This is a genomic window from Streptomyces sp. NPDC092370 (genome assembly GCF_044755265.1).
Lineage (GTDB): Bacteria > Actinomycetota > Actinomycetes > Streptomycetales > Streptomycetaceae > Streptomyces.
On the sequence record NZ_JBIVQO010000001.1, the window covers coordinates 1394856 to 1450083 of the forward strand.

Annotated in this window: 58 protein-coding genes (1 of these 58 running past the window's edge); 30 read left to right on the forward strand and 28 right to left on the reverse strand. The window is 71.5% G+C overall.

Annotation, left to right across the window (positions count from 1 at the left end):
• Positions 1-118 precede the first annotated feature (118 nt).
• The 3 genes from ACIQHQ_RS06275 to ACIQHQ_RS06285 all read right to left on the reverse strand — a co-directional run bounded on the left by ACIQHQ_RS06275 (position 119) and on the right by ACIQHQ_RS06285 (position 2353).
• Entirely contained in the window at positions 119-340 is a 222-nt protein-coding gene (locus tag ACIQHQ_RS06275; RefSeq protein WP_309093583.1) for a hypothetical protein, read from the reverse strand.
• Between the two features lie 34 nt (positions 341-374).
• Entirely contained in the window at positions 375-1622 is a 1248-nt protein-coding gene (locus ACIQHQ_RS06280; protein ID WP_402610533.1) for an anion permease, read from the reverse strand.
• A 143-nt stretch (positions 1623-1765) separates the two neighbouring features.
• The gene (locus ACIQHQ_RS06285) at positions 1766-2353 is read right to left on the reverse strand and encodes a GH25 family lysozyme (RefSeq protein WP_402610534.1); all 588 of its coding nucleotides are present in this window, start codon (positions 2351-2353) and stop codon (positions 1766-1768) included.
• Between the two features lie 475 nt (positions 2354-2828).
• Here ACIQHQ_RS06285 and ACIQHQ_RS06290 point away from each other — a divergent pair, with 475 nt between their 5' ends.
• The 3 genes from ACIQHQ_RS06290 (at position 2829) to ACIQHQ_RS06300 (ending at position 6420) form a co-directional block, all read left to right on the forward strand.
• Positions 2829-3557: a class II aldolase/adducin family protein gene (locus tag ACIQHQ_RS06290; protein WP_402610535.1), complete on the forward strand. Its 729-nt coding sequence runs from the start codon at positions 2829-2831 to the stop codon at positions 3555-3557.
• Between the two features lie 81 nt (positions 3558-3638).
• Positions 3639-4763: an alpha/beta hydrolase gene (locus ACIQHQ_RS06295; RefSeq protein WP_402610536.1), complete on the forward strand. Its 1125-nt coding sequence runs from the start codon at positions 3639-3641 to the stop codon at positions 4761-4763.
• A gap of 256 nt (positions 4764-5019) precedes the next feature.
• Positions 5020-6420 carry a hypothetical protein gene (locus ACIQHQ_RS06300; RefSeq protein WP_402610537.1) on the forward strand — a complete coding sequence of 467 codons (1401 nt, stop codon included), beginning with the start codon at positions 5020-5022 and terminating at the stop codon, positions 6418-6420.
• 38 nt (positions 6421-6458) lie between these two features.
• On the opposite strand, the gene ACIQHQ_RS06305 is transcribed toward ACIQHQ_RS06300, so the two are convergent.
• On the reverse strand, positions 6459-6872 hold the full coding sequence (locus tag ACIQHQ_RS06305) for a VOC family protein (RefSeq protein WP_402610538.1): 414 nt from the start codon (positions 6870-6872) through the stop codon (positions 6459-6461).
• Positions 6873-7120: 248 nt separating this feature from the next.
• Between ACIQHQ_RS06305 and ACIQHQ_RS06310 the strand changes: the two genes are divergently transcribed.
• The 3 genes from ACIQHQ_RS06310 (at position 7121) to ACIQHQ_RS06320 (ending at position 10226) form a co-directional block, all read left to right on the forward strand.
• Positions 7121-8719: an ABC-F family ATP-binding cassette domain-containing protein gene (locus tag ACIQHQ_RS06310; RefSeq protein WP_402610539.1), complete on the forward strand. Its 1599-nt coding sequence runs from the start codon at positions 7121-7123 to the stop codon at positions 8717-8719.
• A gap of 335 nt (positions 8720-9054) precedes the next feature.
• A complete protein-coding gene (locus tag ACIQHQ_RS06315; RefSeq protein ID WP_010037790.1) occupies positions 9055-9273 on the forward strand; it encodes a helix-turn-helix domain-containing protein in 219 nt (72 codons plus the stop codon).
• A gap of 149 nt (positions 9274-9422) precedes the next feature.
• The gene (locus ACIQHQ_RS06320; RefSeq protein ID WP_402610540.1) at positions 9423-10226 is read left to right on the forward strand and encodes an enoyl-CoA hydratase/isomerase family protein; all 804 of its coding nucleotides are present in this window, start codon (positions 9423-9425) and stop codon (positions 10224-10226) included.
• Between the two features lie 27 nt (positions 10227-10253).
• On the opposite strand, the gene ACIQHQ_RS06325 is transcribed toward ACIQHQ_RS06320, so the two are convergent.
• Positions 10254-10976, reverse strand: coding sequence for a nucleopolyhedrovirus P10 family protein (locus ACIQHQ_RS06325; protein WP_402610541.1), 723 nt, complete (start codon positions 10974-10976; stop codon positions 10254-10256).
• A gap of 87 nt (positions 10977-11063) precedes the next feature.
• Between ACIQHQ_RS06325 and ACIQHQ_RS06330 the strand changes: the two genes are divergently transcribed.
• Genes ACIQHQ_RS06330 through amaP form a run of 5 tightly spaced genes read left to right on the forward strand, consistent with a single transcriptional unit; the run spans position 11064 to position 13421 of the window.
• The gene (locus ACIQHQ_RS06330) at positions 11064-11537 is read left to right on the forward strand and encodes an Asp23/Gls24 family envelope stress response protein (RefSeq protein WP_402610542.1); all 474 of its coding nucleotides are present in this window, start codon (positions 11064-11066) and stop codon (positions 11535-11537) included.
• A gap of 45 nt (positions 11538-11582) precedes the next feature.
• Positions 11583-11765, forward strand: coding sequence for a hypothetical protein (locus ACIQHQ_RS06335; RefSeq protein WP_390990369.1), 183 nt, complete (start codon positions 11583-11585; stop codon positions 11763-11765).
• A complete protein-coding gene (locus tag ACIQHQ_RS06340; RefSeq protein ID WP_402610543.1) occupies positions 11762-12145 on the forward strand; it encodes a hypothetical protein in 384 nt (127 codons plus the stop codon). Before ACIQHQ_RS06335 ends, ACIQHQ_RS06340 begins: the two co-directional genes overlap by 4 nt.
• Positions 12142-12837, forward strand: coding sequence for a DUF6286 domain-containing protein (locus ACIQHQ_RS06345; RefSeq protein WP_402610544.1), 696 nt, complete (start codon positions 12142-12144; stop codon positions 12835-12837). Before ACIQHQ_RS06340 ends, ACIQHQ_RS06345 begins: the two co-directional genes overlap by 4 nt.
• Positions 12834-13421, forward strand: coding sequence for an alkaline shock response membrane anchor protein AmaP (amaP, locus tag ACIQHQ_RS06350; protein WP_402610545.1), 588 nt, complete (start codon positions 12834-12836; stop codon positions 13419-13421). The genes ACIQHQ_RS06345 and amaP overlap by 4 nt, the downstream gene beginning before the upstream one ends.
• A 6-nt stretch (positions 13422-13427) precedes the next feature.
• Here the strand turns inward: amaP and ACIQHQ_RS06355 are convergent, their stop codons facing one another.
• The 8 genes from ACIQHQ_RS06355 to ACIQHQ_RS06390 all read right to left on the reverse strand — a co-directional run bounded on the left by ACIQHQ_RS06355 (position 13428) and on the right by ACIQHQ_RS06390 (position 22900).
• Complete coding sequence (locus ACIQHQ_RS06355; RefSeq protein ID WP_402610546.1) at positions 13428-14183, reverse strand: SDR family oxidoreductase; 756 nt, start codon at positions 14181-14183, stop codon at positions 13428-13430.
• A 5-nt stretch (positions 14184-14188) separates the two neighbouring features.
• The gene (locus ACIQHQ_RS06360) at positions 14189-15973 is read right to left on the reverse strand and encodes a glycoside hydrolase family 15 protein (RefSeq protein ID WP_402610547.1); all 1785 of its coding nucleotides are present in this window, start codon (positions 15971-15973) and stop codon (positions 14189-14191) included.
• 123 nt (positions 15974-16096) lie between these two features.
• On the reverse strand, positions 16097-16894 hold the full coding sequence (locus ACIQHQ_RS06365; RefSeq protein ID WP_402610548.1) for an SURF1 family protein: 798 nt from the start codon (positions 16892-16894) through the stop codon (positions 16097-16099).
• Positions 16895-16943: 49 nt separating this feature from the next.
• Positions 16944-17177: a hypothetical protein gene (locus tag ACIQHQ_RS06370; protein WP_078615365.1), complete on the reverse strand. Its 234-nt coding sequence runs from the start codon at positions 17175-17177 to the stop codon at positions 16944-16946.
• Positions 17178-17256: 79 nt separating this feature from the next.
• Positions 17257-18258, reverse strand: coding sequence for a DEDDh family exonuclease (locus ACIQHQ_RS06375; RefSeq protein ID WP_402610549.1), 1002 nt, complete (start codon positions 18256-18258; stop codon positions 17257-17259).
• A 321-nt stretch (positions 18259-18579) separates the two neighbouring features.
• Positions 18580-19611, reverse strand: a complete 1032-nt coding sequence (locus tag ACIQHQ_RS06380) for a CopD family protein (RefSeq protein WP_402610550.1) — start codon at positions 19609-19611, stop codon at positions 18580-18582.
• A gap of 170 nt (positions 19612-19781) precedes the next feature.
• Positions 19782-21308 (reverse strand): S8 family peptidase, encoded by a 1527-nt coding sequence (locus tag ACIQHQ_RS06385; protein WP_402610551.1) that lies wholly within the window; start codon positions 21306-21308, stop codon positions 19782-19784.
• 62 nt (positions 21309-21370) lie between these two features.
• Positions 21371-22900 (reverse strand): S8 family peptidase, encoded by a 1530-nt coding sequence (locus tag ACIQHQ_RS06390; protein WP_402610552.1) that lies wholly within the window; start codon positions 22898-22900, stop codon positions 21371-21373.
• A gap of 254 nt (positions 22901-23154) precedes the next feature.
• Here ACIQHQ_RS06390 and ACIQHQ_RS06395 point away from each other — a divergent pair, with 254 nt between their 5' ends.
• The 3 genes from ACIQHQ_RS06395 to moaA all read left to right on the forward strand — a co-directional run bounded on the left by ACIQHQ_RS06395 (position 23155) and on the right by moaA (position 26294).
• Positions 23155-23511, forward strand: coding sequence for a DUF485 domain-containing protein (locus tag ACIQHQ_RS06395; protein ID WP_402610553.1), 357 nt, complete (start codon positions 23155-23157; stop codon positions 23509-23511).
• The gene (locus ACIQHQ_RS06400) at positions 23508-25133 is read left to right on the forward strand and encodes a cation acetate symporter (protein ID WP_402610554.1); all 1626 of its coding nucleotides are present in this window, start codon (positions 23508-23510) and stop codon (positions 25131-25133) included. The genes ACIQHQ_RS06395 and ACIQHQ_RS06400 overlap by 4 nt, the downstream gene beginning before the upstream one ends.
• 171 nt (positions 25134-25304) lie before the next feature.
• Complete coding sequence (moaA, locus tag ACIQHQ_RS06405) at positions 25305-26294, forward strand: GTP 3',8-cyclase MoaA (RefSeq protein WP_402610555.1); 990 nt, start codon at positions 25305-25307, stop codon at positions 26292-26294.
• A 27-nt stretch (positions 26295-26321) separates the two neighbouring features.
• On the opposite strand, the gene ACIQHQ_RS06410 is transcribed toward moaA, so the two are convergent.
• Both ACIQHQ_RS06410 and ACIQHQ_RS06415 read right to left on the reverse strand, forming a co-directional pair.
• Positions 26322-26534 (reverse strand): hypothetical protein, encoded by a 213-nt coding sequence (locus ACIQHQ_RS06410; protein WP_402610556.1) that lies wholly within the window; start codon positions 26532-26534, stop codon positions 26322-26324.
• A gap of 218 nt (positions 26535-26752) precedes the next feature.
• A complete protein-coding gene (locus ACIQHQ_RS06415) occupies positions 26753-27148 on the reverse strand; it encodes a DUF3099 domain-containing protein (protein WP_402610557.1) in 396 nt (131 codons plus the stop codon).
• Positions 27149-27392: 244 nt separating this feature from the next.
• On the opposite strand from ACIQHQ_RS06415, the gene ACIQHQ_RS06420 reads away from it, so the two are divergent.
• Positions 27393-27668, forward strand: a complete 276-nt coding sequence (locus tag ACIQHQ_RS06420) for a GlsB/YeaQ/YmgE family stress response membrane protein (protein WP_402610558.1) — start codon at positions 27393-27395, stop codon at positions 27666-27668.
• 67 nt (positions 27669-27735) lie between these two features.
• On the opposite strand, the gene tyrS is transcribed toward ACIQHQ_RS06420, so the two are convergent.
• From tyrS to ACIQHQ_RS06435, 3 genes are all read right to left on the reverse strand, one after another.
• On the reverse strand, positions 27736-29004 hold the full coding sequence (gene tyrS, locus ACIQHQ_RS06425) for a tyrosine--tRNA ligase (protein WP_402610559.1): 1269 nt from the start codon (positions 29002-29004) through the stop codon (positions 27736-27738).
• Between the two features lie 56 nt (positions 29005-29060).
• Positions 29061-30455: a metallopeptidase TldD-related protein gene (locus ACIQHQ_RS06430; protein WP_402610560.1), complete on the reverse strand. Its 1395-nt coding sequence runs from the start codon at positions 30453-30455 to the stop codon at positions 29061-29063.
• A gap of 82 nt (positions 30456-30537) precedes the next feature.
• Positions 30538-32061 carry a TldD/PmbA family protein gene (locus tag ACIQHQ_RS06435; protein WP_402610561.1) on the reverse strand — a complete coding sequence of 508 codons (1524 nt, stop codon included), beginning with the start codon at positions 32059-32061 and terminating at the stop codon, positions 30538-30540.
• Between the two features lie 269 nt (positions 32062-32330).
• Between ACIQHQ_RS06435 and fabG the strand changes: the two genes are divergently transcribed.
• The 3 genes from fabG to ACIQHQ_RS06450 all read left to right on the forward strand — a co-directional run bounded on the left by fabG (position 32331) and on the right by ACIQHQ_RS06450 (position 34321).
• On the forward strand, positions 32331-33035 hold the full coding sequence (gene fabG / locus ACIQHQ_RS06440) for a 3-oxoacyl-[acyl-carrier-protein] reductase (RefSeq protein WP_402610562.1): 705 nt from the start codon (positions 32331-32333) through the stop codon (positions 33033-33035).
• Positions 33036-33040: 5 nt separating this feature from the next.
• The gene (gene fabI / locus ACIQHQ_RS06445; RefSeq protein ID WP_402610563.1) at positions 33041-33808 is read left to right on the forward strand and encodes an enoyl-ACP reductase FabI; all 768 of its coding nucleotides are present in this window, start codon (positions 33041-33043) and stop codon (positions 33806-33808) included.
• Positions 33809-33970: 162 nt separating this feature from the next.
• Entirely contained in the window at positions 33971-34321 is a 351-nt protein-coding gene (locus ACIQHQ_RS06450; protein WP_402610564.1) for a hypothetical protein, read from the forward strand.
• On the opposite strand, the gene ACIQHQ_RS06455 is transcribed toward ACIQHQ_RS06450, so the two are convergent.
• Positions 34299-34991: a FadR/GntR family transcriptional regulator gene (locus ACIQHQ_RS06455; RefSeq protein WP_402610565.1), complete on the reverse strand. Its 693-nt coding sequence runs from the start codon at positions 34989-34991 to the stop codon at positions 34299-34301. The genes ACIQHQ_RS06450 and ACIQHQ_RS06455 overlap by 23 nt on opposite strands.
• A gap of 69 nt (positions 34992-35060) precedes the next feature.
• Between ACIQHQ_RS06455 and ACIQHQ_RS06460 the strand changes: the two genes are divergently transcribed.
• From ACIQHQ_RS06460 to ACIQHQ_RS06475, 4 genes are all read left to right on the forward strand, one after another.
• The gene (locus ACIQHQ_RS06460; protein ID WP_402610566.1) at positions 35061-36431 is read left to right on the forward strand and encodes a CynX/NimT family MFS transporter; all 1371 of its coding nucleotides are present in this window, start codon (positions 35061-35063) and stop codon (positions 36429-36431) included.
• Positions 36432-36496: 65 nt separating this feature from the next.
• Positions 36497-36613: an SGM_5486 family transporter-associated protein gene (locus ACIQHQ_RS06465; protein ID WP_282572612.1), complete on the forward strand. Its 117-nt coding sequence runs from the start codon at positions 36497-36499 to the stop codon at positions 36611-36613.
• A 165-nt stretch (positions 36614-36778) separates the two neighbouring features.
• The gene (locus ACIQHQ_RS06470) at positions 36779-36985 is read left to right on the forward strand and encodes a hypothetical protein (RefSeq protein ID WP_402610567.1); all 207 of its coding nucleotides are present in this window, start codon (positions 36779-36781) and stop codon (positions 36983-36985) included.
• Between the two features lie 65 nt (positions 36986-37050).
• Positions 37051-37569 (forward strand): SixA phosphatase family protein, encoded by a 519-nt coding sequence (locus tag ACIQHQ_RS06475; protein ID WP_402610568.1) that lies wholly within the window; start codon positions 37051-37053, stop codon positions 37567-37569.
• 62 nt (positions 37570-37631) lie between these two features.
• Here the strand turns inward: ACIQHQ_RS06475 and serB are convergent, their stop codons facing one another.
• Both serB and ACIQHQ_RS06485 read right to left on the reverse strand, forming a co-directional pair.
• Positions 37632-38858, reverse strand: coding sequence for a phosphoserine phosphatase SerB (gene serB, locus ACIQHQ_RS06480; protein ID WP_402610569.1), 1227 nt, complete (start codon positions 38856-38858; stop codon positions 37632-37634).
• Positions 38859-38988: 130 nt separating this feature from the next.
• Positions 38989-41043, reverse strand: a complete 2055-nt coding sequence (locus tag ACIQHQ_RS06485) for a streptophobe family protein (protein ID WP_402610570.1) — start codon at positions 41041-41043, stop codon at positions 38989-38991.
• Positions 41044-41283: 240 nt separating this feature from the next.
• Between ACIQHQ_RS06485 and ACIQHQ_RS06490 the strand changes: the two genes are divergently transcribed.
• Complete coding sequence (locus ACIQHQ_RS06490) at positions 41284-43812, forward strand: FHA domain-containing protein (protein ID WP_402610571.1); 2529 nt, start codon at positions 41284-41286, stop codon at positions 43810-43812.
• Between the two features lie 88 nt (positions 43813-43900).
• Here ACIQHQ_RS06490 and ACIQHQ_RS06495 read toward each other — a convergent pair whose 3' ends face one another.
• The 3 genes from ACIQHQ_RS06495 to ACIQHQ_RS06505 all read right to left on the reverse strand — a co-directional run bounded on the left by ACIQHQ_RS06495 (position 43901) and on the right by ACIQHQ_RS06505 (position 46712).
• Positions 43901-44629 carry a transglycosylase SLT domain-containing protein gene (locus ACIQHQ_RS06495; protein ID WP_402610572.1) on the reverse strand — a complete coding sequence of 243 codons (729 nt, stop codon included), beginning with the start codon at positions 44627-44629 and terminating at the stop codon, positions 43901-43903.
• Positions 44630-44973: 344 nt separating this feature from the next.
• A complete protein-coding gene (locus tag ACIQHQ_RS06500; RefSeq protein ID WP_402610573.1) occupies positions 44974-46017 on the reverse strand; it encodes an S-adenosylmethionine:tRNA ribosyltransferase-isomerase in 1044 nt (347 codons plus the stop codon).
• Entirely contained in the window at positions 46014-46712 is a 699-nt protein-coding gene (locus tag ACIQHQ_RS06505; protein WP_402610574.1) for an SDR family NAD(P)-dependent oxidoreductase, read from the reverse strand. The genes ACIQHQ_RS06500 and ACIQHQ_RS06505 overlap by 4 nt, the downstream gene beginning before the upstream one ends.
• 242 nt (positions 46713-46954) lie before the next feature.
• Here ACIQHQ_RS06505 and ACIQHQ_RS06510 point away from each other — a divergent pair, with 242 nt between their 5' ends.
• From ACIQHQ_RS06510 to ACIQHQ_RS06520, 3 genes are all read left to right on the forward strand, one after another.
• Positions 46955-48100 (forward strand): GAF domain-containing sensor histidine kinase, encoded by a 1146-nt coding sequence (locus ACIQHQ_RS06510; RefSeq protein ID WP_402610575.1) that lies wholly within the window; start codon positions 46955-46957, stop codon positions 48098-48100.
• A complete protein-coding gene (locus ACIQHQ_RS06515) occupies positions 48093-48734 on the forward strand; it encodes a response regulator (RefSeq protein WP_402610576.1) in 642 nt (213 codons plus the stop codon). Before ACIQHQ_RS06510 ends, ACIQHQ_RS06515 begins: the two co-directional genes overlap by 8 nt.
• Positions 48735-48890: 156 nt before the next feature.
• Positions 48891-49133, forward strand: a complete 243-nt coding sequence (locus ACIQHQ_RS06520; protein ID WP_030852293.1) for a chaplin — start codon at positions 48891-48893, stop codon at positions 49131-49133.
• 121 nt (positions 49134-49254) lie between these two features.
• On the opposite strand, the gene ACIQHQ_RS06525 is transcribed toward ACIQHQ_RS06520, so the two are convergent.
• Positions 49255-50043: a hypothetical protein gene (locus ACIQHQ_RS06525; protein WP_402610577.1), complete on the reverse strand. Its 789-nt coding sequence runs from the start codon at positions 50041-50043 to the stop codon at positions 49255-49257.
• Between the two features lie 161 nt (positions 50044-50204).
• On the opposite strand from ACIQHQ_RS06525, the gene ACIQHQ_RS06530 reads away from it, so the two are divergent.
• The 3 genes from ACIQHQ_RS06530 (at position 50205) to ACIQHQ_RS06540 (ending at position 52621) form a co-directional block, all read left to right on the forward strand.
• Positions 50205-51002 carry an ABC transporter ATP-binding protein gene (locus ACIQHQ_RS06530; RefSeq protein WP_402610578.1) on the forward strand — a complete coding sequence of 266 codons (798 nt, stop codon included), beginning with the start codon at positions 50205-50207 and terminating at the stop codon, positions 51000-51002.
• A gap of 95 nt (positions 51003-51097) precedes the next feature.
• The gene (locus ACIQHQ_RS06535; RefSeq protein ID WP_402610579.1) at positions 51098-51529 is read left to right on the forward strand and encodes an NfeD family protein; all 432 of its coding nucleotides are present in this window, start codon (positions 51098-51100) and stop codon (positions 51527-51529) included.
• 132 nt (positions 51530-51661) lie between these two features.
• On the forward strand, positions 51662-52621 hold the full coding sequence (locus tag ACIQHQ_RS06540; RefSeq protein WP_390990276.1) for an SPFH domain-containing protein: 960 nt from the start codon (positions 51662-51664) through the stop codon (positions 52619-52621).
• A 65-nt stretch (positions 52622-52686) separates the two neighbouring features.
• Here the strand turns inward: ACIQHQ_RS06540 and ACIQHQ_RS06545 are convergent, their stop codons facing one another.
• The 3 genes from ACIQHQ_RS06545 to ACIQHQ_RS06555 form a co-directional block, all read right to left on the reverse strand.
• The gene (locus ACIQHQ_RS06545) at positions 52687-53193 is read right to left on the reverse strand and encodes an HNH endonuclease (protein ID WP_402610580.1); all 507 of its coding nucleotides are present in this window, start codon (positions 53191-53193) and stop codon (positions 52687-52689) included.
• A 209-nt stretch (positions 53194-53402) separates the two neighbouring features.
• Entirely contained in the window at positions 53403-53942 is a 540-nt protein-coding gene (locus ACIQHQ_RS06550; protein WP_402610581.1) for a YbhB/YbcL family Raf kinase inhibitor-like protein, read from the reverse strand.
• A 53-nt stretch (positions 53943-53995) separates the two neighbouring features.
• Positions 53996-54778 carry a sporulation protein gene (locus ACIQHQ_RS06555; protein WP_402610582.1) on the reverse strand — a complete coding sequence of 261 codons (783 nt, stop codon included), beginning with the start codon at positions 54776-54778 and terminating at the stop codon, positions 53996-53998.
• 145 nt (positions 54779-54923) lie between these two features.
• On the opposite strand from ACIQHQ_RS06555, the gene ACIQHQ_RS06560 reads away from it, so the two are divergent.
• A protein-coding gene (locus tag ACIQHQ_RS06560; protein WP_402610583.1) for a DNA-3-methyladenine glycosylase crosses the window boundary here: on the forward strand, positions 54924-55228 show its beginning. 337 nt of this gene lie beyond the right edge of the window; only the first 305 of its 642 coding nucleotides appear in the window; its start codon is at positions 54924-54926; its stop codon lies off the right edge, out of view.

Below are 55228 nucleotides of genomic sequence, written 5' to 3' on the forward strand. Positions count from 1 at the left end.
GCCCGGGGGGGGTTTGTGTGGGCACACCCCCCCCCCGGCCCCCCCCCCCCCCCCCCCCCGGGGGGGGGGGGCCCCCCCGCCCCGCCCCGCCCGGCGGACACGATGCGCGGTCGGGCCGTCAGGCCACGATCAGGTAGATCCCGTAGGCCACGGCCGCCGCGCACGCCGCGAAGCACGCGTACGCCCCCGTGACCGCGAGCCCGGCGGACCCGCCCTGCGCCACCGCGCGCTCGCGGCGCGACAGGCCGGTGATGCCGAGGGTGAACAGGCCGACGAGGGCCACGGTGACCACGAGGCTGACACCGAAGACGGAGCCGAGGGCCGCCCAGTCGATCTTCATCTCAGAGACTCTTCCTTGTAACCGGTGGGCGGGGTCAGACCGTGGTGGTCGTGGTCGGCGTCCGTTCGGCGGTGGCCTGCGCCGGGAACGGGGGGACCGGCTCCTCGGCGACCGTGCCGCCCGTGGGCGGCGGCGTCACCGCGGCCATCGCCGTGGTCACCACGCCGGCCGGCTCCGCCTCGCCGGTGTCGTTGACGTTGGTGTGGTCGACGACCTCACGCCGCGAGAGCTTCCAGATCGCCGCGCTGGAGGCGACGAGGAACACGGCCACCACCGCGGTGCCCCAGGTGCCGAAGCCGGTGACGTACTCGGCGAGCGCGCCGACCAGAGCGGCCGCCGGCAGCGTGAGGCCCCAGGCGACGAACATCCGCGTGGCGGTGGACCAGCGGACCACTCCGCCCTTGCGGCCGAGCCCCGCGCCCATCACCGAACCGGACACGGAGTGCGTCGTGGAGAGGGAGAAGCCGAGGTGCGAGGAGGCCAGGATCACCGTGGCCGCGGAGGTCTGGGCGGCGAAGCCCTGCTGCGGCTGGAGGTCGGTCAGTCCCTTGCCCATGGTGCGGATGATGCGCCAGCCACCCAGGTACGTGCCGAGCGCGATGGCGAGACCCGCCGTGAGGATGACCCACATGGGCGGGTCGGAGTCGGGGGCGACGGCGCCGCCGGCGACCAGGGCGAGGGTGATGACACCCATCGTCTTCTGGGCGTCGTTGGTGCCGTGGGCCAGGGAGACCAGGCCCGCGGAGGCGATCTGGCCGGCGCGGTAGCCCTTCTTGGACGCCTGGCTCTCGGTCTTGCTGCCGAGGGAGTACGTCAGCCGCGTGGCGAGCATCGCCGCGATGCCCGCGACCAGCGGGGCGGCGATCGCCGGGATGAGCACCTTGGTGACCAGCACGTCGCCGTGCACCGCGCCGACGCCCGCCGAGGCGATCGTGGCGCCGATCAGACCGCCCATGAGGGCGTGGGAGGAGCTGGACGGCAGGCCGACCAGCCAGGTCAGCAGGTTCCAGAGGATCGCGCCGACCAACGCGGCGAAGATGACCTCGGGACGGATGCCGGCCTCGTCGACGAGGCCCTTGGAGATCGTGTTGGCGACTTCGACGGACAGGAAGGCGCCGACCAGGTTGAGGACCGCTGACATGGCCACCGCGACCTTGGGCTTCATGGCGCCCGTGGAAATGGTCGTGGCCATGGCGTTCGCGGTGTCGTGGAAACCGTTCGTGAAATCGAACGCGAGTGCGGTTACTACCACAATCGCGAGGATCAGCGAGAAGCTTTCCATTTACCCAGGCAATCGTTCGAGGTCGTTGACGGTACGAACGTAGGCAACCTGAGTGAACGGAAGATGAACTGGGAGGGGCGCAGGGGTGACCGCACAGGGGGTCGCGGCTCCGTCCCGGAACGGCGGTCCCGGCGCCCGTCCGGTCAGGCGCCTTCCGTGAACCGCTTCAGCCCATCGGGCGACCCGTCGAAGAGATTTCCGTCACTCGCGGGGAGTCGCCGCCGTCCCGTGCCGTCACAAGGGCCGGGAGGGGCGGCCCGGCCGGCAGCGTGCCCGTGGCCGCGGCGTCGTATCGGGCGATCCGCCTGGTGTGACGGCGGCGAGGCGCCGCTGTCGCCGATGACACCGATCCACCAGTGGGTGGTCGTGTGGATCACCGGGCGACGGCCGGTCAGCCGCTCGGTCCCGTTGCCGAACGACTCGATCCAGTCCGCCACTCCGGCCCTGCTCGGGCCGTAGCGGCCGTGCTTCTCGTCGTACGGGTCGTATGCGATGTCGAGCGCGGGCGGCGGCGTCCAAGCCGTCTGCGGTCCGGTTACCGCCCTTCGTGCGAAGGGTGCCGCCCGCGCCCGGCCCGAGGGCCGGTCCGGCAGGGCGAAGTGGTGGGCGCCGCGCACCAGGCCCGCCTCGCGCGTTGTACTGCCGGGTACCGCCGGCCGAGGCGGGGACTGCGGCAGGCGGTGGACTCCGGTCGCCTTGACGTAGGCGAAGCGGGCGCCCTTCGTCCTCACGCTCCGCCGGTCGACGTCCTTCTGGCGGGACGGGACGTCGTGCCCCTCCGGGCGGCTCGCCGCCGGGGCCGGAACGTCGGTGAGCGCGATCCCGCCCGGAACCGAGCGCCGTCGTGGATGCCACCCATGAGCGGCTGCGGCGGGGGGTCGGTGTGCGGACGCGGGTCATGGGGTTCCGCCGGAATCGAGCGCCGTCGTGGATGTCACCCGTGAGCGGCTGCGGCGGGGGGCCGGTGTGCGGACGCGGGTCATGGGGTTCCGCCGGAATCGAGCGCCGTCGTGGATGTCACCCGTGAGCGGCTGCGGCGGGGGGTCGGTGTGCGGACGCGGGTCATGGGGTTCCGCCCGGAACGGCGACGTGCACGGCGAAACCTCCCAGAGCGTACGGGAAGATCAGCGAATGCCCGAAGATCTCCGGCCGTGTAACACGCTCCGCCCCGCGGCGCGTTGAGCCTCCGCCTGGCAGGATCGCGGCATGGCTGAGCAGCGAGGCGACGAGCGGGGCACGGGAGACGCACGGCAGGCCGGACCGGGCGCGGAGGAGCGGCGCGGGAGTGCGCACCCCGAGGAGGCGCGCGCCTGGGAGGACCTCGTCGCGACGGCCCGCCGGACGGTCGCGGACGGACTCGTCGTCGGCACGTCCGGCAACGTGTCGGTGCGCGTCGGCGACACGGTCCTGGTCACCCCGTCGGGCGTGCCCTACGACCGGCTGGCGCCGGACGACGTGACGGGCGTCGACCTCGACGGCCGGCAGGTCCTCGGCACGCTCGTCCCGACCAGCGAGCTGCCCATGCACCTCGCCGTCTACCGTACGACCGGCGCGATGGCCGTCGTGCACACCCACGCCGTGCACGCGACGGCCGTCTCGACGCTCGTGAGCGAGCTCCCGCTGATCCACTACATGGCCGCGGCGCTCGGCGGGCCCGTCCGGGTGGCCCCCTACGCCACGTACGGCACCGACGAGTTGGCCGAGAACATGCTTCGCGCCCTCGCCGGCCGCTCCGGCTGCCTCCTCCAGAACCACGGCACCGTCACCTACGGCGGCACCCTCGCCCAGGCCTACGACCGCACCGCCCAGCTGGAGTGGATGTGCCGCCTGTGGCTGACCGCCTCCTCGGTGCCGGGCCTGACCCCCGGCCTGCTGTCCCGGGAACAGCTCACCGAGGTGGAGGAGCGGCTGCGCGGCTACGGCCAGCGAGGCTGAGCCCTCCGCGCGGCCGCCGGGGGCGTCACCCCGCCGCTGCCCCCACTGGTCGCCCACGGCATCCGCCAGGACACTGGAGCCGTGCGCACTGTCAAAGCGACGGCCGCTGCCGTCACCGCCGTGATCGGAGCCGGTGCCGCCGCGGTGGCCGCCGGCCGGCTCGCCAGCGACGCCGCTCTCAAGGCGCCCCCCGGCAGGCCCCTGCCCACCGAACCCCGGCTCACCGTGCACGGCACCGCCGCCGGGCGCATCAGCCTCACCCGGGACCTCGCCGCCCTGCGCCCCGGCCGCTACGGCCTCTCCGGGCACGGCTCCCACGCGGTCGTCGGCCCCGTCCTGACCGACGCCTCGCACCCCGCCGACACCGTCGTGCGCCGGCTGGAGAGCGTCACGCACGGCACGCTGGCGTCCGGCGACAAGGTGTGGCTCACACCGAACGTGTACGTCGGCAACCCGGGCGCCCTCGGGCTCGAACACGCCGACGTCGACATCCCCGGCGAACTCGGGGCCCTGCCCGCGTGGTTCGTGCCGGGCAAGCGGGACACCTGGGTGATCGCCGTGCACGGCCTGGGCACCACCCGGGAACTCGCCCTGAACGTCATGGGATTCCTGCACCGCAGCCAGTTCCCGGTGCTCGCCCTCGCCTACCGCGGCGACCTGGGCGCGCCCCGCCCGCCCGACGGCCTGCACCACCTCGGCGAGACCGAGTGGCGCGACCTCGACGCGGCCATCCGCTACGCCGTGCGCCACGGAGCCCGCCAGGTCGTCCTGCACGGCTGGTCCACCGGCGCCACCATGGCCCTGCGCGCCGCCGCGCGGTCGGGCCTGCGCGACCGGATCTCCGGGCTCGTCCTGGACTCCCCGGTGCTCAGCTGGCAGACCACCCTGCGCGCCCTCGCCTCGGCCCGCCGCACCCCGGGCGCGCTGCTGCCCCTCGCGGTCCGCGCCGCCCAGGGCCGCACCGGTCTGTCCGCCGACCGCGTCGCGGGCACCCTCCCGGCCGACGAGCTCCGGGTCCCGGCACTCGTCCTCCACGGACCGGACGACACCGTCGCCCCCTGGCAGTTCTCACGCCGCCTGGCCGGCGCCCGCCCCGACATGGTCGCCCTCCACACCGTCCGCAACGCCCCCCACGGAGCCATGTGGAACGCCGACCCGAAGGCCTACGAGGAAGCCCTCAGGCGCTTCCTGACCCCTCTCATGTGACCTCGTTCACAACCGCCGCTGGGTGCGGCCCCCCGTCACGTCCTCTCGCGCGCCCTCCGTTCATGCCCCCTTCACCCCGTCGTCACCACGCCCCGCCCCCTCTCCGCCGACCGGTCGCGAGGATTCCGTTTAGCGTCGTACCACTGGCCGGTTCCCGGCTCTCGACCACTTCCGGCAACCGGTGCGTTGGCCATCCCCGTCGCCCGCCGTGACATTCCGTTTGGGTTTTCGGACCGTCAACCGGAAGACTGCACCCGTGACGTCCCGTATCCCGCGCGACTCCAGGCTTCGACTCGTCCGCCCGCGACCCCTGGCCGCCGCCCCTCCAGCGATGAACCAGCGGCGCTCGCGCCGACCCGCACCGCGCCCCCCGGAGGGCACTCCGGCACCGGCGGAACTGGCCAGAATGGCACGCTCAGGTCTGGCCGACGCGGCCCGCGTCGCCCGCTGGGCCGACGCCGCGCTCGGCCCCGGCCGGGACAGCGCCACCGACGACGGCAAGGCCACCCTCTCCGACGCGACCGCGGAACGGGCCGCCCGCGAGCTGGGTCTGACCCCGGCTCAGGTCAGAGCCGACTGGGACACCGCCCGCCTCGCCGGTCTCGTCGAGGTGCACGGCGACAGCGCCCGCCCCGGCTGGCGGCTGCGCGCCTGGGACCGCGACGACAGTGCCGTGCTGCGCGGCTGGGTCGCGCTCTTCGACGCCTGGTCGCTCGCCCATCCGGAGCCCGCGGAGCACGAGCCCGCCGCCGTCGCCGAGGTCGTCTCGGCCATGCCGCAGGTGCTCTCCTTCCTCCAGCTGTCCGCCGGGCCCGTCCCCGTCGAGCAGCTCCTCGACCTCCTGGAGCAGCGCGTCACCGAGCTGCGCACCGCCCGCTGCGAGATCCCCTACGGCCCCCAGCCCGAGCCGCCGGCCGAACCGGATCCCACCGACGCCCCGCTCGCCCCCCTGCTCGACTGGGCCCTGCGCGCCCTCGCCTCCGTCGGCGCCCTCACCTACGGCGACGGCCAGGCCACGCTCACCCCGCTCGGCAGCTGGGCCGTCTGGGTCAAGCTGGAGCAGATCTGCGTCGCCGCGCAGAGCCCCGCCGGGAACATCGAGCAGGCCGCCGAGGACATGCTCCGCGGCTGCGCCCAGCTGCGCCCCAACGCGGCCCGCGCCGAGTACCGCGCCTGGCTCGCCGCCCGCCCCGTCGGCAGCGCCGTCACCGAGCTCCTCGGCGCCGCCCGCGGCGAGGACGCCCTGCTGCGCGGCCTCGCCTTCGAGGCCCTGCGCGTGGTCGGCGCCCCCGCCGAGCCGGACGTCCGCGCCGTGCTGAGCGAGCCGACGCTCAGGCCGTACGCGCTGCTGTGGCTGGCCGAGCACGACGGGACCGACCCGGAGGACGCCCACGAGGTCCTCACCCGCCAGGAGGCGACCTGGCTGTGGGTGGACACCGCCGCCGCCGTCGCCGACCACGGTGAGGCGCCGCTGCTCGTGCGCCACCTGGAGTCCGCGGTGCAGCCGACCGTCCCGATGCTCCTGGACGAGGTACGCGCCGTCGGTCACCCGCGCACCGTGCAGGTCCTGGTGGCCCTCGCCGCCGCACACCCCGACCCGGCCCTGGCCAAGGCGGTGCGCCGGGCCGCCTTCCAGGTGCACACCGGCGGCAGCTGATCCCCGCGGGGCGCCCCCGCGGCCCGCCCCGCGAGCCGTCAGCCCGCTGTCTCGGGCGCGTACGTCCCGAAGCTCCACACGTTGCCCTCGAGGTCCCGGGCCATGTAGTCCCGCGACCCGTAGTCCTGGTCCGTCGGGGGCATCAGGATCTCCACGCCGTGGTCCACGGCGTGCCGGTGGTGGCCGTCGACGTCGTCCACCACCACGTACACCCCCGTGGTGCCCGCGTTCTTCATGGCAGCGTCGAACACGCCACCGCGGCCCTTGGTGCCGATCATCACCGCGCCGTTGCCCTGCGCCAGCTCGGCGTGCATCACCGAGCCGTCCTCGCCCTCGTACACCGACAGCTCCGTGAAGCCGAGGGCCTCCGTGAGCTGCCGGATCGCCGCCTTCGCATCGGCGTACAGCAGCGTCGGGTAGATGCTCGGACGCCCACCGGACGTGCCTGCCATGGCGATCACTTCCTCGTGTCTCGCTGCGTGTCCCCCGGGAGGAGCCGGAGTGCGGCTCGCTGATCAGTCTTCCACCGGGCACTGACAACGGCCCTCCGTCCGGCCACCGGTGATCGAACACCCGCACACAGAAAAAGTGGTTGCACGTCCCCGTTAGACTGTCCTCATGGCCATTCTCCTCGCGCATTAGACGGCGGGAACGTCCTCAGCCGTCCATCCCGCCCCCGTATCCGCCCTGGAGTCTGTCCGTGATCTCCGCCTCCGGTATCGAGCTGCGCGCCGGTGCCCGCGTCCTCATCGAAAACGCCTCGTTCCGCATCGCCAAGGGCGACCGCATCGGCCTGGTCGGCCGCAACGGCGCGGGGAAGACCACCCTCACCAAGTGCCTGGCAGGTGAGGGCATCCCGGCCGGTGGCACCATCACCCGCTCCGGCGAGGTCGGTTACCTCCCGCAGGACCCCCGCACCGGCGACCTCGACATCCTGGCCCGCGACCGCATCCTGTCCGCCCGCGGCCTGGACGTGCTGATCCGCAAGATGCGCGACAACGAGCAGCGCATCGCCAACGGCACGGGCGCCACCCGCGAGAAGGCGCTCAAGCAGTACGAGCGCCAGGAGACGGAGTTCCTCACCAAGGGCGGGTACGCGGCCGAGGCCGAGGCCGCCACCATCGCCGCCGCGCTCAACCTGCCCGACCGGGTGCTCGGCCAGCCGCTGCACACCCTCTCCGGCGGTCAGCGCCGCCGTATCGAGCTGGCGCGGATCCTCTTCTCCGACGCGGACACCCTGCTGCTCGACGAGCCCACCAACCACCTCGACGCCGACTCGATCGTCTGGCTGCGCGACTACCTGAAGACCTACCGCGGCGGCTTCATCGTGATCTCCCACGACGTCGACCTGGTCGAGACGGTCGTCAACAAGGTGTTCTACCTGGACGCCAACCGCGCCCAGATCGACATCTACAACATGGGCTGGAAGCTCTACCAGCAGCAGCGCGAGGCCGACGAGAAGCGCCGCAAGCGCGAGCGGCAGAACGCCGAGAAGAAGGCGTCCGCGCTGCATTCGCAGGCCGACAAGATGCGGGCCAAGGCCACCAAGACCGTCGCCGCGCAGAACATGGCCCGCCGGGCGGACAAGCTGCTGGCCGGCCTGGAGGCCGAGCGCAAGTCCGACAAGGTCGCCAAGCTCCGCTTCCCCGAGCCCTCGCCGTGCGGCAAGACCCCGCTCATGGCCGAGGGCCTGTCGAAGTCCTACGGATCGCTGGAGATCTTCACCGACGTCGACCTGGCCATCGACAAGGGCTCACGCGTCGTCATCCTCGGCCTCAACGGCGCGGGCAAGACGACCCTGCTGCGCCTGCTCGGCGGGGCGGAGAAGCCCGACACCGGCAGGGTCATCGAGGGCCACGGCCTCAAACTCGGCTACTACGCGCAGGAGCACGAGACCCTCGACCCGGAGCGCACGGTCCTGGAGAACATGCGCTCGGCCGCCCCCGACCTGGACCTGGTCGAGGTCCGCAAGACGCTCGGCTCGTTCCTGTTCTCCGGCGACGATGTCGACAAGCCGGCCGGCGTCCTGTCCGGCGGTGAGAAGACGCGCCTCGCCCTCGCCACGCTGGTGGTGTCCTCGGCGAACGTGCTGCTGCTCGACGAGCCGACCAACAACCTCGACCCGGCCAGCCGCGAGGAGATCCTCGGCGCGCTGCGCACCTACAAGGGCGCGGTCGTCCTCGTCACCCACGACGAGGGCGCGGTCGAGGCGCTCCAGCCGGAGCGGATCATCCTGCTGCCGGACGGCGTCGAGGACCTGTGGGGCGCCGACTACGCGGATCTCGTCGCTCTCGCTTGATCGAATGCGTGATCAACGGCGTATGGATCATTCGGCCCAGCGGTGATCCATCATCTGTGTGAGATCTCCTCGTACCGAGGTGTGTCCTACATCGATTTCGCGGCCGAGCCCCCGATTCTTCGGGGCTCGGCCGCGCCGCCTTTCTGACCTGGCGTTTTCCGGAACAATCCGTTCGGCCGTACGGACAGCGCCCTCCGGAATCCCGCATTCCACATGTGGGGGTGTGCTCCCGTCGTCACAACCTTGTCTCACGGACCTTGCCGAATGGGTGGCCATGACGGCCCGGAGGGGTGATCATGAGGAGACCAGAGCGCACTTCCCATGAGGAGGCACGGGTGGCCGAGACTCTGAAGAAGGGCAGCCGGGTGACCGGCGCCGCGCGCGACAAGCTCGCGGCAGACCTGAAGAAGAAGTACGACGCCGGTGCGAGCATCCGGGCGTTGGCCGAGGAGACCGGCCGCTCGTATGGCTTTGTGCACCGCATGCTCAGTGAGTCGGGCGTCACGCTCCGAGGGCGTGGCGGGGCAACCCGGGGTAAAAAGGCCACGGCCTGACCCCGGGTGGCCCCTCGGCTTCGATGGTGGCCACCCGGTCGGTCGTCTGATCGGCCGGGTGGTTACTGTGCAGTCACTTAAGCGTGGCCTGCTACGGCGGTGAAGCCGTCGTACGGCACGAAGGCGACCGCACACATCGGAGGCGTCCCATGGCTTCGCCCGACAACGACCTCGTTCCCGTACTCGACAAGGACGGCGTACGGCTCACCGTCGACGACGCGATCGCCACGGTGACGCTGACCAACCCGGCCAAGCGCAACGCGCAGAGCCCCGCTCTGTGGCGCGCGCTGACCGAGGCCGGGCGGCAGCTGCCGGGCACCGTCCGCGTCGTGGTGCTGCGGGCCGAGGGCAAGTCCTTCTCGGCCGGGCTCGACCGGCAGGCGTTCACGCCCGAGGGCTTCGACGGGGAACCGTCGTTCATCGACCTCGCGCGCGGCGCGGACGCCGAGTTGGACGCGACCATCGCCGAGTACCAGGAGGCGTTCACCTGGTGGCGGCGCAGCGACATCGTGTCGGTCGCCGCTGTCCAGGGGCATGCCATCGGGGCGGGCTTTCAGCTCGCCCTCGCCTGCGACCTGCGCGTCGTCGCCGACGACGTGCAGTTCGCCATGCGCGAGACCAGCCTCGGGCTCGTGCCCGACCTGACGGGCACGCACCCGCTGGTGGGACTCGTCGGGTACGCCCGCGCGCTGGAGATCTGCGTGACCGGGCGCTTCGTCACGGCCGAGGAGGCCGTGAACACCGGTCTCGCGAACCTCGCCGTGCCCGCCGACCAGCTCGACGGCACCGTCCGCGACCTCGTCTCGGCCGTGCTCGCCGCGCCCCGTGACGCGGTCGTCGAGACCAAGGCCCTGCTGCGCGGCGCCCAGGACCGCACCTACGAGGAGCAGCGCGCGGCGGAGCGCCAGTCCCAGGCCCGCCGGCTGCGGGACCTCGCGGGCGTCGGGGACTGAGAGCCGCCGGACCGGCCGGGAGCGCGGTCAGCCGATCGCGCTCACCACGACCGCCACCGTCGGGTGATCCGGCAGCACCCTCCTGACCGCCGTCCGGACCTCGCGGGCCACATCCCTGGCCCGCTGGTCCGCACCCACCGCCAGCTCCAGCCGGACATGGCGGTGCGGCAGCGCGGCGTCGCCGCCGGGGAGTTCCCCGATGTGCACGGGGTGGCCCAGCGTGCCGGTCAGATGGAGTACGCCCCGGACTCCGAGCGCGGCGGTGGCCACCCGGGCCTCGTCACCGTCCTCGGCCCGCGCGGCACCCGGCAGTTCGGGAAGGGGCGCGGCGGGCCCCGCTTCAGCCGGCTCCTGATCGTCCAGCAGCCCCGTCACCCGCAGATCCACCTCCGTCACCGCCAGTCCGAGCCGCTGGGTCGCTGCGGTCGCCAGCGTCGCCCGCAGCAGGGAGGCCGTCGCCGGCAACGGCTGCGCGGCCGTCGCCGCGAACTCCGCCGTCACCCGCAGCGGCCCGGGTGGCAGGGCACTCGGCGGAGCCGGTACGGCCGGCTCCGCGGTGTCCCCCGTGTCGCAGAGGGCGACACGGAGTGCGGCGAGGCGTACGCCCGGCGCGTCCCACGCCGCGCTCCGCAGCACCGCCTCGACTGCCCGCTCCGCGATCCACGCACCGTCCCGCGCGTCACCCAGCGGCAGCAGCCTGCCGACTCCCAGCTGATGTCTCACTGCCTGCGTCCATCGATCGGCCGTCATTCCTCCAGCCTGCCGCATCAGAGGCGCGCTCCCGCGTAACCGTGCTTACGGTGGTCCCAGGACGACGACCGAAAAGGACGTACGGCGATGACTGACATGACCGAGAACCGGGGCGGGGAGTCCGAGACGCCGGCGGTGCGCAGGAGTCCGCTGGTCAAGCGCGGTGGTGGAGACCCGGGTTCCCGGGGCCGGACGACCATCGCGGACGGCGTGGTGGAGAAGATCGCCGGGCTGGCCGCCCGTGACGTCGACGGCGTACACGCCATGGGCGGCGGCCTGTCCCGCACCTTCGGTGCCATGCGCGACCGCGTGCCCGGCGGCCAGAAGTCGGTGTCGCGGGGTGTGAAGGCCGAGGTCGGCGAAGTGCAGGCGGCCCTCGACCTGGAGATCGTCGTCGAGTACGGCGTGTCGATCGCCGATGTGGCCCGCGACGTACGGGAGAACGTCATCACCGCCGTGGAGCGGATGACCGGCCTGGAGGTCGTCGAGGTCAACATCGCGGTGAGCGACGTGAAGCTGCCGGACGAGGAGGAAGAGGAACCGGAGCGCCGGATCCAGTGAGGTGCGGGCATCGGACGGCACAGCGGCTGAGGAGCTGAGGAGCGCATGAGCATGGCCGTGGTCGGCATGATCGCCGGCATGGCGCTGGCCTTCGCCGGATATTTCGGTGGATTCGGTGCCTTTCTGTTGGTGGCGGCACTGGGTGCCGTCGGCTTCGTCGTCGGTCGGTTCCTGGACGGGGACCTGGAACTCGGCGACTTCTTCCGTCCCCGTGAACGGCGGCGGTGACGCGGGTGAGCACGGGGACCGGTGAGCTCGACAGACCTCAGACCGTCGTCCCGCCGGGCGAACGCGGCGCGACCCGGATCGCCGACCGGGTGGTCGCGAAGATCGCCTCGCAGGCGGCCCGAGAGGCGGTGGGCACGCTGCCGCCCGACGCCGACCGGCCGTCCGCGTCGGTCGTCGTGCACCACGAGGTCGCCCATGTCCGGGTCCACATCGAACTGGACTACCCGTGTGACATCGGCGCCCGCTGTCGCAAGGTGCGCCACCAAGTGGTCGAGCGGGTGGGTTCCTTGGTGGGCATGCAGGTGCCGGAGGTCGTCGTCCAGGTGGAGCGGCTCCATCTGGTCGCGGTACCCGGCGCGCTGGAGGGGAGGACGCGATGAGCGAACCCCGGGGCACAGAGCCCTCCGAGGGCACCACACAGCGTCTGCCCGCCCTCGGGCGGCAGGAGACGGACAACGGCGACGTATCCGGCCCGTCCGGGACGCCGGACGCCGGCGGACCACCGCCGGCGTCCCGGGGCGAGGGCGGCCGCGCGGGCCGCTTCTGGTCGGCGCGCCGTGTTCCCGCGGGCATCGTCGCCCTGCTGCTCCTGGGCCTTGCCGGGCTGTTCCTCTACGACGTCGTCTCCGTGCGCGCCGGCCGGCCCGGCATGTACTGGCGCCGGGAACTGGCCCGGCAGCTCGCCGAACGCCCCCTCGACGACACGTGGGTGCTCGTCGGCGCCGGGGTCGCCGCCGTCCTCGGTCTCTGGCTGCTGATCCTGGCGCTCACACCGGGCCTGCGGGCCGTGCTCCCGATGCGGCGCACACACGCCGACGTACGCGCCGGGCTGCACCGGGACGCCGCCGCGAACGCGCTGCGGGACCGGGCCGTCGAGGTGCCCGGTGTGCAGTCGGCAGGGGTTCGGGTGCGCCGCCGGCGGGCGGTCGTCCGCGCCGTGTCGCACTTCCGGGAACTGGACGACGTACGAACCGATCTGGACGCCGTGCTCGGCGACGCCGTGAACGGGCTGGGGCTGTCCAAGCCGCCCTCGCTGTCGGTGCGCGTCCGCCGGCCCGGCCGGAAGGGGTGAGAGCGGTGCTCAGGAGCGTCAACCGTGTGTTCCTCGGGCTGGTGGGCCTGGTCCTGCTGGTGCTGGGCGGCTCCGTGCTGGCCGTCGGTCTCGGCGCTCCGGTGCCCTCGTGGTGGATCCACGACAGCAAGCACGACGTGCTGCTGAGCAACGCCGAGCGCACCCGCTGGCGCGACCACGGCTGGTGGTGGCCGGCCGTCATCGCCGCCCTGGCGGTCCTGCTGCTGCTCGCCCTGTGGTGGCTCGTCGCCGTCCTGCGCCGGCGCCGCCTCGCGGAGGTCCTCGTCGACACCGGCGACGGCGAGGGCGCGCTGTTGCGGGGCCGGGCCCTGGAGGACATCCTCACCCAGGAGGCGGATCACATCGACGGCGTGGGCGGGGCCCGAGCCCGTCTCAAGGGCCGCCGACGCACCCCCGAGGCCCGCGTGCGCCTCGCATTGGAACCGCATGTGGGCCCGGGGGCGGCCCTGAACGACTTCACGACCGGCGCCCTGACCCATGCCAGGGCGTCGGCGGGCCTTGCGTCACTTCCGGCAGAAGTGCGGCTGAAGGGCGTCAAGCACGGTGCGGAGCGGGTGAGTTGAGCGGCCTCAGAATCCGTGCCGCGCGCCGCCGTCGACCGGCACCATGACCCCGGTCAGATACGAGGCCGCCGGCGACATCAGGAACGCCGCCACTCGCCCGAACTCCTCCGGCGCCCCGTACCGCCGCAGCGGAATGCGGGACTCCGAAGCCGCCCGGGTCGCCTCGGGGTCCGCCGACAGCGCATCCAGCTGCCGTACCCGGTCGGTGTCGATCCGGCCGGGCAGGACACCGACCACCCGGATACCGCGCGGCCCCAGCTCGTCGGAGAGCGACTTGGCGAAGCCCGCCAGCCCCGGTCGCAGCCCGTTCGAGATGGTCAGCCCCGGAATCGGCTCGTACACCGACCCGGACAGCACGAACCCGATGACACCCCCGGCCTCCATCTCGGCCGCCGCGGCGCGAGCCAGCCGTACCGCACCGAGGAACACCGACTCGAACGCCGTCTGCCATTGCTCGTCCGTGTTGTCCGCGACGAACCCGGCCGGCGGTCCGCCCACGCTGACCAGGACGCCGTTGAAACGGCCGAAGTGCTCCCGCGCGGCCCCGATCAGCCGGGCCGCCGCCTCCGGGTCGGCGTTGTCGACGGCGACCCCGACCGCGTTGGGTCCCAGCTCGGCCACCGCCTTGGCCACGCTCTTCTCGTCCCGCCCCGAGACGACCACCTTCGCCCCGTCCGCGACGAGCTCGCGCGCGGTGGCGTTGCCGAGGCCGCGGGTGGCCCCGGTGACGACGTACACCCGGTCCTTCAGTCCAAGATCCATGGCCCCTATCCTGCCCCGTCCTCGCCGTACAGGGCGAGGGCGGTGTTCACCAGGCCGATGTGGCTGAACGCCTGCGGGAAGTTGCCGAGCTGCCGGCCGGTCACCGGGTCGAACTCCTCGGACAGCAGCCCGACGTCGTTGGCGTGCCCCACCAGCCGCTCGAACAGCTCGCGGGCCTCCTTCGTACGGCCCGTCATGTGCAGGGCGTCCGCGAGCCAGAACGAGCACACCAGGAAGGCGCCCTCGCCGCCGGGCAGCCCGTCGACCTCGCCGTCGTCCGTGCTGTAGCGGCGCAGGAAGCCGCCGTGGGACAGCTCCTCGCGGACCGCGTCGATCGTGCCGATCACCCGCGGATCGTCCGGCGGCAGGAAGCCGACGCGCGGGATGAGCAGCAGCGCGGCGTCCAGTTCGCGCGAGCCGTAGGACTGCGTGAAGGTGTTGCGTTCCGGGTCGTAGCCCTTTTGGCACACCTCCTGGTGCACCTCGTCGCGCAGGGCGCGCCAGCCGTCCAGGTCGCCGTGCAGTTCCGGATGGCGCTCCAGGGTGCGTACGGCACGGTCCGCGGCCACCCACACCATCACCTTCGAGTGCACGAACTGGCGGCGGCCGCCGCGTACCTCCCACAGTCCCTCGTCCGGCTGCTGCCAGTGGGCCCGCAGGAAGTCCAGCAGGGCCGTCTGCAGCGCCCACACGTCCGGCTGGGCAGACAGGCCCGACTCGCGGGCCAGGGACAGGGAGTCCATGACCTCGCCGTAGACGTCCAGCTGGAGCTGCTTCACGGCGTCGTTGCCGATGCGCACGGGGGCCGACCCGTCGAAGCCGGAGAGCCACGGCAGCTCGAACTCGGGCAGCCGTCGCTCACCCGCCAGGCCGTACATGATCTGCAGATCGGCGGGGTCGCCGGCGACCGCGCGCAGCAGCCAGTTCCGCCAGGCCTCGGCCTCCTCCTGGTAACCCGCCGCGAGCAGCGCGTTCAGGGTGAGGGTGGAGTCGCGCAGCCAGCAGTAGCGGTAGTCCCAGTTGCGCACCCCGCCCGGCTCCTCCGGCAGCGAGGTCGTGGGGGCGGCGACGATACCGCCGGTGGGGGCGTAGGTGAGCGCCTTGAGCGTGATCAGGGAGCGGACGACGGTGTCCCGGTACGGGCCGTCGTAGCGGCAGCGCGACACCCAGGCCCGCCAGTCCTCCACGCTGTGGCGCAGCGCCTCGTACGGGTCGACGAGCGGTGGGCGCTCCTCGTGGGAGGGGTGCCAGGTAAGGACGAAAGCTACTTTTTCGCCCTTCTTGACGGTGAACTCCGCGTGAGTCCCGAAGTCCTCGCCCCAGCTGTGCACCTGCGGCTCGCTGCGCAGCCAGGTCGAGTCCGGACCGGCCACGGCGACGCGGTGGCCGTCGGACCGGCGCATCCAGGGGACGATCGAGCCGTAGTCGAAGCGCAGTTTGAGGACGCTGTGGAGCGTCACCTCGCCGTCGAGGCCCTCGACGACGCGGACGAGGTCGGGGGCGCGGTCGCGTTGGGGCATCAGGTCGGTGACCCGGACCGCCCCGTGCTCGGTCTCCCACTCGGTGTCCAGGACGAGGGTGTCGCGGCGATAGGCGCGCCGGGTGCAGCGGTCCGCCCCCACCGGGGCGATGCGCCAGTGGCCGTTGTCCTCGTCGCCGAGCATTCTCGCGAAGCAGGCGGCCGAGTCGAAGCGGGGCAGACACAGCCAGTCGACGGATCCGTCCGTGCCGACCAGGGCCGCCGTCTGCTCGTCGCCGATGAGCGCGTAGTCCTCGATGCGGGGGTGCACGGAGTGCGGGTTCCCGGCAAGTCGCCATGGCAATCAGGGCGAGGGCCGGGGGAGTGAAGTGTCCTTGCCGGCAGGGGCGGGGCCTCGGGTCCCCATGATTCCGGGCCGAACCGTCGCCGGTGGCTACACTGCTGCCGGCTCGCTCTCCCTCGCGCCGGACCGGGCCGCCGCTTCCTGAGCCCGCTCCCGGGCCTCGCGCCGGGCCAGGACGACCCAGCCGACCGGGACGGCCGCGGAGAACAGCCACCACTGGACGGCGTAGGCGTAGTTCAGTGCGGCGTCCTCCTTGCCGGGGTCGCCCAGCAGCTCGGGGACGTCGCCCTGGGGCTCGGGAGCCGTCTGGGTGATGTAACCGCCGAGCACCCGGGCGTCCAGGTGGTGGGCCTGCTGCTTGCTGTTGATCAGCATGATCTGCCGGTCCGGCAGGCCTTGGAGGTCCTTGATGCCGCTCGCCGCGGTCGTCTCGTCGGGCATCAGCCGCCCCTCGACGGTCACCTCGCCGCTCGGCGGTGCGGGGACCTTCGGGAACGTGGTCTGGCTCGGGCCCTCGGAGGGGATCCAGCCCCGGTTGACCAGCAGCACCTTGCCGTCGTCGAGGACGAAGGGGGTCAGGACGTGGTAGCCGACCTCGTCGTCGGAGTTGGTACGGCGCCGGACCACGACCTCGCCCTCCGTGTCGAAGCGGCCCTTCGCCGTCACGGTGCGGTAGCGCTCGGCGCTGGTCACGGTGTGCCCGGGCGTGGTCAGCTTCTCCACGGGCACCGGCTCGGCCGCCAGTGCGTCGGTGACCAGCTGATTCCGGGCGGTGCGCTCCTCGTAGCGGTGCATCTGCCAGATGCCCAGCCTGATCATCGTGGGGATGAGAAGCAGGGCGATCAGCGTGAGGATCACCCACTGCCGGGACATCAGGAAGCGGTACACCCCACGACCGTACAACTCGGTCGTGGGGTGCATTCGGGCGGGTACGGGTTCACACCTTGTCGACGATTCCCGCCTTTCCCTCCGCGCGGGCGCAGTGGGCGCCGCAGTACCAGTGGCCCTCGACCTCGACACCCTGGCCGATGATCTGCACCCGGCAGTGCTCGCAGATGGGGGCCATGCGGTGGATCGCGCAGGAGAAGCAGTCGAAGACGTGCACCGCGCCCTGCGCGTGCACCTCGAAGGTCATTCCGTACTGATTGCCACATACCTCACAGGTCGCCATGCGCCACAGGGTGAGCCGTCACCCCCGCGCGGGCGAGCGGGCGCCGGGCGAGTCGCCCGGTTATCACCCGTCCGTACGGTCATCCCTCCGGCGCCGGCTCCACATCCGCGAGAAGCTGCCCGAACGCCGCCTCGTCCACGACCGGCGTACCGAACTGCCGGGCCTTGACGACCTTCGACGTGCCCGAGTCCGGGTCGTTCGTGACGAGCAGGCTGGTCAGCCGGGACAGACTCGTGGCCACGTGCAGCCCGGCCTCGGTCGCGCGGTCCTCCAGCAGATCCCGCTCCACGGAGGTGTCACCCGAGAAGGCGACCCGCATGCCCTGCTTGAGCCGCCCGCCCGGCTCGTAGCGGCCGGGGTTGGGGTAGGGGCAGGCGGGGCGCTTGCGGGCCGGGCGCCAGCTGCTCGGCCGGTAGCTGCCGTATCCTCCCGGACCCGCCTGCTGTCCGATGCGGGGTGCGGCGGGGCGGTCCGTCCACTCGGTCAGCGGCCGGCACTCGTGCAGCGGCAGCCGTACGTTGTTCGCCGCCGCGGCCCGCAGGCTCGGCCGGAACGCCTCCGCCAGCACGCGGGCGTCGTCCAGCGCGTGGTGCGCCCGCTGCTGGACGACGCCGTAGTGCGCGGCGAGGGATTCCAGCTTGTGGTTGGGCAGCGGCAGCCCGAGCTCCTTGGAGAGCGCGATGGTGCACAGCCGCTGCCGCACCGGCGCCTCGCGCTCGGCGCGCGCGTACTCCCGGGCGATCATCTGCCAGTCGAAGACGGCGTTGTGGGCGACGAGCACGCGTCCCGCCAGTCGGGCCGCGAACTCCTCGGCGATGTCCGGGAAGAGGGGCGCGCCCTCCAGCGCCTCGCTCGTCAGCCCGTGGATCCACACGGGGCCCGGGTCGCGCTCGGGGTTGACCGTCGTGTACCAGTGGTCCTCGACCTCGCCGCGCTCGTCCAGCCGGTAGACCGCCGCGGAGATGATGCGGTCGTCCCGGGCCAGGCCCGTGGTCTCCACGTCAACGACCGCGTATCCCTTGGGATACGCGGCCGGCCACGGCGTGGCAGAGAACACTGCGGTCGTCAGGTCTTCCAGCATGGTTCCTGAGGATACGGGCCACGACTGACACCACGGTCCGCCAGGGCGAGCGTCCGTTCTTCCGATACTCCCTCAGGCGCTGTGTCCGGTCTGTCCGTTCGTGGGGCGTACGTCTGATCGATACTCAGTCGATCAGCGGGGCGTTCCCCGTACGCCGGCGCCGGTCGTCGCCCCATCGGACCGGCGGATATCGCCGCCCGGGCCCGGTCGGCCGGCGGCACGCCCGCGGCGCTCGGCGCGCGCGGGAGCAGGCCGTGACGAGACGCGGGGAGCGGGCCGTGACGAGACGCGGGGAGCGGGCCGTGACGAGACGTACCCGCGTCACCAGCGGATGGGCACCGGAAGCACCGTCAGCAGCCCGGACGCCGCGACGACCAGGCCCAAGGCGACGACCTCCGCCCGGGCCGGAGCGCAGGCGCTCAAGGGGTCGGGCGCCCGGCGCAGGCGTCGCCGGGCCCACAGGGCGAGGGCGGCGACGGCGGCCACGAGAACCACCTTGGCGAGCAGCGCACGCCCGTACGCCGTCCCCGTCAGCTGCTCCAGGATCGTCTCCGGCGGCATCCGGCGCAGGGAACTGCACACGCCCGTCGCGGTGATGACGGCGAGCAGCACGACCGCCACGCGCGCGTAGAGCCCCAGCAGCGCCACGCCCGCCGCCGTGCCGTTCCGGAGGTGCCGGAGCCGCAGGACGCGCAGCGCGTGCAGCAGTCCGCCCGCCCACAGCGCCGCACAGAGCAGATGGACGAGCGTCAGCCCGGAGCCGAGGAGCGGGTGGTGCTCGGTCGTGGGATGTGCGCGCAGGGCCTCGGCCACGACCACGGCGGCCAGCGGCCACACCTGGGTGACCGGCCGGCGCGACGCGGCGCACAGCCCCGCCACCAGGAACGCGTTGACCTCCAGCAGGGCCAGCTTGCCGTCCCGGGAGGCGTAGAGACCCCCGACGTCGATGTCCGCCAGGTCGTCCGGCACGAGATTGCCGGTGGCCACGACCGAGGCGAGCCCGAGGGCGGCGAGGAAACCGGCGGTGGCCGCGAGCGGGGACCAACTGCGGGGCACGTCCGAGGGATCACTCTGGGGGCCGGGCAGTGATCGCGCCAGCCGGTTCACGAACAGTTCGCCGACGGGTATGCACAGCGCCGCGAACAGCACCGTGCGCAGCAAACCGATGCCGCCGGCGCCGGGCGCTTGCGCCTCCCCGGTGCCCTCCAGCGCGGCGGAGGGGCCGAGCAGCGGGATCAGCGCGGCCAGCGTCACCAGCACCAGGACCGCCGGCGCCCGGCCCGCGCCGAGCCGCGGCACCGGCACCGGCACGCAGGGGTCGGCCGGGCCGGGGGTGGGTCTCGTCAAGGTCACCCCAGGATCTTCACCAAGCTGCACACCGCCGGGCAAGTCGGCGGAACTCGATCGACCCGGGGGCGGCCGACCACCCCAGCCGCACCTCCCTACGGACAAGGAACCCTGCCGCGGACACGAAACGGGCCGGGCGGGTGTCCCCGCCCGGCCCGGATCGCCTCACACGAGCTCTACTTGGTGACCGCGTCCAGCGCGTCCGCGATGCCCCGGCCGTAGAAGCCGTTGCGGTTCTTCGAGCCCTCGCACACCGCGTCGATCTTGCCGTCGGCGTCGATGTCGTACGGGTTGGTGCACGGCGTGGCGTCGGCCTCCGCGTACAGCAGGGCCTTCACCAGGGCCGGAGAGGCGTACGGGTGCGTCGACTTGATGAGGGCGGCGACGCCCGCGACGTGCGGGGACGCCATCGACGTACCGGCCATGTAGCCCCACTTGCCGCCCGGCAGCGTGCCCAGGATGAGGCCGCTCGTGGCCGGCGCGTCCGGCTTCTGGTAGGCGGTCGAGTCGCCGCCCGGGGCGGCAATGTCGACGACGCCCATACCGTGGTTGGAGAAGGACGACTTGATGCCCTTCGCGCCCGTCGAGGCGACGGTGACGACACCCGGCAGCTGGGTCGGTATGTCGAGGCACTCCGAGGGGTCGACGACCCGGTCGCCCGGGGTGGTGTCGTTCGGGGACGACGGGTCGGTGATCTCGTCGGAGGCCAGGTCGTAGTTCTCGTTGCCGGCCGCGGCGACGTTGACCGCGCCCTTCTTCTCCGCGTACCGCGAGGCCCGCTTGACTGCCTCCACGAGCGCCTTCTGGTCCGGGTCGTTCTTGCAGTTGAAGTACCAGGGGTCCGTGTAATAGCTGTTGTTGGTCACGTCGACCCCGTGCTCGGCCGCCCACACGAAGCCGCACACCACGGCCTCGGTGTAGAAGAAGCCGGCCGTGGTGGACACCTTGATGCCGGAGACCTTCACGCCGGGCGCGACACCGGTCATGCCGACACCGTTCTTGGCGGCGGCGATCTCACCGGCGACGTGGGTGCCGTGCGGGCTCTCCGCCGCGCTCGGCCGCCAGGCACCGTCGGACGTGTCCGGCTTGCCCGACACACAGTTGACCGACGCCTTGCGGTCGAAGTTGGGCGCGATGTCGGGGTGGGTGTCGTCGACACCGGTGTCGATCACGGCGACCGTGACCTTCTTGCTGCCCAGCGACTTCTCGTGCGCCTTGTCCGCCTTGATGGCGGGCAGGTCCCACTGCTGGGGCTCCAGCGGGTCCTGCCCGGCGGGAGCCTCGGCCCGGGCGACCTCCGCCGCGCTCAGCACCTTCGGCGCGCCCAGGTCGCCCGTCGACGCCGAGGGCAGCGGCGCGGTGCGGGTGGCACCCGCCGACTGCACGCCGCGCACCGTGCGGATGGTCTTGGCGAAGTCGGGGTTAGAGGAGTGGACGACGATGACGCCGATCTGGTCGTACGACGTCACGACCGTGCCGCCCGCCTTGGCGACGGCCTTCTTCACGTACGCCGAAGTGCCGTGCCCCGGCTTGACGTTGACGACGTAGCTGAGCGGGGTCGCGTCGGCCCGGGCCGACGCGGGAGCGGGGGCGTCCTCGGCGGCCGTGGCCATGGTGTTCGGCAGGAACGCGAGGGCCGTGGCCATGGCCATCCCGGCCGGGATCGCGACGGCGCGACGATAACGCGCGTACGGCGCAGTCATGGTGTCTCCAGTTCGTTCACGGTACGAGCTGATCTTGCGGAGGGGCTCGGTGGCAGGCCGGGTCACTTGACCGCGCGCAGCGCGTTGACGATGCCGTGGCCGTAGAAGCCGTTGAAGCGCTTGCCGCCCTCGCAGACCGCGTCCTGGGTGCCGTCGCCGTCCTGGTCGTAGGAGGCGGGGCAGGCGGTCTCGTCGGCCTGGGCCTTCATCAGTGCCTGGAGCTGGGCGGGAGACGCCCAGGGGTGCTTGGACTTCAGCAGCGCGGCGACACCGGAGGCGTGCGGCGAGGCCATCGAGGTGCCCTGGAGGAAGCCCCACGTGCCGTTCGGCATCGTGGACAGGATGCGGCCGTCCTTGGAGGGCGTGTCCGGGATCTGGTAGCGGCGGTCACCACCCGGCGCGGCGACGTCGACGACGCCCTCGCCGTACGACGAGAAGTACGACTTGACGTTGTCGACGCCCGTCGAGCTCACCGTGACGACACCCGGCAGCTGGTTCGGCACGTCGAAGCACTCGTGCGGGTCGATGGTGCGCTCGACCGGGGTGGAGTCGTCCGGGCTGGAGTCGTCGACGATGGCGTCCGCGTCCAGGTCGTGGTTGGAGTTGCCCGCCGCGGCGACGTGGAGCGTGCCCTTCTTCTGGGCGTACAGCTGCGCCCGGTTGACCGCGTCGACGATGGCCCGCTGGTCCGGGTCGTCCATGCAGTTGTACAGCCACGGGTCGACGTAGTAGCTGTTGTTGGTGATCTCGACGCCGTGGTCGGCGGCGAAGACGAACGCGCACACGACGCTCTCCGGGTAGAAGAGGCCGTTCGCCCGGTCGGTCACGTTGATGCTGGACACCTTCACACCCGGAGCGACGCCCGCGACGCCGACGCCGTTACGGGCGGCGGCGATCTCACCGGCGACATGCGTGCCGTGGTAGTCCTCCGGCGTGTACGGCCGCCAGGCGCCCTCGCTGGTGTCGGGCTTGCCGCCGGCGCAGTTGGCGGACTGGGACGCGGAGAAGTTCGGGGCGATGTCGGGGTGGGTGTCGTCCACGCCGGTGTCGATCACGGCGACGGTCACCTTGCGGCTGCCCGGGTTGATCTGCGCGGCCTTGTCGGCGCCGATCGCGCGCAGGTCCCACTGGTCGGCCTCGAGGGGCTCGCTCTGGGGCGTCTTCGCCGAGGCGGCCTCGGCGCGCTTGGCCTGGGCGGCCGTCAGGTACTCGACCGCGCCCTCCTCCTTCGTCCCCGCGGGCGTCAGCGGCGTCGTCCGCGTCGCACCCGCCGACTGGACCCCGCGGGCCTTGCGGATCGTCTTGGCGAAGTCGGGGTTCGAGGAGTGGACGACGATCACGCCGATCCGCTCGTACGTGGTCACGACCGATCCGTCGGCCTTTCCGATCGCCTTCTTCACCGACGCGATCGTGTGGCGGTCCAGCTTGGTGTTGACGACGTACGCCAGCGTGGGCGCGTCCGCCGTCCGGGCGGCCGACTCCGTGTGCGGGGCCGCCGACGCGGCGGCCGGCAGGAAGCCCAGCGAGGCCGTCAGGGACAGCACGACGGGCACGGCGAGGGCGAGCCGGTGTCTGGAACGCAAGTGAGACATGGGGTCTCCACATCCTCCGGAAACGAAACCGGCCCGAGGCACAGGTGGTGCTCGGGCAGGTACATGACGTGGTGGTGCAGGGCGAAGCTATCCCGGCGCCTCGCTGGCCAGCAACGCTTTGTCGAAACGACTTCGGAAAGAAAGCCGGGCCGTTGAACCGGTTCTCGCGTGCCGCCGTGACGTTGAACAGGGAGCGCGAGGACACTCGCCCCCGTCCCCGTTCACAACCGCTTCCTTCATCGCGAGGAGACTCCGTGGCCACCGACGCACCGCCCCCCTCCAAAGAGCAACACAAGCTCCCCTCACCCGAGGAGTTCACCGAGGTGCAGGAGAGCGCGGAGTTCGGTGAACTGCGCCGCTCCTACCGCTCGTTCGCCTTCCCGCTGACCGTCGGCTTCATCACCTGGTACCTGCTGTACGTCCTGCTCTCGAACTACGCGGGCGGCTTCATGGGCACCAAGCTGTTCGGCAACATCAACGTCGCCTTCGTCCTCGGCGTCGCCCAGTTCGTCACCACGTTCCTCATCGCCTGGTGGTACTCGCGGCACGCCGCCGCGAAGCTCGACCCCAAGGCCGAGGCCATCAAGACCCGGATGGAGAGCGGCGCATGAGCCCCGTACAGCAGACCTTCCTCGCCGCGAACGAGGCCAGCGAGCACCGCCCGCTGATCATCACCCTGTTCGCACTGTTCGTCCTCGCGACCCTCGGCATCACCGTCTGGGCGGGCCGCCAGACCAAGGACGCCGCCGACTTCTACGCCGGCGGCCGCCAGTTCAGCGCCTTCCAGAACGGCCTCGCCGTCTCCGGCGACTACATGTCCGCCGCGTCGTTCCTCGGCATCGCGGGCGCCATCGCCCTCTTCGGCTACGACGGTTTCCTCTACTCCATCGGGTTCCTGGTCGCCTGGCTGGTCGCCCTGCTCCTGGTGGCCGAGCCGCTCAGGAACTCCGGCCGCTACACCATGGGTGACGTCCTCGCGTACCGCATGCGCCAGCGCCCGGTCCGCACCGCGGCCGGTACGTCCACGATCGTGGTGTCGATCTTCTACCTGCTGGCGCAGATGGCCGGCGCGGGCGTCCTCGTCTCGCTGCTGCTCGGCATCACCTCCGACGCCGGCAAGATCCTCATCGTCGCCCTCGTCGGCCTGCTGATGATCGTCTACGTCTCCATCGGCGGCATGAAGGGCACCACCTGGGTCCAGATGGTCAAGGCCGTGCTGCTCATCGGCGGCACCCTCCTGATCACCTTCCTGGTCCTGCTGAAGTTCAACTTCAACATCTCCGACCTGCTCGGCACGGCCGCCGAGAACAGCGGCAAGGGCGCCGCCTTCCTGGAGCCCGGCCTCCAGTACGGCGCGACCGGCACCTCCAAACTGGACTTCATCTCCCTCGGCATCGCCCTGGTGCTCGGCACCGCCGGTCTGCCGCACATCCTGATCCGCTTCTACACGGTGCCCGACGCCAAGGCCGCCCGTAAGTCCGTGAACTGGGCGATCGGCATCATCGGCGGCTTCTACCTGATGACGATCGCGCTCGGCTTCGGCGCCGCCGCACTCATCTCGCAGGAAGAGATCATCGCTTCCAACCCGTCCGGCAACACGGCGGCGCCCCTGCTCGCGCTGCACCTGGGCGGCGTCGACTCGACCTGGGGCGCGATCCTGCTCGCGACGATCTCGGCGGTGGCCTTCGCGACGATCCTCGCCGTCGTCGCCGGCCTCACCCTCGCCTCGTCGTCCTCCTTCGCGCACGACATCTACGCCAACGTCATCCGCAAGGGGCAGGCCTCCGGCGCCGAGGAGGTCCGCGCGGCCCGCTGGGCGACCGTCGCCATCGGCATCGTCTCCATCGGCCTCGGCGCCCTGGCCCGGGACCTGAACGTGGCCGGTCTGGTCGCCCTCGCCTTCGCGGTCGCCGCCTCCGCGAACCTCCCGACGATCCTCTACAGCCTGTTCTGGAAGCGCTTCACCACCCAGGGCGCGCTGTGGTCGATCTACGGCGGTCTGATCGTCGCCGTCGGCCTGGTGCTGTTCTCGCCCGTCGTCTCGGGCGACCCCAAGGCGATGTTCCCCGAGGCCGACTTCGCCTGGTTCCCGCTGAAGAACCCGGGCATCATCTCCATCCCGTTCGGCTTCCTCATGGGCTGGCTCGGCACGGTCCTGTCCAAGGAGGAGCCCGATGCCAAGAAGTACGCGGAGCTGGAGGTCCGGTCCCTGACCGGCACCGGAGCCCACTGAGCACGACCCGTCCCGCGCGGCCGTGTCGTAGGAACCTCCGGGTTCCCGCGGCACGGTCGCGTCCCGCGTCGTGGGATCGGGTCTGTGGCGTTGTCGGTGGGGTCACGTAGGCTCGCAGGTATCGGAGAAGCAGTGCCGCACGCACGATCCGCGACGAGGGAGGGGGCCCACGTGCTCATCGACACCTACGGCCGGGTGGCCACCGACCTGAGGGTCTCACTGACCGACCGATGCAACCTGCGCTGCACGTACTGCATGCCCGAGGAGGGCCTGCAGTGGCTGGCCAAGCCGGACCTGCTCACGGACGACGAGATCGTCCGTCTGATCGACATCGCGGTCACCTCCCTCGGGATCGAGGAGGTGCGCTTCACCGGCGGGGAGCCCCTGCTGCGACCGGGCCTGGTCGGCATCGTCGAGCGCGTCGCCGCCCTGGAGCCTCGCCCTCAGATGTCCCTGACGACGAACGGCATCGGCCTCAAGCGCACGGCGGCGGCCCTGAGGGAGGCGGGACTGGACCGGGTCAACGTCTCCCTCGACACACTCCGCCCGGACGTCTTCAAGACCCTCACCCGCCGCGACCGCCACAAGGACGTCATCGAGGGCCTGCACGCCGCCCGCGACGCGGGCCTCACCCCGGTCAAGGTCAACTCGGTCCTGATGCCCGGGCTCAACGGCGACGAGGCCCCCGACCTGCTGGCCTGGGCCGTGGAGCACGACTACGAGCTGCGCTTCATCGAGCAGATGCCCCTGGACGCCCAGCACGGCTGGAAGCGCGACGGCATGATCACGGCCGGGGACATCCTGGCCTCCCTGCGCACCCGCTTCGACCTGACCGCGGAGGGCGAGGAGAAGCGCGGCTCGGCCCCGGCGGAACGCTGGCTGGTCGACGGCGGACCGCATGTGGTCGGCGTGATCGCCTCCGTCACCCGCCCCTTCTGCGCGGCCTGCGACCGCACCCGCCTCACCGCCGACGGCCAGGTCCGCACCTGCCTGTTCGCCCGGGAGGAGACGGACCTGCGCGCCGCCCTGCGCTCGGGCGCCCCGGACGAGGAGATCGCCCGCATCTGGCGTCTGGCGATGTGGGGCAAGAAGGCGGGAGCGGGCCTGGACGACCCGACGTTCGTCCAGCCCGACCGGCCGATGTCGGCCATCGGAGGCTAGAAGCCCGGGCCGGGAGGTCCGGGACCTTCAGTCCTGGGGCTCCCACTCCTTCAGCAGGACCGCGTCCTTCAGAAAACCCCGCGCCCCGAGGAACTGCGACAGATGCTCGCGATGCTCCTCACAGGCCAGCCATGTCTTGCGCCGCTCCGGCGTATGGATCTTCGGGTTGTTCCACGCCAGCACCCACACGGCGTCGGCACGGCAGCCCTTCGCGGAACAGATGGGCGTCTCGTCACTCACAGCTTCGTCTCACAGAAAAGGCGACGCCGAGCAGCCACGGGGGGAGCTGCCCGGCGTCGGTCCGTCGCTCCGACGGGGGATGCGGAGCGCGTACGAAGTATGTCACGGGTAACCCCGGGCCCGGCACTGGAACAACATGATTGATCTGAGCTTTTCTTGAGCTTGGCGGGAAGACGGCTTCCCTTCGCGGCCTTCCGTGATCTCACCCCGGCAGAGCCCTATCGCTCGTGCGACTCGCTCCGCGCACCCGGCACCGTCCCGGACACGGCATCTTCCGCGGCGGGTTCCGCCGGACCGTCACCCGGCCCCGACGGCGCGATCATCGGACGCACCGGCGGTGCCACGAACGTCGACGGCAGAGACGGCGCGTTCTCGCGCCCGGCGTTCGCGATCACCACCGCGATGTACGGCAGCACCAGCCCGAGCACCAACGCCACGACGGCGACGTGCCGTTCGACGTTCCACAGTGTGGCCGCGAGGATCACGGAGATCGTGCGGACCGTCATCGAGATCACGTAGCGGCGCTGCCGCCCGCGTACGTCGTCCTGGAGTCCCGCCCGGGCACCGGTGATCCGGAAAACCTGGACGTTGCCGCCGCCACGCTGCTTCCGCATCGCATTCCACCATCCGCCCGTATCGGACTCTCCCCGCCCCGTAGCCGCCCACGGCCGGTCGGGGAAACCTGACCGGGACACCTTCCACGGTACGCCGCGCCTGCGCCGGCCACGAGACCGGGTGGCGCTTGGCCGGAGCGGACGGCCTGCGCCGTAACGCGTACGGCCCCTTCGGCATGCGGCCCAGGACACCTGGGCCGACACTGGCCGTAGTGCTCACGTCGAGCCGTACGAGGAGGCAGCGATGGGCTGGTTGTGGGCGATCGTCGTAGGACTGGTGCTCGGTCTGCTCGCCAAGGCGATCATTCCGGGCAAACAGCATATTCCGCTGTGGCTGACCGTCATCCTGGGCATGATCGGCGGCATCGCCGGCAATGCCATCGCCCGGGCGGCCGGTGTCGAGGCCACGGCGGGCATCGACTGGTGGCGGCACATCTTCCAACTGGTGGCCGCGCTCATCCTCGTCGGTCTCGGTGACCGGGCCTGGACGGCGGCCCGGGGGAACAGACGCAGGGCGTAACGGGGCACACACAGGAAGGGGGGCGGCCTTCCGGTATCGCCCGGAGGCCGCCCCCTTCACCCTGCTCTCAGGCGCCCGTGACCTCGACCGCCGCCAGGTTCTTCTTGCCCCGGCGCAGCACCAGCCAGCGGCCGTGCAGCAGGTCCTCCTTGGCGGGGACGGCGTCCTCGCCGGCGACCTTGACGTTGTTCACGTAGGCGCCGCCCTCCTTGACCGTGCGGCGCGCGGCCGACTTGCTGGCCACCAGGCCGACCTCGGCGAAGAGGTCGACGGCCGGGCCGAGCTCGCCGACCTGGATGTGCGGCACCTCGGAGAGGGCCGCGGCCAGCGTCCTCTCGTCGAGCTCCGCCAGCTCGCCCTGCCCGAAGAGGGCCTTGGACGCGGCGATCACGGCGGCCGTCTGGTCGGCGCCGTGCACCAGCGTCGTCAGCTCCTCGGCAAGAGCCCGCTGCGCGGCCCGGGCCTGCGGACGCTCCTGCGTCTGCCGCTCCAGTTCCTCCAGCTCCTCGCGTGAGCGGAAGGACAGGATGCGCATGTACCGGGAGATGTCCCGGTCGTCCACGTTCAGCCAGAACTGGTAGAACGCGTACGGCGTGGTCATCTCCGGGTCGAGCCAGACGGCGCCGCCCTCGGTCTTGCCGAACTTGGTGCCGTCCGCCTTGGTCATCAGCGGCGTCGCCAGCGCGTGCACCGTCGCGTCGGGCTCCAGACGGTGGATCAGGTCCAGACCCGCCGTGAGGTTGCCCCACTGGTCGCTGCCGCCCTGCTGCAGCGTGCAGCCGTGGCGCCGGTAGAGCTGGAGGAAGTCCATGCCCTGCAGGAGCTGGTAGCTGAACTCCGTGTAGCTGATGCCCTCGGAGGACTCCAGGCGGCGGGCCACGGAGTCCTTCGTGAGCATCTTGTTGACGCGGAAGTGCTTACCGATGTCCCGGAGGAACTCGATCGCGGAGAGCCCTTCCGTCCAGTCGAGGTTGTTGACCATGAGGGCCGCGTTCTCACCCTGGAAGTCGAGGAAGGGCTCGATCTGGGCACGCAGCTTGGCGACCCAGCCGGTGACCGTCTCCGGGTCGTTCAGCGTGCGCTCCGCGGTCGGGCGCGGGTCGCCGATCAGGCCCGTGGCACCGCCGACCAACGCCAGCGGCCGGTGACCGGCCTGCTGAAGCCGGCGCACGGTGAGCACCTGCACCAGGTGCCCCACGTGCAGCGACGGCGCCGTCGGGTCGAAACCGCAATAGAACGTGACGGGACCGTCCGCGAGCGCCTTGCGCAAAGCGTCCTCGTCAGTGGACAGGGCGAACAGCCCGCGCCACTTCAGCTCGTCGACGATGTCCGTCACGGTTCTCGTGTCTCCTCGATGATCTTCGGGCAGTCGGGTGACAGCCGACTACGAGGTTATACGCCCTGGCTGACAGAGCTCATATTGAAATCGGGGACCCGCAGCGCGGGCATCGCCGCCCTGGTGAACCAGTCGCTCCATTCCCTCGGCAGAGTCTTCTCGGTCCGCCCCGCCTCCGTGGCCCGGCCGAGCACCCCGACCGGCGATTCGTTGAACCGGAAGTTGTTCACCTCGCCCGTCACCTCGCCGTTCTCGACGAGGTAGACGCCGTCCCGGGTCAGACCCGTCAGCAGCAGCGTCGCCGGGTCGACCTCCCGGATGTACCACAGGCAGGTCAGCAGCAGGCCGCGCTCGGTGTTCGCGACCATCTCGTCCAGGGAGCGGTCCTCGCCGCCGTCCAGGACGATGTTGTCGATGGCCGGCGCGACCGGCAGCCCGGTCAGGCCGGCGCTGTGCCTGCTGGTCGTCAGGTGCCGCAGCTCGCCCTCGCGCATCCACTCGGTGGCCCCGAGCGGCAGCCCGTTGTCGAACACCGACTGATCGCCCCCCGAGGAGTGCGCGATCACGAAGGGCGCCGACTCCAGGCCCGGCTCGTCGGGGTCGCTGCGCAGGGTCAGCGGCAGATCGGTCAGCTTCTCGCCGACCCGCGTGCCCCCGCCCGGCTTGGAGAACACCGTGCGGCCCTCGACCGCGTCCCGGCCCGACGCCGACCACATCTGGTAGATCAGCAGGTCCGCCACGGCCGTCGGCGGCAGCAGCGTCTCGTAGCGCCCCGCCGGCAGCTCCACACGCCGCTCGGCCCACCCCAGGCGCACGGCCAGCTCCGCGTCCAGCGCCGCAGGGTCGACGTCCTTGAAGTCGCGGGTGGAGCGCCCGGCCCACGCGGACCGGGTGCGGTCCGGGGACTTGGCGTTCAGCTCCAGCGTCCCGTTCGGCTGGTCGTGCCGCAGCCGCAGCCCCGTGGACGTGCCGACGTACGACGACACCAGCTCGTGGTTGGCGAAGCCGTACAGCTCGCGGCCGCCCGCACGCGCGCGTGCGAAGGCCTCGCCGAGCGCCGGGGCGAAGTCGGCGAACACGGCCGAGGAGGTCTCGGCGGGAGCCTCCGTGAACTCCGGCGACCGCTCCACGCCCGTGACCAGCGGCTGTGCGTCCTCGGCGGGTGCGGCGCCGCGCGCCGCGGCCTCGGCGGCCCGCACCAGGGGCTCCAGCTCGTCGGCGGTCACGGCCGATCGTGACACGACCCCGGAGGCCGTGCCCTCCTTGCCGTCGACCGTGGCGACGACGGTGAGCGTGCGCCCGCGCGTGACGCCGTTCGTGGTCAGCGCATTGCCCGCCCAGCGCAGGTTGGCGGTGGACTGCTCGTCGGCGATGACGACACAGCCGTCCGCCCGGGACAGTTCGAGGGCGCGCTCGACGACCTCGTGCGGCTTGCTGGAACGCGCGCTCATCGACCGGCCTCCTGGGTCGTGTTGAGACTGTGCTTTCCCGGGGGATAACCCCCGGACCCCCAGCCGAACCTGCAGCTGACCTTCATCGACCGGCCTCCTGGGTCGTGTTGAGGATGTTGACGCCCTTGAAGAGGGCCGACGGGCAGCCGTGCGAGACGGCCGCGACCTGCCCCGGCTGGGCCTTGCCACAGTTGAAGGCGCCGCCGAGCACATACGTCTGCGGCCCGCCGACCGCCGACATCGAACCCCAGAAGTCGGTGGTGGTCGCCTGGTAGGCGACATCGCGCAGCTGCCCGGCGAGCCGCCCGTTCTCGATGCGGTAGAAGCGCTGACCGGTGAACTGGAAGTTGTAGCGCTGCATGTCGATCGACCAGGACCGGTCGCCCACGACGTAGACGCCGCGCTCGACGCCGCCGATGAGGTCCTCGGTGGACATCCCGGCCGGGTCCGGCCGCAACGACACGTTGGCCATGCGCTGCACCGGCACGTGCCCGGGGGAGTCCGCGTAGGCGCAGCCGTTGGACCGCTCGAAGCCGGTCAGTTTCGCGATGCGCCGGTCCAGCTGGTAGCCGACGAGCGTGCCGTCCTTGACCAGGTCCCAGGACTGGCCCGCGACGCCCTCGTCGTCGTACCCGATGGTGGCCAGGCCGTGCTCGGCGGTGCGGTCGCCGGTGACGTTCATCAGCTCCGAGCCGTAACGCAGCTTGCCCAGCTGGTCGAACGTGGCGAAGGAGGTGCCTGCGTAGGCCGCCTCGTAGCCGAGGGCCCGGTCGAGCTCGGTGGCGTGCCCGATGGACTCGTGGATGGTCAGCCAGAGGTTGGACGGGTCGACGACCAGGTCGTACAGGCCCGGCTCGACGCTCGGCGCGCGCATCTTCTCGGCGAGCAGCTCCGGGATGCGCTCCAGCTCGCCCTCCCAGTCCCAGCCGGTGCCCCGCAGGTACTCCCAGCCGCGCCCCACCGGCGGCGCGAGGGTGCGCATCGAGTCGAACTCGCCGCTCGACTCGTCGACCGACACCGCGTTGAAGACCGGGTGCAGCCGCACCCGTTGCTGCGTGGTCACCGTCCCGGCGGTGTCGGCGTAGAACTTGTTCTCGTGGACCGTGAGCAGCGAGGAATCGACATGGTCGACCCCGTCGGCCGCCAGCAGCCGTGCGCTCCACTCCGCGAGGAGCCCGGCCTTCTCCTCGTCGGGCACGGAGAAGGGGTCGATCTCGTACGACGAGATCCACGTCTTGTCCGCGTGCACCGGCTCGTCGGCCAGCTCCACCCGCTCATCCGAACCCGCCGCCTTGATCACCTGGGCGGACAGCCTGGCCATCGCCACCGCCTGCCCGGCGACCCTGGCGGCGGCGTCCATGGTGAGGTCCACGCCGGACGCGAACCCCCACGTACCGCCGTGCACCACCCGCACCGCGTACCCGAGGTCGGTGGTGTCCGACGACCCGGCGGGCTTGGCGTCCCGGAACCGCCAGGAGGCGCCCCGCACCCGTTCGAACCGGAAGTCCGCGTGCTCGGCGCCCAGCGCACGCGCGCGTGCGAGGGCCGCGTCGGCGAGGGCGCGTAGGGGGAGGGCCGTGAAGGTTTCGTCGATGGTATGAGGCACCGCCGTCTCTTTCTGTCGAGGTGACCGTGGTCGTCGTGCGTCTGGCTGCTCCGATCATGTCGTCCATCCCGCGCACGGGCCATGAGTTTGAGGGGCCGGACCCGCGGCTTACTGTAGGGACCCGACAGCGAGTCCCGTACGCCACTGTCGGTGCCCGATTGTCCGCGGGGCTGCCCGGACCGATAGGTTTTCGAGGAAGCCGCCTGTCATCACCGCCTGTCGTCCAGGCGCCGGGCGGGGTATCAGACCGCTATCGAAAGGGTGATCCGTTGAGCCGCTCGGTTCTCGTCACCGGAGGCAACCGGGGCATCGGCCTCGCCATCGCCCGTGCTTTCGCCGATGCCGGCGACAAGGTCGCCATCACATACCGTTCGGGTGAGCCGCCCACCGGCTTCCTGGCGCTCAAGTGCGACATCACCGATGCCGAGCAGGTGGAGCAGGCCTACAAGGAGATCGAGGAGGCCCACGGCCCCGTCGAGGTCCTCGTCGCCAACGCCGGCATCACCAAGGACCAGCTCCTGATGCGCATGTCCGAGGAGGACTTCACCTCGGTCATCGACACCAACCTCACCGGCACCTTCCGCGTCGTCAAGCGCGCCAACCGCGGCATGCTGCGCGCCAAGAAGGGCCGTGTGGTGCTCATCTCGTCGGTCGTCGGACTGTACGGCGGTCCCGGCCAGGCGAACTACGCCGCCTCCAAGGCCGCGCTGGTCGGCTTCGCGCGTTCCCTCGCCCGTGAGCTGGGCTCGCGCAACATCACCTTCAACGTCGTCGCACCCGGTTTCGTCGACACCGACATGACCAAGGCGCTCACCGACGAGCAGCGCGAGAACATCGTGAAGCAGGTTCCGCTCGGACGGTACGCCCAGCCGGAGGAGATCGCCGCGACGGTGCGGTTCCTCGCCTCGGACGACGCCTCGTACATCACTGGAGCCGTCATTCCCGTTGACGGCGGACTGGGAATGGGTCACTGATCACCATGAGCGGAATTCTCGAGGGCAAGCGCGTTCTGATCACCGGTGTGCTGACGGAGGCCTCCATCGCCTTCCACACCGCCAAGCTGGCCCAGGAGCAGGGCGCCGAGGTCATCCTCACGGCGTTCCCGCGGCCCACGCTGACCGAGCGCATCGCCAAGAAGCTGCCCAGGCCCGTCAAGGTCATCGAGCTCGACGTCACCAACGACGAGCACCTCGGCCGCCTGGCCGACATCGTCGGTGAGGAGCTCGGCGGCCTCGACGGGGTCGTCCACTCCATCGGCTTCGCCCCGCAGGACGCCCTCGGCGGCAACTTCCTGAACACGCCGTTCGAGTCGGTGGCCACCGCCATGCACGTCTCGGCGTACTCCCTGAAGTCGCTGACCATGGCCTGCCTGCCGCTGATGCAGAACGGCGGCTCGGTCGTCGGTCTGACGTTCGACGCGCAGTTCGCCTGGCCGCAGTACGACTGGATGGGCCCGGCCAAGGCAGCCCTCGAGGCCACCAGCCGCTACATGGCCCGTGACCTGGGCAAGCAGAACATCCGCTGCAACCTGGTCTCGGCCGGTCCGCTCGGTTCCATGGCCGCCAAGTCCATCCCGGGCTTCAGCGATCTGGCGTCGGTGTGGGACTCCCGCTCCCCGCTGGAGTGGGACCTGACGGACCCGGAGCCGGCCGGCCGCGGTGTCGTCGCGCTGCTGAGCGACTGGTTCCCGAAGACCACGGGCGAGATCATCCACGTGGACGGTGGTCTGCACGCCATCGGGGCCTGATCTCCCCTGCGTCCGGCGACGCCCCGTTTCCCGCAGCGCGCGGGGAGCGGGGCGTCACCCGTTCGGCTCAGCAGGCCGGGCGGCTCAGGCTCGTAACCGGGCACTCTGGAGTACGCGTTCACCACGCGATCCCCTCCCCAGCACGGCCGAGGAGGTCCCCTTGTGCGCTTGTCCCGCCGAATGGCCTCAGTGTCCGTCGCCGCCGCCCTCGTGCTGAGCGTGGCGTACGAGGCGGTGCCCCACGCGCGCGTGCCGGCCGACGAGCGCGAGTCCGCCGAGCCCTTCGGCGCGGCCTGCCGGATCCGGGTGACCGGCTCCAAGGTGACCGTGTACTGCCACAACCCGTACCCGGAGACCGACCGCGTGAGCCTGCACGTGGAGTGCGCCCGCTGGTGGGACATCGACACCGACAGCTCGCCGGTCGCGGCCGGGCCCGCGCAGACCGTGCTGCTGACCGGACGGTGCTGGAAAGAGGTCGGCGACGTGTGGATCAGTCACCGGAGGGAGAGCTGATCCCGCCCGCCCGGCACAGGAACGGATAGCGCGCGGCCTCCGCCGCGGCCGTGTCCGCCTCGCCCGCGCGAATCGCCTCCAGCAGCCGCCCGTGGTCCATGTGCGTCTCCGGGGTCAGCTTCTCGCCGACGTCCTCGCGCAGCCAGTCCCGCAGCACCTCGCCCAGATCCGCGTACATGGCGGTCATCACGTCGTTGTGGGAGGCGGACACCACGGCCAGGTGGAAGGTCGCGTCCGCCGTCACGAACGCCTCCTTGTCACCCGACTCCCAGGCCTGCTCGCGCCGCAGGAGCAGTGCGTCGAGCTGCTTGAGGTCCCTCTCCGTGCGCCGCTCGGCGGCGAGACGGGCGGCGGCCGACTCCAGCGTGGAGCGCAGCTCGGCGATGTGCCGGGGGTCGGCCTCGGCGAACCGCCGCTGCATCACGCCCGCCAGCTCGCTCGTCGCTACGACGTACGTGCCGGAACCCTGGCGGATGTCCAGCAGCCCGTTGTGCGCCAGGGCGCGAACGGCCTCACGGACCGTGTTGCGCGCGACGCCCAGCTGCTCGACCAGTTCGGGCTCGGTCGGGATCCGGGAGCCGACGGGCCACTCGCCCGAGGTGATCTGCGCCCGCAGCGCGGCGATGACCTGCTCGGACAGGGCCGAACGACGGGGATGACTCAGGGGCATGGCACACCTTCCCACGACGCGGGTGCCGACGGCAGCCGACCACTGGACAGTCAATCATCCTATGATTCTATGATGGGTCACATGGCTCGTGAGGAAACCCGGACGATGACGCCCCCGCCCCGACGCGGTTCGGCCGCGCGTGCCGCCGGGAAACCGGGCGGCGCGCCCGTGCGCGGGTGGACGATGCGGCTGCTCGTCCTCGGCATCGTGCTGTCCGCGCTGAACCTCCGCCCCGCCATCACCAGCCTCGGCGCCCTCCTGGAGGAGGTCCGCGACGGACTCGGCATGAGCGGCACCGTGGCCGGGCTGCTCACCTCCGTGCCGCCGCTGTGCTTCGCCGTCTTCGGCGTCATGGCCCCGCGGCTGGCCCGTCGCTTCGGAGCGGGCGCCGTGGTGTGCGCCGGCACGGCCGCCATCGCCACCGGCCTGATCGTCCGCCCCTACGCCGGCGGCACGGCCGGCTTCCTGGCCGGCAGCGCCCTGGCCCTCATGGGCATCGCGGTCGGCAACGTCCTGATGCCGGTCATCGTCAAGCACTGGTTCCCCGACCGCGTGGGTTCCATGACCGGCCTGTACTCGATGGCCCTCGCCCTCGGCACCGCCCTCGCGGCCGCCGTGACGGTGCCCCTGACCGACGCCCTCGGCGGCAGCTGGCGGACGGGCCTGGCCCTGTGGGCAGGTCTCGCCGTGGCGGCTGTCCTGCCCTGGCTGCCCTTCGTCCGAGGGCGCGTGACGCCGCCCGGGGCGGGGAGGAAGGCCGCGGCCGCGGAGACCGGCGGCGACGGGCCCGAGCAGGGCCGGGGACCGCAGGCCCCCGCCTCGGCCGGGCACGCGCGCGTGCAGGCGCCGCCCCGGCTGCGGATGACCCGCAGCCGCACCGCCTGGGCCCTGGCTGTCTTCTTCGGGCTCCAGGCCACCGCCGCCTACATCACCATGGGCTGGATGGCGCAGATCTTCCGGGACGCCGGTGTGCCCGCCGGCACCGCCGGCCTGCTGCTGGCCGTCACCATGGTCATGGGCGTGCCCCTGGCCTTCGTCATACCCCGCCTGGCCACCCGGCTGCCCCACCAGGGCCCGATCGTGCTCGCCCTGGGCGTCTGCGGCCTCGCCGGGTACGCGGGGCTGTACCTGGCACCCGCCGCCGGAGCCTGGGCCTGGGCCCTGCTGCTCGGCGTCGCCAACTGCGCCTTCCCGCTCGCCTTGACCATGGTCGGCATGCGGGCCAGGACCGGCCCGGGCGTGGCCCAGCTGTCGGCGTTCGCGCAGAGCACCGGTTACCTGATCTCCATCCCCGGACCGCTGCTCGTGGGTGTCCTCTACCAGCACAGCGGCGGCTGGGGCCTGCCGATCGCGCTGATGAGCGTCCTGATGATCCCGCAGATGGCCGTCGGCTTCCTGGCCGGCCGCGACCGCACGGTGGAGGACGAGGCCGCCCGCTGAGCCCGCCCCGGACTTGGGGTCACCCCGGGGCGCCCGGCGAGCACCCCGGGTGGGAGACTGGCCCCATGCCAGTGCTCGACCCGAACCCCCAGCACGGTCAGAAGAAGATGCTCCTCGTCTTCGGAGCCTTCTTCGCGATCTTCATCGTCATCGCCGTCATCGCGATCATCGCCTCGCCATGACCAGCGCTCACACGGCCCCTGGTGGGGTTAGCCCCCCTGTCCCCTAGGGGGTGAGGGTCAGGGTCGAGTGGGTGGATCACCGGATGGGCCGGCAGTCACCGATTCCGTAGCTTCGAGGGTGTGGCCACGAGACGGTCACCGACCACTCGGAGAGCGGAGGCACCCATGCCGGCCCCTACGCACACCCGGCCCTGTCCGGCGACCCGGGCCGGTGCCGCCGGACGGCTGCCCTGGTGGGCCCTCGCCCTGCCCGTGCTCGCCTTCACCGCGCTGCTCGCCCTGATCCTGAACCCGTCCGACGCGCACGCGGCCACCGGCGAGCCCGCCATCGCCCACCTCCTCGAGCGTGTGCAGCATCTGACAACCCGCTGATCACAGCGGGAGCCCTTGGTCAACTCCCTGCGCCACATGGCGTGTTTCATGCGAAGCTGGATCTCATGAGCGTCGCAGAACCCCGCAGGATTGTCCTCTTCCGCCATGCGAAAGCCGACTGGCCGCAGGTGACCGATCACGAGCGTCCGCTCGCCGACCGGGGCCGTATGGACGCGGCGGAGGCCGGGCGCAGGCTGACCGACACCGGACTCGCCTTCGACCTGGCCCTGTGCTCCACCGCGGTCCGGACCCGGGAGACCTGGAAGCTCGCCGTCCAGGAGTTCCCGCAGCGGCCGAAAACCGTCTACGAGGAGCGGATCTACGATGCCTCGCCGGGCGAGCTGATCGCTCTGCTCAACGAGACCCCCGACGACGCGCAGACCATCCTCATGATCGGGCACAACCCGGGCATCCAGGGCCTCGCCGAAGTCCTGTCGGGCTCCGGCGAGGACGAGGCCCGGGAGCGGATGGCCCGCCGTGGGTTCCCCGCCGCCGCCTTCGCCGTGCTGTCGTTCACCGGCGCGTGGAAGAGTCTGGAGCCGGGCGTGGCCACGCTGCGGGACTACTGGGCGCCGGCCGAGTGACGGTCCCCGTGTGACAGGGGCCCGGCGCCGGTGTGTGCGGCGCCGGGCCCTTCCCGCACGATTCAGCCCAAGTCGAGGATGTCCGCCGCCTCGACCTCTTCGCGTGTGATGCCCAGCAGGTACAGGACCGTGTCCAGGAAGGGGAAGTTCACCGCGGCGTGCGCGGCCTCGCGCACCACCGGCTTGGCGTTGAAGGCGACCCCGAGACCGGCCGCGTTCAGCATGTCCAGGTCGTTCGCGCCGTCACCGATCGCCACCGTCTGCGACAGCGGCACACCCGCCTCCGCGGCGAACCGGCGCAGCAGCCGGGCCTTGCCCGCCCGGTCGACGATCTCGCCGGTGACCCGGCCCGTCAGCCGGCCGTCGACGATCTCCAGGGTGTTGGCGTGGGCGAAGTCCAGCCCGAGCCGCTCCTTCAGATCGTCGGTGACCTGGGTGAAGCCGCCCGAGACGACACCGACCTGGTAGCCGAGGCGCTTCAGCGTACGGATCAGGGTGCGGGCGCCGGGCGTCAGCCGCACCTCACTGCGCACCTTGTCCACGACCGAGGCGTCCAGCCCCTCCAGCAGCGCCACGCGCGCGTGCAGGGACTGCTCGAAGTCCAGCTCCCCGCGCATCGCGGCCGCCGTCACCTCGGCGACCTTGTCCTCGCAGCCGGCGTGCGCGGCGAACAGCTCGATGACCTCGTCCTGGATCAGCGTCGAGTCGACATCCATCACGACCAGGCGCTGCGCGCGCCGGTACAGGCCTGCGGCGACGACCGCCACATCGATGCCGAGCCTGGCCGCGTCGGTCACCAGGGCGGTGCGCAGCGGCTCGGTCTCCACGCCGGAGACGGCGAACTCGACGGCGGTCACCGGGTACTTGGCAAGCCGGAAGATACGGTCGATGTTGCCGCCGGTCTGCGTGATCCGTGCGGCGATCGCGGCCGTCGCCTCGGCGGTGAGCGGGTGCCCGAGTACGGTGACCAGGGAGCGGCCCAGCCCGCGCGGGCGGTTGTCGCCGAGACCGGAGATGATCTCCGCCTGCATCTTCATCGACTCGGCCCAGCTGTGGACGGTCGCCCGCAGGTCCCCTTCGAGCCCGGGGGGCGGCTCGGTCACGAGCGCGCACAGCACCATCCGGCCACGGGTGACGACCTGCTCGATGTCGACGACGTCGACGGAGTAGGCGGCGAGGGTGTCGAAGAGGCCGGCGGTGATGCCCGGCCTGTCCTTGCCGAAGATCTTCACAAGGAGAGTGGGGACGTCGGCAGGGATGTCGGAGGACGAGGTCTGCGAAGCGCTCATGGTGGTTCCACCGTATCCGGCGGGCGGGGCGCACCGCCCTGGAGGTCCGTCTGACGGACAGCGAACACCGCATGTCGCCTGGGTGGCGTGAACCTTACGTACCGGTAGGGTGCCCTGTTCCCCTCGCCGGTCACCTCCCACCCCGCGGCTTCCGCGGCGGAGGTGGCGGCGGAGGCGGCGGCCCGTCGTCGGGCCGCGCGGGCGGCCCGTTCCGGCCCCTCGGCCCCGGCGCCTGCCGGGGACCACGCGGCGGCGGTCCGACGGGCCGCACGACGGTGGGAGCGCCGTAGACGTCGCCGGGGGCGGGGGGCCCCTCGTCCGCCGGCGTGCCGTGCTCGGGTCCGGACCCGGCATCGAAGGGCCGCTCGGCCCCGGGCGGCCGAGCGTCCTCCGGTTCCCGCAGCTCGTCCGGCACCCGGAGGTAGGGATTGGTGCCCGGATCGGGCGGCCGGTACGGCGTACCGGGTGTGTACGGCCCGGCCTCCTCGCCCTCCGAAGCCCACCCGCCTCGCTCCCCGGGCCACCCGGTGCCGGGGTCGTTCCCGGGTCGCCGCGCCACGTCGCCGGGCCGCGGCACGCCATGCCCTGCCGGCCTGGGGTCGCCCGGCGCGTCGGCCTGCCCGGTGCCGGGGTTGTTCCCTGTCCGCCGTGTCGTGTCGCGGGGCGGTGGCCAGGCCTGCCCGCCGCCCGTGTCGTACCCCGCCGTCCCGGAGCCGTTCCAGGTCTCCGCCTTCCCGGCCCCGCACCCGGCCCACCCGGCACTCGCCAAACCCTCCGGCCAGGCCGCCCCGGCGAACCCTTCCCCCCGAGCCGCAGCCGTGGCGCGTCGTCCCGCTGCCCCGCATGCCCAGGCGAGCGATGCCCCGACGGCCCCGGCGCCCGTGCCCCACACCGCGCCCAGGAGCAGGGCCGAGCCGAGGTGGCCGTGCAGTTCGATGCCCGCGCCGAACGCGTCGAAGCCGAGCACGGACAGGGAGGCGGTCACGGACACGTCCGTCAGCCAGGCCGGCAACGGCAGGGCGAGCGCGGTCGCGCCCCCCAGCCGCAGCGCGCACCGGCCCGCGAAACGAAGCAGCCCGCCGGGCCCTTCCCCGACCGGCGTCCGCACCCCGGTCAGCACCCCCGCCAGCAGCATCGTCAACGCCGCCGCCACCCCCAGCAGCCACACCCGCCCGTCCAGCTCGGCCAGCCGCCCCAGCGTCACCGGCTGGCCGGCCCCGGCGCCGAGGAGGTCGTCGAGCGGGTCCGGCAGGAAGCGGGTCAGTTCGCCCGTCGCGCGTCCGTCCCATGGCACGAACAGGCCGATCGGGATGCCCAGCCACACCCCGTTCGGCGCCCCGAGCAGCGCCGCGCCGGCGATGCGCGCCGGATGGTCGTCGCCGATCGCCGCGTACACCGCCGCCGCGAGCCCCGCGACCACCGCCACCAGCAGAACGGTCACCACCGCGGACACGGCCGGCCGGACGACCCGGTGCACGGCCTCCCAGCCCGGCGGCAGCGGCGTACGGCGCGAGGCCAGCAGGGCGATGACCAGAATCCCGGCCGACCAGCCGAGCCCGCCGAGCAGCGTCGGTGCCGTGTCGACCGTGAAGCCGACCGCGGCCTGCGCGTCGACCAGGTCGCCGAGCCGGTCCGGCAGCAGCCCCCCGATGTCCCCCGGGCCCGGGATCCCGACGCCCCCGCTCCCACCGGTCACATCGTCCAGGCCGAGCGACCCCCCGTCGATCGTGATGACGTCATGACCCGCCCACGCGAGCCCTCCCAGCATCGCCACGAACAGCGCCACCACCGTCCCCGCCCGCGCCAGCAGTTCGGCGGGTGAGATCACAACTCCCGCCGCCCGCAAGGACCGCAGGAAGAACCACGACAGCAGCACCGCCCCGACCAGGCTCACCCCCAGTGGCGTGATCTCGATGGCCGTGTCCGCCTCCGCGCCCGTGAGGCCGAACGCCGACACATCACCGGACGGCGTGACCGACCCACCCGCCCCGAGAGCCACCACCGCCGCGGTCATCGGCCCCAACGACCCCGTCGTGTCCGCCTCCAGCAGCCGCAGCCCCAGCGCCGCCGTGCCGGCCATCCCGATCAACGCCCAGCTCACACCGGCGACGGCGGACAGCAGTACGTCCCCCCACGGCACGCGCGCTTGGCCGCTCGTGCGCCCGGTACCTGTCGCAGCACTCATGGCAGACCCCCCGATCCGCTGCGCGGCGGGAACAGCACCCATGCCCCCTCGCGTCGAAATACCACTCTCCGGTCCGGTTTCAACCCCGTCAACGGAATCGGCCGATGCATCCGGGCGCGGTCTTCACAAGGCCCGGCTTTCGGTCAGAGGCCAGCTCCTGAAATAGTTCCCCCCGATGTTCGACATCCCTAGACTCCCCATGCCGGGGGTAAATCGGGGGACAACTCAGTGGGGCATGGAGTGCCGGAACTCGTACTGGAATCAAACGGACGTACCTGGACGCTCGATCCGTCCAGGGCATACACCCTCGGACGTGATCCGCAGGGGGACGTCGTCTTCGACGACGCCAGGGTCTCCTGGCGTCACGCCACGGTCAGCTTCAACGGCCGCAGTTGGGTCATCGAGGACCACGGCAGCACCAACGGCACGTTCGTGCAGGGACAGCGCATCCATCAGATGGAGCTCGGCCCCGGCTCGGCCGTCAACCTGGGCAACGCGACCGACGGCCCGCGCCTGAGCCTGTCCGGCGCCGCGGCCTCCGTCGCCACGCCGCAGGCGGAGCCCCGGCAGCAGCCGTACGCCGCGCAGGGCGCGAATCCCGGCTGGGGCCAGCAGGCCCCGGCCCATCCGCCGCACCAGCAGCCGCCGCAGGCCTCCCAGGCCGGCTGGCAGCAGCCGCAGGCCGCGGCGCACATCCCGCAGCAGCAGGGTCCCGGCGGTGTCGCGGGGGCGCCGCCGGTCCACGGCGACCGCAGCCCGACCACGTTCCACCAGTTCTCCCTCGGCCGTGTGATCCGCATCGGCCGTGCCCTGGATAACGAGCTGGTCGTCTCCGACCTGCAAGTCTCCCGGCACCACGCCGAGTTCCACGCGACGCCCGACGGGCGTATGGAGATCCGCGACCTCGGCTCCCACAACGGCACCTACGTCAACGGCCAGCCGATCGCCAAGGGCGGCTCGCAGCTGCTCGGCCCGGCCGACGTCGTCGGCGTGGGCCACTCGACGTTCCGTATCGTCGGCGACCGGCTCGAGGAGTTCGTCGACACCGGTGAGGTGTCCTTCTCCGCCCGCCACCTGACCGTCACGGTCGACGGAGGCAAGCAGATCCTCAAGGACGTCTCCTTCGGCGTCCCGGAGAAGTCGCTGATCGCGGTCATCGGCCCGTCCGGCTCCGGCAAGTCGACGCTGCTCAAGGCGCTCACCGGCTACCGCCCCGCCAACCAGGGCGAGGTGCTGTACGACAACCGGAACCTCTACAAGCAGTTCGCCGAACTGCGCCAGCGCATCGGTCTGGTCCCGCAGGACGACATCCTGCACAAGGAGCTGACCGTCAAGAAGGCCCTCAAGTACGCGGCCAAGCTGCGCTTCCCGGCCGACACCACGGCCGCCGAGCGCGAGGCCCGCATCGACGAGGTGCTGCGCGAGCTCAAGCTCGACATCCACAAGGACAAGAAGGTCACGTCCCTCTCCGGCGGCCAGCGCAAGCGCGTCTCGGTCGCCCTGGAGCTGCTGACCAAGCCGTCGCTGATCTTCCTTGACGAGCCGACCTCCGGCCTCGACCCGGGTATGGACCGCGACGTCATGCAGCTGCTGCGCGGCCTGGCCGACGACGGCCGTACGGTCCTCGTCGTCACCCACTCGGTGGCCGAGCTGGCGATCTGCGACAAGCTGCTGGTGATGGCGCCCGGCGGCTCGGTCGCCTACTTCGGGCCGCCCGAGGAGGCGCTGAACTTCTTCGGCTACGACACCTGGGCCGATGTCTTCTCCGCCTTCGAGAACTACCGCGACTACGACTGGGCGGGCCGCTGGAAGGGCTCGCAGCACTACCAGATGTACGCCGCGGACATCGACGCCGTTGCGCCGCAGGCCGTACAGGTTCCGCAGATGCAGGCGATGAAGCCGCCGAAGCCGCAGGGCTGGATGTCCCAGTTCATCACGCTTGTCCGGCGCTATGTCTCCGTGATCGTGTCCGACAAGGGCTTCCTCGCCCTGATGGTGATCCTTCCGGCCGTGCTCGGTGCGGTCAGCCTGCTCATCGACGCGGACAAGGGGCTGCTGCCCAACCCCGTCAACCCGCAGACCGGCCGGATCATCCCGAACGGCACCGCGACGACGGTCCTGCTGATCCTCGCGGTCGGCGCCTGCTTCGCCGGTGCGGCGAACTCGGTCCGAGAGCTGATCAAGGAACGTGTCATCTACGAGCGGGAGCGTGCCACCGGCCTGTCCCGCTCGGCGTACCTGATGTCGAAGGTGTTCGTGCTCGGCATGATCACCGTGCTCCAGGGCCTGCTGGTCGGCGTCATCGGCTTCTCCAGCCGCGAGATCCCCGAGGAGGGCCTGGTCTTCGGCAGCGCCACGCTGCTGGAGCTGTCCGTGCCGATCATGGCGCTGGGCTTCACCTCGATGATGTTCGGCCTGATCATCTCCTCGCTGGTGAAGACCGCCGAGAAGACCATGCCGCTGCTGGTGATGTTCGCCATCATCCAGGTCGTCTTCACCGGCTGCCTGTTCGCGCTGCACGGGTCGATCGGCGTCAACCAGTTCTCGTTCCTGATGCCGTCGCGCTGGGCGGTCGCGGCCTCCGGTGCCACGCTGGACTTCAACAAGATCAGCCCGCCCGAGACGGCCGGCGACACCGACCCGCTGTGGGAGCACACGGCCGGGGCCTGGGCCATGGACATGGGCGCGCTCCTCGTCCTCGGCGTGATCTGTGGCTTCTTCGTGGCCCGCTTCCTGCGCCGTCACGAGCCCGAGGTCATGCGCAAGTAGTCACGGCCGCACCACGCCGAAGGGCGGCACCCGTCAGGAGGGTGCCGCCCTTCGGCGTCCGTACAGCGAGCAGAGGTCCGCGCCGGCCTCAGTACGCGCTGTCGACGTTGTCCATGGAGCCGTACTTGTCGGCCGCGTAGTTGCAGGCGGCGGTGATGTTGGCTACCGGGTCGTAGATGTCCCAGGAGGTGCCGGGGACGTGCCAGTGCTTGAAGGTCGGCGGGATGACCTGGAGCAGACCCTTCGACGGGATGCCGTTGATGGCGTTGATGTCCCAGTTGTTGATCGCCTTCGGGTTGCCCGAGGACTCCCGGATGATGTTGCGCTTGATGCCGTCGTAGGAGCCGGGAATCCCGTGCTTCTTCATGACGTCGAGGGACTCGCGGATCCAGCCGTCGAGGTTGTTCGGGTAGGTCTTGACGGCGGCCTTCTTGACCTGGGCTCGCTTGGCGTCGCGGCTCGCGGCCTCCTTGGCCTTGCGCGCGGCCTCGGCCTTCTTCTTCGCCGCCTCGGCGGCGGCCTTCTTCTTGGCGGCGGCCGCGGCGTCGGCCTTCTTCTTCGCCGCGATCTGCTCCGCCTTCAGGCTGGCGCCGGCCATCTGGTCCGTGACGCTCGCCTTGACGTCCTTGATCTGCTGGTTGCTGTACGCCACCGCAGCCGGCTGAGCGGCCTCGGTCGTGGTCTTGGTCGAGGCGCCGCTCGGCACCGCGGAGACTCCGATGGCGACGGCGCCGAGGGTGGCGACACCGGCCATGGCGATCTTGTGGTGACGGGTCAGGCTACGACTCTGAACACGGCTGAAGATGTTCTTGGGCATGCTGCTGTGGACCTCTTCGAATAGCGCGGGAGTCGCTCGGCGTCCGGCGTTGGACTCGGTGTGTTTCCGACACGAACGCCGCGGAGGTGAACCCACGGCGCTGAGCGACGTCGCCAATTCTTAGCGGCCGCAAAATGGCGTGGCAAAGGTGTGACGTACGAAGGGAGATAGTGGATCAGGGAGGGGTAAACCGGGGCAGATTGGACCATCTGGGCCGCTCAAAAGGTACGGCTTTGTCTCCTACGCACTTTCGTACGTGACGTGCGCCCTATGCGCGGGCTCACATCGGTGGGCATGCGTTCTCACGGCCCGTTGCACAAGCGATGCTCTGTGTGAGGGGCTGTTCACGGCAGTACGAGGTGCACGTCCCCGAACTCGTGCCAGAGGTACCGGCCCTGGAGCGCGGCCTGGTACCCCCGCTCGATCGCCACTCGCCCCGCGACGGCCTCCAGCATCAGCAGATGCGAGGCCTCCGGCTCGTGCAGCCCCGTCAGCAGCCCGTCCACCACCCGCACCCCGCGCCCCGGCGTGACGACGAGATCCGTCCACCCCGCACGGGCGCGTACGGCACCGTCGGCCCCCACCGCCGACTCCACCGCCCGCACCGCCGTCGTCCCGACCGCCACGACCCGCCCCCCACCGGCCCGCGCGGCGTTGAGCAGCCGCGCGGACGCCTCGGGCACCGCGAAACGCTCCGGGTACGGCGGCTCGTGCGCCTCCGCCGAGGCCACCCCCGTGTGCAGCGTGACCGGCGCGAACTGCACCCCCCGGCTCACCAGCTCCGCCACCATCCGTGCCGTGAAGGGCCGCGCCGCGCTCGGCATCTCCGCACTGCCCGTCCCGTCCGCCGACGGCAGCGCGAACACCGTCTGGTAGGCGGACAGCGGCTGGTCCCGCTCCGTATAGGCGTAGCGGATGGGCCGCCCGTACTCCCGCAGCAGCCCCGGCACCCCCGGTCCGGACACCCGCGCCCACCACAACCGCTCGCTCCGCCCGCTCAGCGGCTCCTCCAGTACCAGCCGTACACCCCCCGGCAGGCGCACCTCCCTCCCCGCGGGCCCACCCGCACGCGCGCGCGTGGTGCCCCGCCCGTCGGGCTCCCGCAGCTCCACCGCCCAGCGGCCGTCGTCCCCGCGCGTGGAGAAATGCACCACCACGCGCGCGTGCCCCGTCCATCCGTCCACGGCCGCCGCCAGCGTGGCCGAGGTGTTGACCACGAGCAGATCCCCGGCCCGCAGCAGCAGCGGCAGCTCTCTGAACGCGTGATGCGCCACCTCGGCCCCCCGCGACACCAGCATCCGTACGGAGTCCCGCTCCAGCCCCGGGCTCCGCTGCTCGACCGGCACCCGCGCCGACAGCTCCTCCGGTACCCGCACCGCCAGTGTCATCGGGTCCCGTCCAGCAACGCCGGAGCCCCGTACCGCCCGCTCACCGGACGCTCGTCCAGCAGTCGCAGGAACCCCGGCACCACGGTCGCCGGCTCGGGCCGCGGCTCCCGGTCGTCCGGTACGGCCGCCGCGTACAGGTCCGTGGCCATGTCCCCGGGATCCACCGCCCAGACCCGGACCCCGGGTTCCTCCACGGCGAGCACCGCCAGCAGATGCTCCAAAGCCGCCTTGGACGCCCCGTAACCGCCCCAGGTCTCGTACGCCTCGGCCGCCGCGTCCGAGCTGACCGCGACGACGGTGCCCGTCCGCGAGTCCCGCAGCAGCGGCAGCGCCTCCTGGACCAGACCCAGCCCCGCCACCAGGTTCACCTCCAGCGCCCTGCGCAACCCGTCCAGGGGCAGCTCCGCCAGCCGCACCAGCGGCTCGGCGCCCAGCGCGCTCGCGTTGTGCACCAGCAGGTCGACACCGCCCAGCCGCCGGGCCGCCGACACCACCTCCGCCCGGTGCGCCGCGTCCGTGACGTCCCCGGCCACGGCGGTCACGCGCGTGCCGTGCGCGCGGACCACCTCGGCCGTGTCCGCCAGCGCCTTCGCACCCCTGGCGTCGAGCACCAGGTCCCAGCCCCGCCCTGCCAGGGCCTCGGCCAGGGCCCGGCCCAGCCCTTTCGAGGCCCCGGTGATGATCGCAACCGCCATCGTCGGCTCCCTCCACGTGATCGATGATCGAAGTGCCCTCACCGTAGGAACGGGGCCGCCCCGACCGCCTCGGACGCGGGCCGCACTCCGCCGGGTCCTTTGGCCCTACGCCACGGGCCCGGCGCCCTCGGACCTACGTCTCGGCCTCGGGCCTTATCGGCCTCACGGCCTAGGTCCACCGGCCCGTCGCCCGCGGCACTGGTCCGATCCGCCCTGTCACAGCCCGCCGGTACCGTGAGGACATGAGTCACGGTCCCCGGTCCGGCCTCGCCGCGGTGAGCTCCGCGTTGCTGGCCATGAGCAGGCATCTCGAGGTGCGCGACGTCCTCAAGACGATCGTCGCCTCGGCCCGCGAACTGCTCGACGCGCAGTACGCCGCACTCGGCGTCCCGGACGACCACGGCGGTTTCGCCCAGTTCGTCGTCGACGGCGTCAGCGAGGACCAGTGGAAGGCCATCGGCCCCCTCCCGCGCCAGCACGGCGTCCTCGCCGCGATGCTGCACGAGGCCAGGGCCGAGCGCCTCGCGGACGTCCGCAAGGACCCCCGCTTCGAGGGCTGGCCGAAGGCCCACCCCGACCTGATCGACTTCCTGGGCCTGCCCATCCGCGACGGCGACGAGGTCATCGGCGCCCTGTTCCTCGCGAACAAGAACTGGCCCAAGCCCGAGGGAAGTTGCGGCTTCACGGCGGACGACGAGGAACTGCTCGGCATCCTCGCCCAGCACGCCGCGATCGCCCTCACCAACGCCCGCCTCTACGAGCGCAGCCGCGAACTGACCATCGCCGAGGAGCGCTCCCGCCTCGCCCACGAACTGCACGACGCGGTCAGCCAGAAGCTGTTCTCCCTGCGCCTGACCGCCCAGGCCGCGGCCCGGCTGGTCGACCGGGACCCCTCCCGCGCCAAGGGCGAACTCCAGCAGGTGGCCGCACTCGCCGCCGAGGCCGCCGACGAACTGCGCGCCGCGGTCGTCGAGTTGCGTCCCGCCGCCCTCGACGAGGACGGCCTCGTGGCGACCCTCCGGACGCAGATCCAGGTCCTCGACCGCGCCCACAGCGCCCGCGTCACCTTCGTCGCCCGCGGGGTGAAGGCTCTGCCCGCCTCCCAGGAGGAGGCCGTTCTGCGCGTCGCCCAGGAGGCCCTGCACAACGCCCTGCGGCACTCCGGCGCCGATCACGTCGACGTGACCCTGGACCGCCGCGGCAGCGGAGCCGTCCTGCGGGTCGCGGACGACGGCGGCGGCTTCGACCCCAGCGTGGTCCGCCGCGCCGGGCGCCATCTGGGCCTGGTCTCGATGCGGGACCGGGCGAGCGGCGCCGGCGGCACGCTGACCGTGGAGTCGGCGCCCGGCAAGGGCACCGTGATCGAGATGGAGGTCCCCGGTGGCTGACGCAATCAGGGTGCTGCTCGTCGACGACCACCAGGTGGTCCGCCGTGGCCTGCGCACCTTCCTCGAAGTGCAGGACGACATCGAGGTCGTCGGCGAGGCGGCGGACGGCGCCGAAGGAGTGGAGCGCGCCGAGGAGTTGCGGCCCGACGTCATCCTCATGGACGTCAAGATGCCGGGCATGGACGGCGTCGACGCCCTGCGCAGACTCCGCGAGCTGGACAACCCCGCACGCGTGCTGGTCGTCACCAGCTTCACCGAGCAGCGCACGGTGGTCCCGGCCCTGCGTGCCGGTGCCGCCGGGTACGTCTACAAGGACGTCGACCCCGACGCCCTCGCCGGAGCCATCCGCTCGGTCCACGCCGGGCACATCCTCCTCCAGCCGGAGGTCGCCGGCGCCCTGCTGGCGCAGGAGGAGAACAACCCCGGCACGGGCAGGGCCGGTTCGCTCACCGAGCGGGAGCGCGAGGTCCTCGGTCTCATAGCGGACGGCCGCTCCAACCGCGAGATCGCCCGCGCGCTCGTCCTGTCCGAGAAAACCGTCAAGACCCATGTCTCGAACATCCTGATGAAGCTCGACCTGGCCGACCGGACGCAGGCCGCGCTGTGGGCCGTTCGCCATGGTGTGACCGGCTGATCCGCTCATCGCACGACAACGCGGAAGGTTGCGTTCCAAACCGAGATTCATACTGTCGTGGGAACGTCCCCCGGACGGCGTAACCGTGGTGGATCTCCGCCGTTCTCCAGTGCGTGCTGCGGCGCCTGCCGCGGCAAACGCAAGGAGGGCTCAGAAGTGAAGAACCTGAAGAAGGCAGCGGCCGTGACGATGGTGACGGGTGGCCTGCTGGCCGCCGGCGCGGGCATGGCCTCCGCCACCAGCGCGCACGCCGACGGCCAGGCCGTGGGCTCCCCGGGCGTCGGCTCGGGCAACGTCGTCCAGGCTCCGGTGCACGTCCCGGTCAACGTGTCCGGCAACAGCGTGAACGTCGTGGGCATCCTGAACCCGGCCTTCGGCAACCTCGCCGTCAACCACTGACGCTCCACCTCCGTCTCCGAGCCGGGGGTGACGTCGGCCTCCCGGTCCTGCCCGGGAGGCCGGACCGTCATGCAAGACCTCGTCCGGCCTCTCACGGCGCAGGGGACCGCAGAACCCCCGGTCAGCGAACCCCGCGCTCCCGCTCCTCCACAATGGAGTTGTACGCCGCGACCTGCGCCCGCCGGGCCGTCCGCTCCACCGGCCGCAACGCCTCTTGCCGCGCGAAGATCTCGGACGAACTCACCGCGCCCCCGTGCCCGCTCTTCGTGGCCACGGTGATCAGCGTCTCCACCCGCTGCGCCAGCTCCAGCACCCTCACCGCCCGCGGGGGATACCCCGGCGCCAAGACCTCCCGCCGCCGCTCGGCCCGCGCCCGGTACGCGTCGACCGCTGCCTCCGCCACCGGCCCCGACCCGGCCACATCCAGCCGCGTCAGCACCTCCGTGGCATCCCGCAGGGCCTCCGCCAGCTCCCGCTCCGCCTCACCCAGCGAAGGCACATCCGCGGGCGGCGCCTCCCGCACGGGCAGCACATGCCACACCACCTCGACGTGCACATCACCCTCGGGCCCGGCCTCGTACACCTCCGGCACCAGTCCGAAGGCGGCCCCGTGACAGACCACCGCCTGCTCGGCCTCCAGCGCCCGCGCGTTGAACTCCGGTGGCCCGCTCAGCCCCAGAGGATGCCCCGGCGCCGGCAGGGCGACCCGCAGTCCGCTCACTCCGAGTGCCCGCAGTCGCCCCAGCGCCAGGGTGAGCCCGACCTGGCCCGACTCACCCGGCAGCGCCTCCACCCGGTGTACCGCGTCCTCGCCGACGACGGCGAGCACAGCGTCGTCCGGAGAGACATGTCCGGCCAAAAGGGAATTTCCCCAAGCTGCGAGACGTCCAGCACGTGGTTCCGAGAGCATGCCTCCACCCTAGGACCCTCAAAGGACCGGACCGAGCGAATGTCCGGGCCGGCCGGTGGCGTAGATTTCATGGAGGGCTGCGCCCACCGGCGCGGCGGACCGAGCCACAGGCTTACGCGACAGCCGAGACCGGCCACACTGCAAGGGGAGACAACGCGCTCATGAGCGATGTTCTGGAGCTTCAGGACGTATCCGTGGTCCGCGAGGGCCGGGCTCTGGTGGACCAGGTCTCCTGGTCGGTCAAGGAGGGCGAGCGCTGGGTCATCCTCGGCCCGAACGGCGCCGGCAAGACCACCCTCCTCAACCTCGCTTCCACCTACCTCTTCCCCAGCTCGGGCACCGCCGCCATCCTCGGCGAGACCCTCGGCCGCCCCGGCACCGACGTCTTCGAGCTGCGGCCCCGCATCGGCATGGCCGGCATCGCCATGGCCGACAAGCTCCCCAAGCGCCAGACGGTTCTGGAGACGGTGCTGACCGCCGCGTACGGCATGACCGCCACCTGGCACGAGGACTACGAGGACATCGACGAGCAGCGCGCCCGCGCCTTCCTGGACCGCCTCGGCATGAGCGAGTACCTGGACCGCAGGTTCGGCACGCTCTCCGAGGGCGAGCGCAAGCGCACCCTGATCGCCCGCGCCCTGATGACCGACCCCGAGCTGCTCCTGCTCGACGAGCCCGCCGCCGGCCTCGACCTCGGCGGCCGCGAGGACCTGGTCCGCCGACTCGGCCGCCTCGCACTCGACCCGATCGCCCCCTCGATGCTCATGGTCACCCACCACGTCGAGGAAATCCCCCCGGGCTTCACCCACGTCCTCATGATCCGCCAGGGCAAGGTCCTCGCCGCCGGCCCGTTGGAGCTCGAACTCACCTCCCGTAACCTTTCCCTCTGCTTCGGACTCCCGCTCGTCGTCGAACAGTCGGGCGAGCGCTGGACCGCGCAGGGCCTCCCGCTTTCCTGATCCGGCCCCGCGCCGCGCAAATCCCCGGCCCGCAACGGCATTTCGCACGCCGGGCGCCCTGTCGGTGACAGGGTGCGCGGACCTACCATGACCATGTGGAAATCGACGCATGGCTGTGGTGGCTGATCGGCGCGGCAGCGCTCGGCATCGCGCTCGTGGTCACCGCGATGCCCGAACTCGCGATGCTGGCGGTGGGCGCCGTCGCCGCGGCGGTGGTCACCGGCGTCTTCGGCGGCGGAGCCGTCGCCCAGGTCGTCGTCTTCGCCGTCATCTCGACCGCGGGCATCGCAGTCGTACGGCCCATCGCGAACCGGCATCGCGCCCAGCGACCCCAATTCGCCTCGGGTGTCGACGCGTTGAAGGGCAGACAAGCCGTCGTCCTGGAACGTGTCGACTCCTCCGGCGGCCGCATCAAGCTGGCCGGGGAGGTCTGGTCGGCCCGCGCCCTCGACACCGACCACGCGTACGAAGTGGGCCAGGAAGTGGATGTCGTGGACATCGAGGGAGCCACCGCGATCGTCATGTGACCTCGCACGACGTAACTGGAGTGAACTCCTCGCCAGCTACGCGACGGTCTGTCAGACTCGACCAGCAAGATCTTCGACAACCATAAGATCTGCCGAAGGCGCCGAAGCGGAGAAGGGACACGGGGAACGACGATGGAACCGGTCATCATCGTCCTGATCATTCTGGTGGTGTTGGTCTTCATCGCCCTGATCAAGACGATCCAAGTCATCCCACAGGCCAGTGCGGCCATCGTCGAGCGCTTCGGGCGCTACACACGGACACTCAACGCGGGCCTCAACATCGTCGTCCCGTTCATCGACACCATCCGCAACCGCATCGACCTGCGCGAACAGGTCGTGCCCTTCCCGCCCCAGCCGGTGATCACCCAGGACAACCTGGTCGTGAACATCGACACCGTCATCTACTACCAGGTGACCGACGCCCGGGCCGCGACGTACGAAGTCGCCAGCTACATCCAGGCGATCGAGCAGCTCACGGTCACCACGCTCCGCAACATCATCGGCGGCATGGACCTGGAGCGGACCCTGACCTCCCGCGAGGAGATCAACGCGGCCCTGCGCGGCGTCCTCGACGAGGCCACCGGCAAGTGGGGCATCCGCGTCAACCGCGTCGAACTCAAGGCGATCGAACCGCCCACCTCCATCCAGGACTCGATGGAGAAGCAGATGCGCGCCGATCGCGACAAGCGTGCCGCCATCCTCCAGGCCGAAGGTGTCCGGCAGTCCGAGATCCTGCGCGCCGAGGGTGAGAAGCAGTCCCAGATCCTGCGCGCCGAAGGTGAGGCCAAGGCCGCCGCCCTGCGCGCCGAGGGCGAGGCCCAGGCGGTCCGCACGGTCTTCGAGGCCATCCACGCCGGCGACCCGGACCAGAAGCTTCTCTCCTACCAGTACCTCCAGATGCTCCCCAAGATCGCCGAGGGCGACGCCAACAAGCTCTGGATCGTCCCCAGCGAGATCGGCGACGCCCTCAAGGGCCTCTCCGGCGCCATGGGCAACTTCGGTGGCCTCGGCGGCGGTTCCGGCGGCAACGGCGGCGCGTCCTCAGGCGGCGTCCCCGCCCAGGAACGCCGGGAGAAGCCGTCCATCGACTGACCCGGCAAGCACGCATGAAAGGGGCCCGCTTCCCCAGGGAAGCGGGCCCCTTTCATGCGACGACTCTAGGCCGCGGGCTGGGCCAGCCAGCCCGGCAGAGCGTCGAAGTCGTCCTGCCCCAGCGCCAGCAGCATCGCGTCCGCCGGAGTCGGCTCGAACGGCTGGCGCAGCAGCGGCATCCCCGCCTCCTGCGGAGTCCGGTTCGCCTTACGGTGATTGTCCTGCGCACACGAGGCCACCGTGTTCAGCCACGTGTCCTGACCACCCTGCGACCGCGGCACCACGTGGTCCACGGTCGTCGCCCGCCTCCCGCAGTACGCGCACCGGTGCCGGTCCCTGACCAGCACACCCCGCCGCGACCACGGCGCTTGTCTTCGGAACGGCACCCGTACGTACTGGCAGAGCCTGATCACACGGGGCGCCGGTATGTCGACCGCGGCTCCCCGCATCCGCAGTTCGGGGTGGGCCTGCTCGACGACGGCCTTGTCCTGAAGCACCAGAACGACGGCTCGGTTCAACGTCACCGTCGACAGCGGCTCGAAGCTCGCGTTCAGTACCAGCGTGTCCCGCATTCAGCCCACCTCCCGTGTGCACCGGCCCACCCCCTGGCGGGCTGGGATCAACTCTGGCCGGGCACGCCGAGATGGACAACGCAATATCTGCTGCTCCCACAGGGGGCGACCCCCGCGACCCCCGGCAACAAAAATGCCCGCTCCTGATCAATTCCAAGACCAGGAGCGGGCAAACGTTCCATGAACGCCGGGATCGTCCGACGGTCGGCTCAGCCCTCGGCGGGCACCTCGTACTCACCGATCAGCTGGGCCCGCCCGATCGTGTGGAACCGCAGGTTGAAGCCGACGACGGCGGGCGAGGCGTCCGCGTCCGGACCGAGCTTGGCCTGGTCCACGGCGTACACCGTGAACACGTACCGGTGCGGCCCGTCCCCGGGCGGCGGAGCGGCCCCGCCGAACTCCTTGCCGCCGTAGTCGTTACGAGCGTGGATCGCGCCTTCCGGCAGACCCTCGAACGTGCCGCTGCCCGCACCCACCGGCAGCTCGGTCACCGACGCCGGGATGTCGAACAGCACCCAGTGCCAGAACCCGCTGCCCGTCGGGGCATCGGGGTCGTAGCAGGTCACGGCGAAGCTCTTGGTCTCGGGCGGGAAGCCCTCCCACCGCAGCTGCGGCGAGGTGTTGCCGGCCGCGTAGACCTGAGCGTCCTTGAGCGCCGCGCCTTCCTCGACGTCCTCGCTCTTCACCGTGAACGACGCGACGGGCGGATGGAAGTCGTGGGGGAGCGGCCGCCGCTTGAGCTCGGTCACCTCGGTACCTCCTGATCGTTACTTGCAGTCGTCCCCGAGCCTAGGGCTTGTCCCTAGAACCAGTTGCGCTTGCTGCCGACCTCGGAGAGCCACTGGTTGAGGTACGCGGTCCAGTCGGTCCTCTGGTAGTCGTCGAGACCCACCTGGAAGGATCGGAAGGTGTCGCTGCCCTCGCTGAACAGTCCCGGCTTCTTGTCCATCTCCAGCACCACGTCCATGGCCCGCTGGTCGGCCACGAAGCTCAGCTCGACCTGGTTCAGCCCGCGGTACTGCTGCGGCGGGTAGAACTCGATCTCCTGGTAGAACGGCAGCTTCTGCCGCGTACCCCGGATGACACCGCGCTCCATGTCCGCGTTCTTGAACCGGAAGCCCAGCTGGAGGAAGGCGTCGAGGATCGCCTTCTGCGCCGGCAGCGGGTGCACGTTGACCGCGTCCAGGTCACTGGAGTCCACCGCCCGCGCGATCTCCAGCTCGGTCGACACCCCGATGTTCATGCCGCGCAGGGCCTGACCGTCGATCATCGTGATCGGCGTCTCCCACGGGATCTCGAGACCGAACTGCACCGCGTGCACCGCGTTCGCCTGGAGCTCGAACGCCCCGCCCAGCCGCGACTTCGTGAACTCGATGTCCTGCTTGTACTCCTGGTCGCCGCTCTCCACCTCGACCTTGGCCTGCAGCCCGACCGAGAGCCCCTCGATCTGCTGGTTGACGGAGCCGCCCTGGATCCGCACCTCACCCTGGACGACCCCGCCCGGGACGACGTTGACCTCGTGCAGCACCGTCTCGACCGAAGCCCCGCCGGCCCCCAGGCTCGCGAGCAGCCTCTTGAACGCCATGTCTCTCCCTCTCGCCCACTACGGGTGAATCCCTGATCCCTACAAACGCGATCCGGCCGTGGCCGGTTCCCTGCCCCACCCTGGCAGGCCGGTGACCCATGGCCACCCCGCCGCACCACACTCGTCTCCAGTACCCTCGGACGGCATGATCGCGACCCCCGACCGTACGCCCCTGCCCAGGGAGTTCTTCGACCGGCCCGTCCTCGATGTCGCCCCCGACCTGCTCGGCCGCATCCTGGTACGCAGCACCCCGGACGGTCCGATCGCCCTCCGCCTCACCGAGGTCGAGGCCTACGACGGTGCCGACGACCCCGGCTCCCACGCCTTCCGCGGCCGTACGGCTCGCAACGGCGTGATGTTCGGTCCGCCCGGCCATGTGTACGTCTACTTCACCTATGGCATGTGGTTCTGCATGAACCTGGTCTGCGGCCCCGAGGGGAGGGCGAGCGC

Coding starts and splice junctions, on each gene's coding strand:
- ACIQHQ_RS06275 (WP_309093583.1), bottom strand. CDS start 340: ATGAAGATCGACTGGGCGGCCCTCGGCTCCGTCTTCGGTGTCAGCCTC.
- ACIQHQ_RS06280 (WP_402610533.1), bottom strand. CDS start 1,622: ATGGAAAGCTTCTCGCTGATCCTCGCGATTGTGGTAGTAACCGCACTC.
- ACIQHQ_RS06290 (WP_402610535.1), top strand. CDS start 2,829: ATGGCTGAGCAGCGAGGCGACGAGCGGGGCACGGGAGACGCACGGCAG.
- ACIQHQ_RS06305 (WP_402610538.1), bottom strand. CDS start 6,872: ATGGCAGGCACGTCCGGTGGGCGTCCGAGCATCTACCCGACGCTGCTG.
- ACIQHQ_RS06320 (WP_402610540.1), top strand. CDS start 9,423: ATGGCTTCGCCCGACAACGACCTCGTTCCCGTACTCGACAAGGACGGC.
- ACIQHQ_RS06325 (WP_402610541.1), bottom strand. CDS start 10,976: ATGACGGCCGATCGATGGACGCAGGCAGTGAGACATCAGCTGGGAGTC.
- ACIQHQ_RS06330 (WP_402610542.1), top strand. CDS start 11,064: ATGACTGACATGACCGAGAACCGGGGCGGGGAGTCCGAGACGCCGGCG.
- ACIQHQ_RS06335 (WP_390990369.1), top strand. CDS start 11,583: ATGAGCATGGCCGTGGTCGGCATGATCGCCGGCATGGCGCTGGCCTTC.
- ACIQHQ_RS06345 (WP_402610544.1), top strand. CDS start 12,142: ATGAGCGAACCCCGGGGCACAGAGCCCTCCGAGGGCACCACACAGCGT.
- ACIQHQ_RS06355 (WP_402610546.1), bottom strand. CDS start 14,183: ATGGATCTTGGACTGAAGGACCGGGTGTACGTCGTCACCGGGGCCACC.
- ACIQHQ_RS06370 (WP_078615365.1), bottom strand. CDS start 17,177: ATGGCGACCTGTGAGGTATGTGGCAATCAGTACGGAATGACCTTCGAG.
- ACIQHQ_RS06375 (WP_402610549.1), bottom strand. CDS start 18,258: ATGCTGGAAGACCTGACGACCGCAGTGTTCTCTGCCACGCCGTGGCCG.
- ACIQHQ_RS06385 (WP_402610551.1), bottom strand. CDS start 21,308: ATGACTGCGCCGTACGCGCGTTATCGTCGCGCCGTCGCGATCCCGGCC.
- ACIQHQ_RS06390 (WP_402610552.1), bottom strand. CDS start 22,900: ATGTCTCACTTGCGTTCCAGACACCGGCTCGCCCTCGCCGTGCCCGTC.
- ACIQHQ_RS06400 (WP_402610554.1), top strand. CDS start 23,508: ATGAGCCCCGTACAGCAGACCTTCCTCGCCGCGAACGAGGCCAGCGAG.
- ACIQHQ_RS06415 (WP_402610557.1), bottom strand. CDS start 27,148: ATGCGGAAGCAGCGTGGCGGCGGCAACGTCCAGGTTTTCCGGATCACC.
- ACIQHQ_RS06420 (WP_402610558.1), top strand. CDS start 27,393: ATGGGCTGGTTGTGGGCGATCGTCGTAGGACTGGTGCTCGGTCTGCTC.
- ACIQHQ_RS06430 (WP_402610560.1), bottom strand. CDS start 30,455: ATGAGCGCGCGTTCCAGCAAGCCGCACGAGGTCGTCGAGCGCGCCCTC.
- fabI (WP_402610563.1), top strand. CDS start 33,041: ATGAGCGGAATTCTCGAGGGCAAGCGCGTTCTGATCACCGGTGTGCTG.
- ACIQHQ_RS06455 (WP_402610565.1), bottom strand. CDS start 34,991: ATGCCCCTGAGTCATCCCCGTCGTTCGGCCCTGTCCGAGCAGGTCATC.
- ACIQHQ_RS06460 (WP_402610566.1), top strand. CDS start 35,061: ATGATGGGTCACATGGCTCGTGAGGAAACCCGGACGATGACGCCCCCG.
- ACIQHQ_RS06465 (WP_282572612.1), top strand. CDS start 36,497: ATGCCAGTGCTCGACCCGAACCCCCAGCACGGTCAGAAGAAGATGCTC.
- ACIQHQ_RS06470 (WP_402610567.1), top strand. CDS start 36,779: ATGCCGGCCCCTACGCACACCCGGCCCTGTCCGGCGACCCGGGCCGGT.
- ACIQHQ_RS06475 (WP_402610568.1), top strand. CDS start 37,051: ATGAGCGTCGCAGAACCCCGCAGGATTGTCCTCTTCCGCCATGCGAAA.
- serB (WP_402610569.1), bottom strand. CDS start 38,858: ATGAGCGCTTCGCAGACCTCGTCCTCCGACATCCCTGCCGACGTCCCC.
- ACIQHQ_RS06485 (WP_402610570.1), bottom strand. CDS start 41,043: ATGAGTGCTGCGACAGGTACCGGGCGCACGAGCGGCCAAGCGCGCGTG.
- ACIQHQ_RS06495 (WP_402610572.1), bottom strand. CDS start 44,629: ATGCCCAAGAACATCTTCAGCCGTGTTCAGAGTCGTAGCCTGACCCGT.
- ACIQHQ_RS06500 (WP_402610573.1), bottom strand. CDS start 46,017: ATGACACTGGCGGTGCGGGTACCGGAGGAGCTGTCGGCGCGGGTGCCG.
- ACIQHQ_RS06505 (WP_402610574.1), bottom strand. CDS start 46,712: ATGGCGGTTGCGATCATCACCGGGGCCTCGAAAGGGCTGGGCCGGGCC.
- ACIQHQ_RS06510 (WP_402610575.1), top strand. CDS start 46,955: ATGAGTCACGGTCCCCGGTCCGGCCTCGCCGCGGTGAGCTCCGCGTTG.
- ACIQHQ_RS06525 (WP_402610577.1), bottom strand. CDS start 50,043: ATGCTCTCGGAACCACGTGCTGGACGTCTCGCAGCTTGGGGAAATTCC.
- ACIQHQ_RS06530 (WP_402610578.1), top strand. CDS start 50,205: ATGAGCGATGTTCTGGAGCTTCAGGACGTATCCGTGGTCCGCGAGGGC.
- ACIQHQ_RS06540 (WP_390990276.1), top strand. CDS start 51,662: ATGGAACCGGTCATCATCGTCCTGATCATTCTGGTGGTGTTGGTCTTC.
- ACIQHQ_RS06545 (WP_402610580.1), bottom strand. CDS start 53,193: ATGCGGGACACGCTGGTACTGAACGCGAGCTTCGAGCCGCTGTCGACG.
- ACIQHQ_RS06555 (WP_402610582.1), bottom strand. CDS start 54,778: ATGGCGTTCAAGAGGCTGCTCGCGAGCCTGGGGGCCGGCGGGGCTTCG.